The organism is Pseudomonas sp. RtIB026 (assembly GCF_016861355.2).
Lineage (GTDB): Bacteria > Pseudomonadota > Gammaproteobacteria > Pseudomonadales > Pseudomonadaceae > Aquipseudomonas > Aquipseudomonas peradeniyensis.
Genome location: NZ_AP023348.2, coordinates 4,923,886 through 4,980,408, shown reverse-complemented (window position 1 = coordinate 4,980,408; position 56,523 = coordinate 4,923,886). Strand labels below are relative to the sequence as shown.

Genomic DNA, 56,523 nt, shown 5'->3' with positions numbered 1-56,523 from the left:
TCGGCGAACTGTTCGCCGAGGCGGTGCAGGCCAAGGGCGATGCCACCCCGGCCGCGCTGGACAAGGCCCGGGCGATGCCGCTGCGGGCACCGTTGCTGATTGTGGTGGTGGCCCGGTTGCAGGAGCATTTCAAGGTGCCGAAGATCGAACAGCGCCTGGCCGCCGGCTGCGCCGCCCACGGCATCCTCGTTTCCGCCCACGCCCAGGGTATCGGCGCGGTGTGGCGCACCGGTGACATGGCGTATGACGTCCATGTGCACGAGGGCTTGGGTCTTGAGGCGAATGAAGAGGTGATCGGCTACCTGTATGTCGGCACGCCGATGGGCGAGCCGCGCACGGCGCCGGTCCTGGAGACGGCCAAGTACGTCAGCGCCTGGGGAGAGTGATGTGAGGCGGGGCCGCTCTGCGGCCCATCGCGGCACAAGGCCGCTCCTACAGGCGATCGCGGATTCTTGTAGGAGCGGCCCCGCGGTCTGTCAGACTGCACTGATATTGCAGGGAATCTCCAGCGTCGCAATAAACCCACTCTGCGGATGATTGCCCAACACCAGGCTGCCGCCATGGCGCTCTGCCGCCTTGCGCGCAATCGCCAGCCCCAGTCCATGCCCAGGTGCGTCCTGCCCCGGCGCCCGGAAGAACGGCTCGCCCAGTTGCGCCAGGTGCTCTGCCGCCACCCCCGGCCCATGATCGCGCACGCTCAGCACGATGCGATCCTGCTCCCGACGGGCATGCACCTCGATCGGCTGCCCGGCCGGATTGAAACGCAGGGCATTGCGCAACAAATTGTCCACCGCCCGTTCGATCAAGGTCGGCCAGCCGTGCAAGGTCAGGCCTGCCTGCGCTTCCAGTCGCACTTCCTGTTCCGGCGCCGACAGCTGGGCGTCCTTGCGCACGCCGCCCAGCAAGGCATTGAGGTCCACGGGTTCGGCATGGGCCTGGTCGGCATCGACCCGGGCCAGCACCAGGATCTCGCTGATCAGGTCTTCCAGGCGATCGCACTCGCGGGTCAGGCGCGGCCACAGGGCCTGGCGCTGCTCCGGCTCGGCGCGCTCGGCCAGGGCCAGGGCGATGCGCAGCCGCGCCAGCGGCGAGCGCAGTTCGTGGGACACGTCACGTAGCAACTGGCGCTGGCTGCCGATCAGACTCTGCAAGCGCGCCCCCATCTTGTTGAAGTCGTTGGCCAGCACGCCGAACTCGTCGCGGCGCACTGCCAGCCGCGCCAGGCTGTTCTGCTGGTAGCTGGTCTGCCCCAGGTCGTGCACCGCGCCGCGCAGGCGGCTGAGCGGGCGGGTGATCGACAGGGTCACCAGCAGGCTGAACAGGGTCAGTACCACCAGGGCGATCCCCAGGGCGCTGAGCGGCCAGATCAGGCTCTCGCGGTGCCAGGCGGCCAGTTCGGGGTGGGGGATGCGGTAGATCAGCAGGTAGGTCTCGCCGCTGGTGGGGCTGGTGTATTCCTCGGTCAGGCGGCGCCAGGGTAGGCGCCGCTCGTCGTTGTGCTGGCGCGCCTCGAAGGCGGCGGCGCGGCGCGGAAAGGTGCCGGGCACCACGGCGTCGCCGCTGTCATCGAGCACCTGCACGTCGATCTTGTAGCGCTGCTTGCGTCTTTCCAGGAAGCGCTGCGACGACTCCAGGCCGTCCTGTTCATAGTGCTGGGCCCAGTGGCTGGCCAGGTTGTTCAGGCCCGGATGGCGGCTGAGGATCCAGGTGTCCTGGTTGAGCATGTGCCCGAGCAGGATCGACAGCCCGGCGACCAGGGCGATGGCCAGCCAGAAGCTGGCCAGGATGCGCCAGAACAGTGAACGCAAGACGAGCACCTCCGAGAAATGGCGAAAGCCCGGCCCGCGGGGGTGCGGGCCGGGCATCGGGCTGACAGCTTACTGGGCCTTGCCGGCTTTTTCAGCCTTCCAGGCCTGGAACTCCTGCCACTCGGCCTTGCGCGCGGCGCGTTCCTTCTGCAGGTCGTCGAACTTCTTCTGCTGCTCGGGCTTGAGCAGGGCGCGGATCTGGCCGTCGGTCTTGTCGTGGCTGGCCTTGAGTTCGTCCTTCATGGCTTTCTGCTCGGCGGCCGGCAGCTTGGCCATGTAGCGCTCGGTGATGTCGCGGCGCTGCTGCATCTGCTCGCCCATCAGCTTGCCGATCTGCTGGCGCTGGTCGCGGCTCAGGTCCAGCTGGGCGAAAGGCGCGTCACCGCGATGATGCGGGCCGTCGTGGCGCGGGCCGCCGTCAGGCATGGCCATGGCCACGGTCGGCAGGGCGGCGGCGAACATCAGGGCGATCAGGGTCTTGCGCATGGTGTCTCTCCTTTCAGGGGCCGGTGGTTACCGGATGAGCCCAGTCTAGGGAGATCAAGGTCAAGGGCGGTCAGGTGAGGGTAAAGGGAGGGTAAAGTTGGCGGTAGCCGTCGTGCGGATCCTGTGGGAGCAACTGTCTTGCTGAGATCTTTCAACTGGCGTGATCTCTGTAGGAGCGGCCTTGTGCCGCGAAAGGGCTGCGCAGCAGCCCCGGGATTTCAGCGGTTTTGCAAAGATCGCCGGGGCCGCTTTGCGGCCCTTTCGCGGCACAAGGCCGCTCCTACAGGGTTCTAGTCGCTGTCAGAGGCTGTAGTAGTAGCCGCGGCTGCGCAGCGCGACGATGCGCGGGCGGCCGTCCGGGTGCGGGCCGATCTTCTTGCGCAGGTTGCTGACGTGCATGTCCAGGCTGCGGTCATAGAGCGTGAGTTTGCGACCCAGGCCGATCTGCGCCAGCTCCTGCTTGTCCAGCGGTTCGCCGGGCTGGCGCAGCAGCGCCTCGAGGATGCGGCTCTCGGACAGCGTGAGGGTCATCTCGCGCTCGTCGATGCTGACCACGCCGCGCACCGGACTGAAGGTCAGGTCGCCGATCTCGACCTGGCTGCTGGGCGCGCTGGGGTGGCTGCGGCGCAGCACGGCGCGCAGGCGGGCGGTAAGTTCGCGGGGGTCGCAGGGCTTGGCCAGGTAGTCGTCGGCGCCCAGCTCAAGGCCGAGTATGCGGTCCAGCGGCTCGCCACGGGCCGAGAGCATCAGCACCGGCAGGTCGGTGTGCTCGCTGCGCAACTGTTTGAGCAGTTCCAGGCCGCTGCCGTCGGGCAGCATGACATCCAGCACCACCGCCGCCGGGGCGTGGCTGGCCAAGGCCTGGCGCGCACTCTGGCCATCGTGGCAGGCGCGCACCGCAAACCCTTCCTGGGTCAGCCAGCTGCCGAGCAGCTCGCACAGTTCCTGGTCATCATCAATCAGTAACAGCTCGCTCATGTCTCACTCAATTCAACCATTGCCGGCGTCTTCTGTGTCCGCCGCTGGCTAAGATACCGCAGACTGCCGACAACAGTGCAACGACCGAGCCGATCAGGAACCACTGCTGCTGGTCGGTGAGCAGGCGCTGGGGGGCGCTGCTGGCGGCCTGCAGTTCCTTGACCGTCAGTTTCAGGCGCTGGTTGTCCTGGCGCAGGCGCGAGAGCTGGGCGCTTTCGCGTTCGCTGTCCTGGTTCTGCAGTTGCAGGGTCAGCGCGTCGCGCTGTTTCTCGCTCTCTTCCAGGCGCTGCTGCAGCTCGGTGATCCGCGCCCCGGCTTCCAGCGACAGCGGCTGCTCGGCCGCGGCGAAAGGGGACAGCAGTAACAGGCAAAGCAGCAGGGACATCGGACCTTGACGCATTGGAACTCCTGATTCGTATCGATTCAGGAGGTTGTCGGCCAGTTGTCGGAATTTATGAATAGTGCCGCGTGGGGTGTAGCTGGGAGCGGCTTTGTGGGAGCGGCGCACCGCCGCTCCCACAAAGCCGCTCCCTCAACAGCCTGTTACGGCAGGACTTGCTTGAACGGCTTGACCACGACCTTGTCGTAGACGCCTGCGGCGATATACGGGTCGGCGTCGGCCCAGGCCTGGGCGGCGGCCAGCGAATCGAACTCGGCGACGATCAGGCTGCCGCTGAAACCGGCGGCGCCCGGGTCGTTGCTGTCGATGGCCGGGTGCGGGCCGGCGAGGACCACGCGGCCCTCGGCCTTGAGCTGCTGCAGGCGCTCAATATGGGCGGGGCGGGCGGCCAGGCGTTTTTCCAGGGAGTTTTCGACGTCGCTGGCGATGATGGCGTAGAGCATGTCAGTCCTTGGGTTTGGAGGTGGAAGGATCGGCATCGTGCAGGTGGCGCGACAGATAGACACCCTGGGCCACCAGGAACAGCACGGTCATGCCGAGGCTGCCGAACACCTTGAAATCGACCCAGATGTCCTGGAAGGTGAAAGCGACAAACAGGTTGGCGGCGCCGCACACCAGGAAGAAACCGATCCACGCCAGGTTCAGGCGGGTCCAGACTGTTTCAGGGAGTGTCAGGGCGTGACCCATGATGCGCTTGATCAGCACCCGGTCACCGATGAAGTGGCTGCCGGCGAAGGCCAGTGCGAACAGCCAGTTGACCACCGGTGCTTTCCACTTGAGGAAGGTCTCGCTGTGGAAGGCCAGGGTCAGGCCGCCGAACACCAGGCAGGCGACCAGGGTCAGCAACTGGCCCTTTTCCAGCTTGCCGTGGCGCAGGAACAGCGCGCCGTAGACCACCACGGAGCTGGCGATCAGCATGGCGGTGGCGCTGTAGATCCCGCCGAACTCGAAGCTTTGACCGGCGAATTCGACCGGGCGCGGGTCCAGTTTGTAGACGATGAAGAACAGCAGCAGCGGGATGAAATCGATGAATTGTTTCACAGTGGCAGCCAGAAGCGGGATGTGACGGCATAATAACAAACATCGATTCCTGCGAAAGCGCTCCTCCATGAATGTTGATCTGCACTGTCACAGCACGGCCTCCGACGGCGCCCTGTCGCCCACGGCACTGGTCGCCCGGGCCCACGAGCACGGGGTGCGGACGCTGTCGCTCACCGACCACGACACCCTCGAAGGCCTGCCCGAGGCCCGCCAGGCCTGCCTGGACAACGGCATGCAGTGGGTCAGCGGGGTAGAGTTGTCGTGCACCTGGGGCGGCGCCACCATCCATGTGCTGGGTTACGATTTCCCGCTCGATGCCCCGCCCTTGCTCGAAGCCATCGGCAATCTGCATCGCGGCCGCTGGCTGCGCGCCGAGGAAATCGACCGCAAGCTGGCGGCCAAGGGCATGCCCGGCGCGCTGGACGGTGCGCGGGCCGTGCAGCAGGAACTGGGTGACAGCGGCAACGCCCCGGCGCGCCCGCATTTCGCCGAATTCCTGGTGCGCGCAGGCTTCGTCAAGGACCGTGGCGAGGCCTTTCGCAAGTGGCTGGGCGCCGGCAAGCTGGGGGACGTCAAGCTGCACTGGCCGACGCTGGAGGAAACCGTCGCCACGTTGCGCCAGTCCAATGCCTGGGTGAGCCTGGCCCATCCCATGCACTACGAACTGACCCGCAGCAAGCGCAGACGGCTGATTGCCGACTATATTCAGGCAGGGGGGCAGGCGCTGGAAGTGGTCAATGGGATGATGCCGCCCGAGCAGGTGGGGACAATGTCGATCCTCACCCGTGAGTTCGGCTTGCTGGCAAGCGCCGGCAGTGACTTCCACGGCCCCGGCACCTGGGGCGAGATCGGTGCCTACCGGCCATTGCCCGAGGACCTGCCACCTCTGTGGCGTCGATTCCGACATGAACAGTCTATGGCGGTATGAACAGGACGACTACGTGAGCCAATTTTTCCAGATTCATGCGGAAAACCCGCAGGCGCGCCTGATCAAACAGGCCGTGGAGATCATCCGCAAGGGTGGGGTGGTGGTCTACCCGACCGACTCGGCCTATGCGATGGGCTGCCAGATCGGCGACAAGGGCGCCATCGAGCGGGTGCGCCGCCTGCGTCAGCTGGACAAGAACCACAACTTCACCCTGTTGTGCTGCGACCTGTCCGAGATGGGCACCTTCGCCAAGATCGACACGGCGACGTTCCGCCTGCTCAAGGCGCACATTCCGGGGCCCTACACCTTCATCCTCAACGCCACCCGTGAAGTGCCGCGCCTGTTGTTGCACGACAAGCGCCGCACCATCGGCCTGCGCGTGCCGTCCAACCCCATTGTCCTGGCGCTGCTCGAGGAGCTTGGCGAGCCGCTGATGAGCGTCAGCCTCATCCTGCCGGGCGACGACGAGCCGATGACCGACCCTTACGAGATCCGCCAGCGCCTGGAGCATCATGTCGACCTGATCATCGACGGCGGCTTCGGTGACCTGAAGGCTTCGACCGTCATCGACCTGTCCGGTGACGAGCCGGAGCTGATTCGTGAAGGGTGCGGGGATCCGACGCCGTTCCTGGTCAACGCATGAGCCAGATGGAAACGCCCGAGGCGCCGACCGAACAGGCCGATGCCCCCCAGCAGTTGCAGCTGGCCCTGGTCTATGGGGAGGTGCTGACCGAGCTGCCGGTGGACCTGTACATCCCGCCGGACGCGCTGGAAGTGATCCTCGAGGCCTTCGAAGGCCCGCTGGACCTGCTGCTGTACCTGATCCGCAAGCAGAACATCGATATCCTCGACATCCCGGTGGCCGAGATCACTCGTCAGTACATGGGTTATGTCGAGCTGATGAAGAGCGTGCGCCTGGAACTGGCCGCCGAGTACCTGGTGATGGCCGCCATGCTCGCCGAGATCAAGTCGCGGATGCTGTTGCCGCGCTCCAGCGAGGTCGAGGAAGAGGAGGGCGACCCACGCGCCGAGCTGATCCGCCGCCTGCAGGAGTACGAACGCTTCAAGGCTGCCGCCGAAGGTATCGATGAGCTGCCGCGGGTTGGCCGCGACGTCGTCGTGCCGCGTCTCGAGGCCCCTCAGGCCAAGGTGCGCAAGCTGCTGCCGGAGGTCGCCCTGGAGGAGATCCTGCTGTCCATGGCCGAGGTCATGCGCCGCAACGACCTGTTCGAGAGCCACCAGATCACTCGCGAGACCTTGTCGACCCGCGAGCGCATGAGCGAGGTGCTCGAACGCCTCAAGGGCGGTGGCTTCGTGCCCTTCGTCGAACTGTTCACCCGCGAGGAGGGCAAGCTCGGCGTGGTGGTGACCTTCATGGCGATTCTCGAACTGGTGAAGGAATCGCTGATCGAACTCGTGCAAAATGAGCCTTTCGCCCCGATCCACGTCCGTGCCCGGGCAGAGTGACCTGACGACTACCGATGAACCTGAACGAACCCCGCGAACTGGCGTCGCTGATCGAGGCCTTCCTGCTCGCCTCGGGCAAGCCGCAATCCCTGGAACGCCTCTACGAGCTGTTCGAGGAGGCCGAACGCCCGGCCCCAGCCGTTTTCAAGAAGGCCCTGGACGTGCTGGGCAAGTCCTGCAATGGCCGCGCCTTCGAGCTCAAGGAAGTGGCCAGCGGCTATCGGCTGCAAATCCGCGAAGACTATGCACCCTGGGTCGGCCGCCTGTGGGAGGAGCGCCCGCAGCGCTATTCCCGTGCGCTGCTGGAAACCATGGCGCTGATCGCCTACCGCCAGCCCATCACCCGGGGCGAGATCGAGGACGTGCGCGGCGTGGCGGTCAACAGCAACATCATCAAGACCCTGATGGAGCGCGAGTGGATCCGCATCGTCGGCTACCGCGAGGTGCCAGGGCGTCCTGCGATGTTTGCCACCACCAAGGCGTTTCTCGATCACTTCAACCTCAAGAGCCTCGATGAACTGCCGGCGCTGGCCGAGTTGCGCGAGCTGGAGCCGGAACCGCTGCTCGACCCGGACGAGGCGCCGGTGCCCGCTCACCTGCAAGCCCTGGCCGATGCCAGCCTGGGCGAGGAGGGTGAGGAAGCGGAGCCCAAGGATGAGACCAGCTTCCGTTCGCTGCTGGTGGAGCTGGATGCGATGGAAGAAGGGCTCAAGACCGATTTCGATGATTTGCGCGATGAAGAAGAGCCTGAGGCCTCGGAGCAGGACGAGGGCAAGCTGCAGTCTTGATTTAACTACTGCCTGTGCCGGCCTCTTCGCGGGTAAACCCGCTCCCACAGGGGTATCACAAGCTGTGGGAGCGGGTTTACCCGCGAAGAGGCCGGCCCTGATCAGACAAAGGCCATTTGGCAGAAAAACACTTCCAATTCCACAAAACACTCTACTCTCCAGTGCGTTGCGCGTATGATGCGCGCCCGCTTTCACTACTACACCGGGAGGTGCCCAGATGAGTGACAAAGACCTGCAAGACCAACAACCCACCCCGCCGTCCGGCGAAAAACTGCAGAAAGTACTGGCGCGTATCGGCGTCGGCTCGCGTCGTGACGTCGAGGCCTGGATCGGCCAGGGCCGTATCAAGGTCAACGGCGTCGAGGCCACCCTGGGCCTGCGCGTCGACCTGCACGACGCCATCACCGTCGACGGCAAGCTGATCAAGCGTGTCGAGGCCGCCGAGGCGACCCGCCGCGTGATCATGTACAACAAGCCCGACGGCGAGATCTGCACCCGTGACGACCCGGAAGGCCGCCCGACCGTGTTCGACCGCCTGCCGCGCCCGAAAGAGGGGCGCTGGATCAACATCGGCCGCCTGGACATCAACACCACCGGCCTGCTGTTGTTCACCACCGACGGTGAGCTGGCCAACCGCCTGATGCACCCGTCCTATGAAATGGACCGCGAGTACGCCGTGCGTGTGCGCGGCGAGGTCGACGACGACATGGTCGACCGCCTCAAGGCCGGCGTGGTGCTCGAGGACGGTCCGGCCAAGTTCACCGATATCCAGAAGGCACCGGGTGGCGAAGGCTTCAACCACTGGTACCACTGCGTGGTGATGGAAGGCCGCAACCGTGAGGTGCGCCGCCTGTGGGAGTCCCAGGGCGTGGTGGTCAGCCGCCTGAAGCGCGTGCGTTTCGGCCCGGTGTTCCTCAACTCCGATCTGCCGATGGGTCGCTGGCGCGAAATGAGCCAGGGCGAGATCGACATCCTCGCCGCCGAAGTCGGCCTGCAGCCGGTGGCGCTGCCGGAGATGAAGCTCAAGGCCAAGGACAAGCTCGAGCGCCTGCAGCGCAAGTCGACCCGCCCGCTGGGGCGTGGCGAGCGTGTGCGCACCCTGCGTCCGGCCGCCGAAGGGCAGGGCGAGCGCCCGGCGCGCGCGCCGCGTGAAGAGGCTGCACCACGCAAGGGCAGCCGCGGCAGCGCGGTGGCCGAGCGCCCGAGCGAGATGCGCAAGCGTCCAGCCCGTCCCGAAGGCGACAAGCCAGCCGGTCGTGGTCGCGGCAAGCCGCGTGGCTGATCTGGCCCGGTAACGAAAGAGCCAGCCTTCGGGCTGGTTTTTTTGTGCCTGTTGAAAAGGAAGTCCCTCGATACGCATCCCAGTGTAGGAGCGGGCTTGCCCCGCGATGGGCCGCAAAGCGGTCCCAAGTACCTGAACAGACAGAATTTTTCCCGACCGGTGGCAAATTTTCAAACCACCTTGTAAAGAAAACTATACGATTCTGGGCCTTTTCCCCGGCTTGCCTGTGCTTCCCCACTCTTCGTCACAAAATCTTTCCAAGACTTGCGCGCCAGAGCCTCCCCGGTCCCCTTCACCCCCTTCCCAAACCCCCGCCCAAACGTTGAGATAGCGCCATTGCCGTGTGCAGAGCCAGGCAGGATAGCCAGGCATCGAAAACAACAAAATGGAGGCGCCATGTACGCCGATCACTCCGCCTTTTCAGGCCTTCACCCCAGGACCGGTGCGTTTTTTCCACAGGAAACGATGCAACGCGTTGACGCCTGCGCGTTTGCAGGGGTATACAATGCGCCGCGTTTTACCTGTGACCCCCTTGCGTACCGCGCACGCTTGCTGACACCCGGTTGATCCGCACCTGGCTACCAAGGCCACGAGCGACTTCCCGTCACAAGTATCCAAGGTAACCACCTTGCCCATTCCGCTGCGCCACGAGTGCGGTGGGTCCGATTCCGTCACAGATAAAAACAAGCAGGTGACTTCGTTCATGAGTGGACATAATTCACAGTCTGGCGAACTCAAGCGTGGCTTGAAGAACCGCCATATCCAACTGATCGCCCTGGGTGGCGCGATCGGCACCGGATTGTTCCTGGGCTCGGCCGGCGTGATGAAGTCCGCCGGTCCGTCGATGATCCTCGGCTATGCGATCTGCGGTTTCATCGCCTTCATGATCATGCGCCAGCTCGGCGAGATGATCGTCGAGGAGCCGGTGGCCGGCTCCTTCAGCCACTTCGCGCACAAGTACTGGGGCGGTTTCGCCGGCTTCCTGTCGGGCTGGAACTGCTGGGTGCTGTACATCCTGGTGGGCATGTCGGAGCTGTCGGCAGTGGGCAAGTATGTCCATTACTGGTGGCCGGAGATCCCGACCTGGGTCACCGCGGCGGCATTCTTCCTGCTGATCAACGCCATCAACCTGATGAACGTGAAGTTCTTCGGTGAAGCCGAGTTCTGGTTCGCGATCATCAAGGTCGCCGCCATCGTCGGCATGATCGGCCTGGGCGCCTACCTGCTGACCAGCGGCAGTGGTGGCCCGGATGCGTCGGTGACCAACCTGTGGGCCCATGGCGGTTTCTTCCCGCATGGCGTCAGCGGCCTGGTGATGGCCCTGGCCTTCATCATGTTCTCCTTCGGTGGCCTGGAAATGCTCGGCTTCACCGCGGCCGAGGCCGACAAGCCGAAGACCGTGATCCCCAAGGCGATCAACCAGGTCATCTACCGCATCCTGATCTTCTACGTGGGTGCCCTGGTGGTGCTGCTGTCGCTGACCCCGTGGGACAGCCTGGTGGCCAGCATCGACGCGTCCGGCGGCAGCTATGGCAGCAGCCCGTTCGTCCAGGTCTTCTCGCTGCTGGGTAGCGACGTGGCCGCGCACCTGCTGAACTTCGTGGTCCTGACCGCGGCGCTGTCGGTGTACAACAGCGGTACCTACTGCAACGCCCGCATGCTCCTGGGCATGGCCGAGCAGGGCGATGCCCCGGCGGCGCTGGCCAAGGTCGACCGTCGCGGCGTGCCGGTACGTTCGATCCTGGTGTCGGCGGCCGTGACCCTGATCGCGGTGCTGCTCAACTACCTGATGCCGCAGAACGCCCTGGAGCTGCTGATGTCGCTGGTGGTAGCGACCCTGGTGATCAACTGGGCGATGATCAGCTACTCGCACCTGAAGTTCCGCCAGCACCTCGACCGCACTGGCCAGAAGCCGCTGTTCAAGGCGCTGTGGTACCCGTACGGCAACTACCTGGTGCTGGCCTTCGTGGTGCTGATCCTCGGCATCATGCTGCAGATCCCTGGCATCCAGGTGTCGGTGTACGCCATGCCGGTATGGCTGGTGGTGATGTATGTGTTCTACGTGCTCAAGAGCAAGCGTGGGGCGCAGGCCAACGGCGCTGCCGGTAGCGTGGCCAAGTAAGCGTCGAGGCGCTTCGGCAAAACCCGATGCCGGGTGACTGGCATCGGGTTTTTTGTTGCCTGTGCCGGCCCATTCCCGGGTAAATCCGCTCCCACAGGAGGCGCAGAACCTGTGGAAGCGGGTTTACCCGCGAATGGCCGGCTCTGGCAATCGATGACTCAGATCTGTTCCAGCAACCAGCCACGAAACGCCCGCAACGAAGGCAATGCCTCATTCCTTGGCGGGTAGATCAGGTAATAACTGCGCTGGCTGGCAAACGGCGCCCCCGGGCTGAACAGCTCGCCACTGGCCAGTTCCTCCTCCACCAGAATCCTGGGCACCAGGCCAATCCCTATCCCCGCCCGCACCGCCTGGATCAGGTGCGACGTCAACTCGAAACTCGGCCCCAGGCGCATCGCCCGGTGGGGCAGGGCGTGGTGGGAGAACCATTCTCCCCAGGCATGGGGGTTGTTGGCGACGTTGAGCAGCACCTCTTCGCTGATCCGCGACGGGCTCCAGTCCTGGCCGTCGCGAGCGCAGTCCGGCGGGAGGATCACCAACAGTTCCTCGGCGTGCAGGCGATGGCAGACCAGCCCGGGCAGGTCGTGGGTGGCCACGCCGATGGCCGCGTCGATCTCGCTGGTGTCGAAGTTGATCGCTTCGATACGAGAATGAATGTGCACCAGCATGCCCGGATGAGCGCCATAGAACGCATGCAGGCGCGGCAGCAGCCATTTCGAGCCGAAGGTCGGTAGGGTCGCCAGGCGCAGGGTACCGACCCCGGACTGATAGGCCAGGGCTTGCAGGGTGGCGCTGCGGATACGCCCCAAGGCTTCGCTCAGCTCGCGCTGGTAAAGACGGCCCACGTCGGTCAGTTGCACCTGGCGCCCCTCGCGGCGGAACAGGGTGAGCCCCAGTTGCTGTTCCAGCGCCTGCACCTGGCGACTTACCGCGCTCTGGGTCAGCGACAGCTCGGCGGCGGCGCGGGTGTAGCTTTCATGTCGCGCGGCGGCCTCGAAGGCCAGTAGCAGCGACATCGAAGGGGTGAGGTGGCGGTAATTCATTCATAAAGCTCATCGATAGCGGCAGGAATATCCGTTTGCCCCTGGCGCGAAACTACAGGAACATGGGCGTATTCGTCATGCGGTATAGATCATTCATACCGTAGTCGCAGGAAATACAACATCTCGTGGGAGCGGGCTTGCCCCGCGATGGCGCCATCGCGGGGCAAGCCCGCTCCCACGAGATGTTGCAATGCCTGGAACCCGTGAACTAGCCAATATCGAATAGAGGCCATCCTTCGATGATCGCCCAGCTGCCGCCCCGCGCGCCCGCCGCCCATTACCCTGAATTCCTCGAAGCCCTGAAGAACAGCGGCTTCCGTGGCCAGATCAGTGCCGACTACGGCACCCGTACCGTGCTGGCCACCGACAACTCCATCTACCAGCGGCTGCCCCAGGCGGCGGTGTTCCCGTTGGATGCCGACGATGTGGCGCGGGTTGCCACGCTCATGGCCGAGCCACGCTTTCGCGACATCAAGCTGACCCCGCGTGGTGGCGGCACCGGCACCAACGGCCAGTCGCTGACCGACGGCATCGTCGTCGACCTGTCGCGGCACATGAACAGCATTCTCGAGATCAACGTCGAGCAGCGCTGGGTGCGGGTCCAGGCGGGCGTGGTCAAGGACCAGCTCAACGCCGCGCTCAAGCCCCATGGGCTGTTCTTCGCGCCGGAGCTTTCGACCTCCAACCGCGCCACCGTCGGCGGCATGATCAACACCGACGCCAGCGGCCAGGGCAGTTGCACCTATGGCAAGACTCGCGACCACGTGCTCGAGCTGCACAGCGTGCTGCTTGGTGGCGAGCGCCTGCACAGCCTGCCGATCGACGACGCGGCCCTGGAGCAGGCCTGCGCCGCGCCCGGCCGGGTCGGCGAGGTGTACCGCATGGCCCGCGAGATCCAGCAAACCCAGGCCGGGCTGATCGAAAGCACCTTCCCCAAGCTCAACCGCTGCCTGACCGGCTACGACCTGGCGCACCTGCGCGACGAGCAGGGCCGCTTCAACCTCAACAGCGTGCTGTGCGGTGCCGAAGGCTCGCTGGGCTATGTGGTCGAGGCCAAGCTCAATGTGCTGCCGATCCCGAAGTACGCGGTGCTGGTCAACGTACGCTACACCAGCTTCATGGACGCCCTGCGCGACGCCAACGCGCTGATGGCGCACAAGCCGCTGTCGATCGAGACCGTTGACTCCAAGGTGCTGATGCTGGCGATGAAGGACATCGTCTGGCACAGCGTCGCCGAGTACTTCCCGGCCGATGCCGAGCGCCCGACGCTGGGCATCAACCTGGTGGAGTTCTGCGGCGACGAGCCGGCCGAGGTCAATGCCCGGGTCGAGGCGTTTGTCGCGCACCTGCAGCGCGACACCAGCGTCGAACGCCTGGGACATACCCTGGCGGAGGGCGCCGAGGCGGTCACCAGGGTCTACACCATGCGCAAGCGTTCGGTGGGGCTGCTGGGCAACGTCGAAGGCGAGGTGCGGCCACAGCCGTTCGTCGAGGACACCGCCGTGCCGCCGGAGCAACTGGCTGACTACATCGCCGACTTCCGCGCGCTGCTCGACGGTTACGGCCTGGCCTACGGCATGTTCGGCCATGTCGATGCCGGCGTGCTGCACGTGCGCCCAGCGCTGGACATGAAGGATCCGGCCCAGGCCGCGCTGGTCAAGCCGATCTCCGATGCCGTGGCGGCGCTGACCCAGCGCTATGGCGGCCTGCTCTGGGGCGAGCATGGCAAAGGCCTGCGCTCCGAGTACGTGCCGGAATACTTCGGCGCGTTGTACCCGGCACTGCAGCGCCTCAAGGGCGCCTTCGATCCGCACAACCAGCTCAACCCGGGCAAGATCTGCACCCCGCCGGACAGCGCCGAAGGCCTGACCCCGGTGGATGGCGTGACCCTGCGCGGTGACCTTGACCGCAGAATCGACGAACGCGTCTGGCAAAGCTTCGGCAGCGCCGTGCACTGCAACGGCAACGGCGCCTGCTACAACTACGATCCCAACGACGCCATGTGCCCGTCGTGGAAGGCCACCCGCGAACGCCAGCACTCACCCAAGGGGCGCGCTTCGCTGATCCGCGAATGGCTGCGCCTGCAGGGCGAAGCGAACATCGATGTGCTCGCCGCCGCCCAGCGCAAGGCGTCCTGGTTCAAGGGGCTGCCGGCGCGCTTGCGCAACAGCCGTGCGCGCCAGGAAGACTTCTCCCACGAGGTGTACGACGCCATGGCCGGCTGCCTGGCGTGCAAGTCCTGCGCGGGGCAGTGCCCGATCAAGGTCAATGTGCCGGACTTCCGCTCGCGCTTCCTCGAGCTGTACCACGGCCGCTACCAGCGTCCGCTGCGCGATTACCTGATCGGCTCGCTGGAATTCACCATCCCGTACCTGGCCCATGCACCGGGCCTGTACAACGCGGTGATGGGCTCGAAGTGGGTGAGCAGGTTGCTGGCGGACAAGATCGGCATGGTCGACAGCCCGCTGATCAGCCGCTTCAACTTCCAGGCCACCCTGACCCGTTGCCGCGTCCAGGTGGCGAGCGTTCCGGCCCTGCGCGAGCTGACCCCGGCCCAGCGCGAACGCAGCATCGTGCTGGTGCAGGACGCCTTCACCCGCTATTTCGAGACGCCACTGCTGGCCTCGTTCATCGAGCTGGCCCATCGCCTGGGGCACAAGGTATTCCTCGCGCCTTACAGCGCCAACGGCAAGCCGTTGCACGTGCAGGGTTTCCTCGGTGCCTTCGCCAAGGCGGCGATCCGCAACGCCACCCAGCTCAAGACCCTGGCCGACTGCGGCGTGCCGTTGGTGGGGCTGGACCCGGCGATGACCCTGGTCTATCGCCAGGAGTACCAGAAGGTCGATGGCGTGGAGTGCCCGTCGGTGCTGTTGCCCCAGGAATGGCTGATGAACGTGCTGCCCGAGCAGGCGCCGGTCAAGGCCGACAGCTTCCGCCTGATGGCCCACTGCACCGAGAAGACCAATGTGCCGGCCAGTACCCGGCAGTGGGAGCAGGTGTTCGCCCGCCTGGGGTTGAAGCTGGTCACCGAGGCCACCGGCTGCTGCGGCATGTCCGGTACCTATGGGCATGAAGCGCGGAACCAGGAAACCTCGAAGACCATCTTCGAGCAGTCCTGGGCGACCAAGCTGGACAAGCAGGGCGAGGCGTTGGCGACCGGTTATTCGTGCCGCAGCCAGGTCAAGCGCATGACCGAGAAGCAGTTGCGCCATCCGCTGGAGGTGGTGTTGCAGTACGCGCAGCGCTAGTCAATTGCTGGGGCCGCTTTGCGGCCCTTTCGCGGCACAAGGCCGCTCCTACAGGAGATCGCATTACCCTGTAGGAGCGGCCTTGTGCCGCGAAAGGGGCGCAAAGCGCCCCCCCCCGGCTTTTAGCGCTCACGTTGCAGTCGCGCTTGTCGGTACAGATAGCAGCTCAACACCAACCCACACCCCGCTGCCGCCGCCGCGAACAGGAACATCGAGGCAAATCCGAACCCCGCCGCCACCGCGCCCACCAGCGGCCCGGTGATCCCCAGCGACAGGTCGATGAACAGCGAATAGGCCCCCACTGCAGCGCCGCGGTTGGCTGCCGACACCTGGTTCACGGCTTCCACCCCGAGTGCCGGAAACACCAGCGAGAATCCAAACCCGCTCAACGCCGCGCCGGCCAGGGCCATCTCGGCGCTGGGCGCCAGCCACAGCATCAGCAACCCCAGGGTTTCCACCGACAGGCAGGCAATCGCCACGCGGAAACCGCCGATGCGGTTGATCAGGTTGCCGAACAGCAGGCGCGCGCAGATGAAGCTGGCGCCGAACAGGCTCAGGGTCAGCGCGGCGTTGGGCCAGTCGCGGCTGGCGTAGTACAGCGTGATGAAGGTGGCGATGGTGCCGAAGCCGATCGAGCCCAGGGCAAGCCCCGAGCCATGGGGAAAGACCTTGCCCAGCACCCGCAGGAACGGCAGGCGCACGCCGGCGACCACCGGCGCGGCGCGCTTGGGCCAGGCCAGCAGCAGGCCGATGACGCCCAGCAGGATGATGCTCGCGCCCATGCTCCACAGCCCGAGCTGCTTGACCATCAGTACGCCGAGTGGGGCGCCGACGGCCAATGCGCCATAGCTGGCGATGCCGTTCCAGGAGATGACCTTGGCGGTATTTTCCGAGCCGACCCGGCCGATGCCCCAGCCGATCGAGCCCGAGCCCACCAGGCTCTCGGCGCTGCCCAGCACCAGGCGGCCGATGAACAGGCAGGCCAGGCTCAGCCAGGGCAGGTGGGTAAGAAAGCTGCAGGCCAGCATGAACACGCCGCTCAGGCCGCAGCCGAACAGGCCGTACATGACCGCCTTCTTGCTGCCGAGGTTGTCGATGATGCGGCTGGCGGTAGGGCGGCTGAGCAGGGTGGCCAGGTACTGCACGCTGATCACCAGGCCTGCGACCACGGCGCTGAAACCCAGGTCGGAGTGCACGTAGCCGGGCAGCACGGCCAGGGGAATGCCGATGTTCAGGTAGCCGATGAAGGTAAACAGGACGATAGAAACGACTTGCAGGGTGACCGCAAGGGGGCGCGGTGAGTCGGGCATGAGGGTCTTCGGTAGAGGTTCTGGACGGTGTGAAAACGCGATGACGGGGATGTCCCGCAGGTCAGCCGTTTTCACACAGTCGGGTGGGGTGCGCGATTATTCCTGGTCGGCGCTGGATTGATCGTCACCGTCCTGGTCGACGGCGGGCGTCGGTTCGGCGTGGGCGGCAACGGATTGCTCTTCGGGGTTCAGGCTTGGGAAGGGAAGATTCGGGATTTCATGCATCTCGTCGTTCCTCGCAAGTGTGAGTGAAAAGGCGGCGCCAGGGCGCATGTGTGGCTTCGAAAAGCTCGGGCAGGATACAGCAGTCTGGATGACAGTTTGAGATTTTTGCCGGGCGCCGGTCGGTTTTAGCGGGCGATCAGCGCACCGCCGACTGTGTTCGGGCGCCGGAAACACTGTGGGAGCAACAGTCTTGTACTGCCTGCGTTCGATTCATCGCAGGCTGCGCTCCCCCACAGTTACAGCGCTTGATGTCGAAGCGGCGCGTATCCTGTGGGAGCGGGTTTACCCGCGAACACCGGCGAAGCCGGTGCCATCCACCGCGTCGCTTGCTTCGCGGCTAAAGCCGCTCCCACAGGTACTGCGATATCAGCGACAGACGTCGGCGATGGCCGCTGCCAGCTTCTCCAGGCGCTGCGCATCCGCCCCGGCGATGTTCGCCCGGCCGGTACCGACCATGTACACACTGTGCCGTTCACGCAGCAGGCGCACTTGCTCGGGGTTCAGCCCGGTGTAGGAGAACATCCCGCGTTGCGCGGCGATGTGCGCGAAGCGCTCGGCCAGGCCGTGTGGCGCCAGCGCCTGCACCAGGCCCTGGCGAAGCTCGGCAATGCGCTGACGCATGGCGTTCACTTCCTCGACCCACAGCGCCTTGAGCGCCGGATCACCGAGGATCTCGGCGACCACTGCGGCACCATGGTCCGGTGGCGTCGACCACAGGTTGCGCGCAATGAACGCCAATTGGCTGCGCACATCCAGCAGTTTCTCGGCATCGTGGCTGCACACCAGCAGGGCGCCGGTGCGATCGCGGTACAGGCCGAAGTTTTTCGAGCAGGAGCTGGTGACCAGCAGTTCCGGCAGTTCGGCGGCAAACAGGCGCACCGCCCAGGCGTCTTCCTCCAGGCCGTCACCGAAGCCCTGGTAGGCAAAATCGATCAGTGGCAGCAGGTTGCGGCGCTTGACGATGTCGAGTACCGCGCGCCAGTCGTCCTGGCCCAGGTCGAAGCCGGTCGGGTTGTGGCAGCAGGCGTGCAGCAGCACCACGTCGCCTTCCGGTGCCTGTTCCAGCGCGGCGAGCATGCCGTCGACGTTAAGGCGGTTGTCCTTGCCCACGTAGGGGTAGTGGGACACCTTGAGCCCGGCGCCGGCGAAGATCGTCTCGTGGATCGGCCAGGTCGGGTCGCTCAGCCAGATGCCACGCCCCGGCAGGCAATGGGCGATGAACTCCGCCGCCAGGCGCAGGGCGCCGGTGCCGCCCGGGGTCTGGGTGGCACCGGCGCGCTGGCTGGCCAGCAACGGCGATTCGCTGCCCAGCACCAGTTCGCTGATCAGGCGCCCGAACGCCGCGTCACCATGGCCACCGATGTAGCTTTTGGTGGCCTGGCGTTCGACCAGGCGCTGCTCGGCCTGCTTGACCGCTGCGGGAATCGGCGTCAGGCCCTGGGCGTCCTTGAACACGCCGACCCCCAGGTCGAACTTGGCCGGATTGTCGTCGCGGGCGTAGGCCTCCATCAGCCCCAGGATCGGGTCGCCAGGGACCCGTCCGATGGCCGCGAAGTGCATCACTTGCGCCCTTCGGCGGTTTTGGCGACCTCGTCGGTGCGCGCGCACATGATGAAGTCGTTGCGGTGCAGGCCCTTGATCGAGTGGCTCCACCAGGTCACGGTGACCTTGCCCCACTCGGTCAGCAGGCCCGGGTGATGGCCTTCGGCTTCGGCGATCTCGCCGACGGCGTTGGTGAAGGCCAGGGCGTGCTTGAAGTTCTTGAACAGGAACACGCGCTCGAGCTCCATGTGGCCGTCGCGGGTTTCGATGTTCCAGTCCGGGATCTGCCGGATCAATACCGGCAGTTCCTCGTCGCTGACTTTCGGCGCATCGGCGCGGCAGGCTTCGCAGTGGGCTTGGTTCAAGGCATTCATGGGTGTTTTCCGGTTTGAGTTGTTATCGACAGGGGCGCTCAGGCGGCGACCTTGGGTGGAAACTTCGGTGCGTGCAGGCCCAGCTGCATGGCCTGGTGGACCATGGCCATGATGTCTTCGTGGGCCAGGTCGAACAGGCGTTTCATGTTCGGCAGGACGAAGTACAGGGGCTGCAGGATATCGATGCGGTACGGCGTGCGCATGGCCTCGATCGGGTCGAAGGCCTGGTGCTCCGGCTCGCCGGACAGGCTGTAGACGGTCTCCTTCGGCGAGGAGAGGATGCCGCCGCCATAGATCTTGCGACCCTGCGCGGTCTCCATCAGGCCGAACTCGATGGTCATCCAGTACAGGCGCGCCAGGTACACACGCTGTTCCTTGGTCGCCGCCAGGCCCAGCTTGCCGTAGGTGTGGGTGAATTCGGCGAAGAAGGGGTTGGTCAGCAGCGGGCAGTGGCCGAAGATCTCGTGGAAGATGTCGGGCTCCTGCAGGTAGTCCAGTTCTTCCGGGGTGCGGATGAAGGTGGCGACCGGGAAGCGCTTGCTGGCCAGCAGCTCGAAGAAGGTCTGGAAGGGGATCAGCGCCGGCACGCGGGCGACCTGCCAGCCGGTGGTGGCGCCCAGCACCTTGTTGATTTCGCCGAGCTGGGGGATGCGGTCATGGGGCAGCTTGAGCTGCTCGATGCCGTCCAGGTATTCCTGGCAGGCCCGGCCTTCGATCACTTTCAGTTGGCGAGTGATCAGGGTGTTCCACACCGCATGCTCTTGCTGCGGGTAGTCGATAAAACCATGCGCATCGGGCTCGCGTGCCACGTATTGCGTCTGTTTCATGTGGCTCTCCTGGTGAGGGCGTTCTTGTTATGTACAGGACATACCTTAGGAATATCCCTACAAACGCTGCTTTGCACTGGGGTGAAGGGCAGTTAATCGTCGCCGCTCATCCTGAATTCGTAACGATAATTTTACAAAAATACCCTTATCCCGGAAAATCACGGGTGTCGAGCTGGGCAGAAGGTTGATTTTGTCAGCTTATCTTTACGACTTTTCCGCGCGCCCGGTAAAAACCTGGCCGCTTCGAGAGCCTTCATGCGTATCAAAGTGCACTGCCAGAACCGCATCGGCATCCTGCGGGACATCCTCAACCTGCTGGTGGAGTACGGCATCAACGTGCTGCGCGGCGAGGTGGGGGGGGATCACGGCAACGCCATCTATCTGCATTGCCCGAATCTGATCAACCTGCAGTTCCAGGCCCTGCGGCCGAAGTTCGAGTCGATCGCCGGGGTGTTCGGGGTCAAGCGCGTCGGCCTGATGCCCAGCGAGCGCCGGCACATGGAACTCAATGCGCTGCTGGGCGCGCTGGACTTCCCGGTGCTGTCGATCGACATGGGCGGCAGCATCGTTGCCGCCAATCGTGGCGCGGCGCAGTTGCTCGGGGTGCGGGTGGACGAGGTGCCGGGCATTCCGTTGTCGCGCTATGTCGAGGACTTCGACCTGCCGGAGCTGATCCGCGCCAACAAGTCGCGGATCAACGGCCTGCGCATCAAGGTCAAGGGCGATGTGTTCCTCGCCGATATCGCGCCGTTGCAATCTGAGCATGACGACAGCGAGGCGCTGGCGGGCGCGGTGATCACCTTGCATCGTGCCGATCGCATCGGCGAGCGCATCTACAACGTGCGCAAGCAGGAGCTGCGTGGCTTCGACAGCATTTTCCAGAGCTCGCGGGTGATGGCCGCAGTGGTGCGCGAGGCGCGGCGCATGGCGCCGCTGGATGCGCCGCTGCTGATCGAGGGCGAGACTGGCACCGGCAAGGAATTGCTGGCGCGCGCCTGCCACCTGGCCAGCCCTCGTGGCCAGGCGCCATTGATGGCGCTCAACTGCGCCGGCCTGCCGGAGTCGATGGCCGAGACCGAGCTGTTCGGCTATGGCCCGGGGGCGTTCGAAGGCGCGCGGGCCGAAGGCAAGCTGGGGCTGCTGGAGCTTACCGCCGGTGGCACGCTGTTCCTCGATGGCGTCGGGGAGATGAGCCCGCGCTTGCAGGTCAAGCTGCTGCGCTTCCTGCAGGATGGCTGTTTCCGCCGGGTTGGCAGTGACGAAGAGGTGTACCTGGATGTGCGGGTGATCTGCGCGACCCAGGTCGATCTGTCCGAGCTGTGCGCCCGGGGCGAGTTCCGCCAGGACCTCTACCATCGCCTCAACGTGCTGTCGCTGCACATTCCGCCGCTGCGCGAGTGCATGGATGGCCTGGAGGGGCTGGTGCAGCACTTCCTTGACCAGGCCAGCCGGCAGATCGGCTGCCCGATGCCGCGCCTGGCGCCGGCGGCGATGGACAAGCTTGCTCAATATCATTGGCCAGGCAACGTGCGCCAGCTGGAGAACGTGCTGTTCCAGGCGGTGTCGTTGTGCGAGGGCGGGGTGGTGAAGAGCGAACATATCCGTTTACCGGATTATGGCGCGCGCCAGCCATTGGGCGAGTTTTCCCTGGATGGCGATCTTTCGCAGATTGTCGGGCGGTTTGAAAAGGCGGTATTGGAAAGTTTGATGAGTGAATTTACAAGCAGCCGGGCGCTGGGGAAAAGATTGGGTGTTTCCCATACGACTATTGCCAACAAGTTGCGGGATTATTCGCTGAACAAGTCGGTGGAGTGAGGGTGGCTAACTACCTTGAAAGTTACACTTGTCCCTGTAGGAGCGGCCTTGTGCCGCGAAAGGGCCGCAAAGCGGCCCCGACGATCTTGGCATGCTGCTGAAAACCCGGGGCCGCTACGCAGCCCTTTCGCGGCACAAGGCCGCTCCTACAGGGATCGCGCAAGGCTTGAGGTTGGCGCGGTCGGAGTGGGAGCGGGCTTGCCCCGCGATATACCTATGGCCTCAGCCGTTGGAACAACCGTTCCCCATCACGCGGTATTCGAGAATGTGCTTCTGGCCCTGGGAGTCCTCGTAGGTCATGCGGGCCGGCACCACTTCACAGACGTTCGGCACTTCGCTCATGGAGATGACGCGGGCGATGTCCAGGTGCTGCGAATAACTGTACTGTTCAACCGGAATCTGCTCGACATCTTTTGCTTCACCGGCCAATGCCGCGCCGCAAAAACCGCCAAGTACCAATACCAGTAAAGCTTTCATTTTCAAGTTACCTGTCTAAGGTCGTGAGGGGGCACGCGGCGCTTGTGGCGCCGCGAGTACAGCAAGTTTCAACTATCGGGATGAGGTACGGATTAACGCTGCCTGCGTGGGGGCTGTTACCAAGTTAATCGCGTTGCCGTTGCTGGCGAGATGAATTTTAGGGAGGCGCCCACGGCTGAAACAGAGGGGGTTTTGATAAAGTCTTTTGACAGAATCTGTAACAATCCCCGTCGAAACCCTGTCTTTTCCTCTCGGAGATGGCTGCATGCCATGTACTAGAGCGGTCGCGCCTGATTGGTGAGTCGACGGCCCGTCGTGTTACTACCAACGTCGAATGGCCTTGGCCGCTCTGGTACAGTTACAAACGGTTCCATACAAAAACAACTATTACACCGAGGTAACACAGATGAGTGCGGCTCCACTGTATCCCGTTCGTCCCGAGGTTGCGGCCAGTACCCTGACCGACGAGGCCACCTACAAGGCCATGTACCAGCAATCGGTGATCAACCCGGACGGCTTCTGGCGCGAGCAGGCCCAGCGTCTGGACTGGATCAAGCCTTTCACCAAGGTCAAGCAGACCTCGTTCGACGACCACCATGTCGATATCAAGTGGTTCGCCGACGGCACTCTGAACGTTTCCTACAACTGCCTGGACCGCCACCTCGAAGAGCGCGGCGACCAGCTGGCGATCATCTGGGAGGGCGACGACCCTTCCGAACACCGCAACATCACCTACCGCGAGCTCCACGAGCAGGTCTGCAAGTTCGCCAACGCCCTGCGTGGCCAGGACGTGCACCGCGGCGACGTGGTCACCATCTATATGCCGATGATTCCCGAGGCAGTGGTCGCCATGCTGGCCTGCGCCCGCATCGGTGCGATCCACTCGGTGGTGTTCGGCGGCTTCTCGCCGGAGGCGCTGGCCGGTCGCATCATCGACTGCAAGTCGAAAGTGGTGATCACCGCCGACGAAGGCCTGCGCGGCGGCCGCCGTACCCCGCTCAAGGCCAACGTCGACCTGGCCCTGACCAACCCTGAAACCAGCAGTGTGCAGAAGATCATCGTGTGCAAGCGCACCGGTGGCGACATCGCCTGGCACCAGCATCGCGACATCTGGTACGAAGACCTGATGAAGGTTGCCTCCAGCCACTGCGCGCCGAAAGAGATGGGCGCCGAGGAGGCGCTGTTCATCCTCTATACCTCCGGCTCCACCGGCAAGCCCAAGGGCGTGCTGCACACCACTGGCGGTTACCTGGTGTATGCCGCGCTGACCCACGAGCGCGTGTTTGACTACCGTCCGGGCGAGGTCTACTGGTGCACCGCCGACGTGGGCTGGGTCACCGGTCACAGCTACATTGTCTACGGCCCGCTGGCCAACGGCGCCACCACGCTGCTGTTCGAAGGAGTGCCGAACTACCCGGACATCACCCGGGTGTCGAAGATCGTCGACAAGCACAAGGTCAATATCCTCTACACCGCGCCAACCGCCATTCGCGCCATGATGGCCGAAGGTGAAGCGGCGGTGGCCGGTGCCGATGGCTCCAGCCTGCGCCTGCTGGGCTCGGTGGGCGAGCCGATCAACCCCGAGGCCTGGAACTGGTACTACAAGACCGTCGGCAAGGAGCGTTGCCCGATCGTCGATACCTGGTGGCAGACCGAGACTGGCGGTGTGCTGATCAGCCCACTGCCAGGCGCCACCGCACTGAAGCCTGGCTCGGCGACCCGCCCGTTCTTCGGCGTGGTGCCGGCGCTGGTGGACAACCTGGGCAACCTGATCGAGGGCGCCGCCGAGGGCAACCTGGTGATCCTCGACTCCTGGCCGGGCCAGTCGCGCTCGCTGTACGGCGATCATGACCGTTTCGTCGACACCTACTTCAAGACCTTCCGTGGCATGTACTTCACCGGTGACGGTGCCCGTCGCGACGAAGACGGCTACTACTGGATCACCGGTCGCGTCGACGACGTGCTCAACGTCTCCGGACACCGCATGGGCACCGCCGAGATCGAGAGCGCGATGGTGGCGCATCCGAAGGTCGCCGAAGCGGCGGTGGTGGGCGTGCCGCACGATATCAAGGGGCAGGGCATCTATGTCTATGTCACCCTCAATGCCGGCGAGGAGTCGAGCGAGCAACTGCGCCTTGAGCTGAAGAACTGGGTGCGCAAGGAAATCGGCCCGATCGCCTCGCCGGATGTGATCCAGTGGGCGCCGGGGCTGCCGAAGACCCGTTCGGGCAAGATCATGCGCCGCATCCTGCGCAAGATCGCCACCGGCGAGTACGACGCGCTGGGTGATATCTCCACGCTGGCCGACCCAGGGGTGGTGCAGCACCTGATCGACACCCACAAGGCGATGAGCCTGGCCACCGCCTGAGTCGAAGCGTCGCGGCAAGTCGGCTCCTGAAGGTCGTGGGAGCGGGCTTGCCCCGCGATCAGACCATCAGTAAAAGCCCCGCCCACACCCGGCGGGGTTTTTGCTTTACTGATGCAGACTGTTACTCCGACATTCATCGGTAACCCTGGCTGTCACCGATTTCGCCCAAATGCGGGGCTTGTGGAAACATTCATGTGCCATTTGAGTGCATTCCTGCGAGCATTTTGTGCAGGGTCGCACGCTGCGCTTGCCGGAATACAAGGCTTTGCCAATAATGGGCCCGCTTATTGCTTTGGGTATAGGTTATTTCTCTTTTGCTCTTGCATATCTCGCAGGAGCTGTCAATATCGCCCGCCGCGGTTCCTGGCGCTTCTGTAATTAGTTGTCGCTTTGAAGAAATATCGACCATCGGGCTGTCGCTAGAATGCCACTCACTCGCTCGTGGTCTGCGACCTTGGTCGAAACCTGCGCGGCTCGCGCTGTACCCATTCGCATATCGGGCAGCCGTTACAACTGCCTTGTATTGCCCCGTACCGATGGAGTTACCTGATGAAGAAGCTCGCACTGCTTGGCGCCCTGGCGCTTTCCGTGTTTTCCCTGGTATCGCAGGCCGATGAAAAGCCGTTGAAGATCGGTATCGAGGCCGCCTACCCACCCTTCGCCTTCAAGCAGCCTGATGGCAGCCTCGCCGGCTTCGACTACGACATCGGCAACGCCCTGTGCGAAGAGATGAAAGCCAAGTGCACCTGGATCGAGCAGGAGTTCGACGGCCTGATCCCGGCGCTGAAAGTGCGCAAGATCGACGCCATCCTGTCGTCCATGTCGATCACCGACGATCGCAAGAAGTCGGTCGACTTCACCAAGCGCTACTACCTGACCCCGGCGCGCCTGGTCATGAAGGAAGGCACCACCGTCAGCGACAGCCTGGCTGAGCTCAAGGGCAAGAAGATCGGCGTGCAGCGCGGCTCGATCCATGATCGCTTCGCCAAGGAAGTCCTGGGCGCGCAAGGCGCCACCGTCGTGCCTTACGGCACCCAGAACGAAATCTACCTGGACGTCGCCGCCGGTCGTCTTGACGGTACCGTGGCCGACGCCACCCTGCTCGAAGACGGTTTCCTGAAAACCGACGCCGGCAAGGGCTTTGCCTTCGTAGGCCCGGCCTTCACCGATTCCAAGTACTTCGGTGACGGTATCGGCATCGCCCTGCGCAAGGGTGACAAGGCCAACGCCGACCGCATCAACGCCGCCATCGACGCGATCCGTGCCAACGGCAAATACAAAGAGATCGAGAAGAAGTACTTCAACTTCGACATCTACGGTCCAGACTCGAAGTAAGCCATCGAGTTTCACCTGTGCAATGGTGCAAACAGCAGAAGCTCTGAGGTTTGCACCATTTTTCATTCCCAAGCCCTGAGGAATTCGAATCATGTTGAAAGGCTATGGGGCAGTCATCCTCGACGGAGCGTGGCTGACGCTGCAGCTCGCCCTGTCGTCGATGGCCCTGGCCATCGTCCTCGGCCTGATCGGCGTGGCGCTGCGCTTGTCGCCGGTGCGCTGGCTGGCCTGGCTGGGGGATCTGTATTCCACGGTGATCCGTGGCATCCCTGACCTGGTCCTGATCCTGCTGATCTTCTACGGCGGCCAGGACATCATCAACCGGGTGGCGCCGCTGCTCGGCTATGACGACTACATCGACCTGAACCCCCTGGTCGCCGGCATCGGCACCCTGGGCTTCATCTTCGGTGCCTACCTCTCGGAAACCTTCCGCGGCGCCTTCCTGGGGATTCCCAAGGGGCAGGCCGAGGCGGGTGCGGCCTACGGCATGAGCGGTGTCCAGGTGTTCTTCCGGATCATGGTGCCGCAGATGATCCGCCTGGCGATCCCGGGCTTCACCAACAACTGGCTGGTGCTGACCAAGGCGACCGCGCTGATTTCGGTGGTCGGTCTGCAGGACATGATGTTCAAGGCCAAGCAGGCGGCGGACGCCACCCGCGAACCCTTCACCTTCTTCCTCGCGGTGGCGGCGTTGTACCTGGTGCTGACCAGTGTCTCGCTGCTGGCGCTGAAGTATCTCGAGAAGCGCTACTCGGTGGGCGTCAAGGCGGCTGAACTATGATCTTCGACTACAACGTCATCTGGGAGGCCCTGCCGCTGTACCTGGGCGGCCTGCTGACCACCCTCAAGCTGCTGGCGCTGTCGCTGCTGTTCGGCCTGCTGGCGGCAATTCCGCTGGGCCTGATGCGCGTCTCCAAGCAGCCGCTGGTGAACATGAGTGCCTGGCTGTACACCTACGTGATCCGCGGCACGCCGATGCTGGTGCAGTTGTTCCTGATCTACTACGGCCTGGCCCAGTTCGAGGCAGTGCGCGAGAGCTTCCTGTGGCCGTGGCTGTCCAGCGCGACCTTCTGCGCCTGCCTGGCCTTCGCCGTCAACACCAGTGCCTACACCGCCGAGATCATCGCTGGCAGCCTCAAGGCCACGCCCCATGGCGAGATCGAGGCGGCCAAGGCCATCGGCATGTCGCGCATGAAGATGTACCGCCGCATCCTCCTGCCTTCGGCGCTGCGCCGGGCGCTGCCGCAGTACAGCAACGAAGTGATCATGATGCTGCAGACCACCAGCCTGGCGTCGATCGTCACCCTGATCGACATCACCGGTGCCGCGCGCACGGTCAACGCCCAGTACTACCTGCCTTTCGAGGCCTACATCACGGCGGGCGTGTTCTACCTGTGCCTGACCTTCATCCTCGTGCGCCTGTTCAAGATGGCCGAACGCCGCTGGCTCGGCTACCTGGCGCCGCGCAAGCACTGACCGCTCTGTGAGATCCGACAGCATGTACAAACTTCAAATCCAAGACCTGCACAAGCGCTACGGCAGCCATGAGGTGCTCAAGGGCGTCTCCCTCGAAGCCAAGGCAGGCGACGTGATCAGCATTATCGGCTCCAGCGGCTCGGGCAAATCGACCTTCCTGCGCTGCATCAACCTGTTGGAGCAGCCGCACGCGGGCAAGATCCTGCTCAACAACGAAGAGCTCAAGCTGGTGGCCGGCAAGGACGGCGCGCTCAAGGCCGCCGATCCGAAACAGCTGCAGCGCATGCGCTCGCGCCTGTCGATGGTGTTCCAGCATTTCAACCTGTGGTCGCACATGACAGCGCTTGAGAACGTCATCGAAGCGCCGGTGCATGTGCTGGGCGTGAACAAGAAGGAAGCGCTGGAGAAGGCCGAGCACTACCTGGCCAAGGTCGGCGTGTCCCATCGCAAGGATGCCTTCCCCGGGCACATGTCCGGCGGCGAGCAGCAGCGCGTGGCCATTGCCCGCGCCCTGGCCATGGAGCCTGAGGTGATGCTGTTCGACGAGCCGACCTCGGCGCTCGACCCGGAGCTGGTGGGCGATGTGCTCAAGGTCATGCAGTCGCTGGCCCAGGAAGGCCGCACCATGGTGGTGGTCACCCACGAGATGGGCTTTGCCCGCGAGGTGTCCAACCAGCTGGTGTTCCTGCACAAGGGGCTGGTGGAGGAGCGCGGCTGCCCGCGCGAGGTGCTGGTCAATCCGCAGTCCGAGCGCCTCAAGCAGTTCCTTTCCGGCAGCCTGAAGTAATCGCTGCAAATTTGCACCATAATGGGGCATGCTGCGCCATCCGCGCGGCATGCCCTGGCGCCACAAGCGCGAACCCTTCCTTCCAGGTTTCGGACCACGCCCTATGACCACCCAGCGAATCGGATTTCTCATCTGGCCAAGCACCAAGCCGCTGACCCTGGCGTTGGCCGAAGAGGTGCTGCAGGTGGCCCAGCGGGTGCATCCGGACGTGGTCTACGAGCTGGCCTATCTGCAGGCCGAAGCCGTGCAGGAGGGTGCCTGGCGCCTGCCGGGCGAGGCCTGGAACGGTCGTCTGGAGGGTTGCCACAAGCTGTTCCTGCTGGCCGACGAGCCGCCGACGGCCATCGGCTCGTCGCTGTCCGCCGCGCTCAAGCAGCTGGCGCGCAGCGGTTGCATGATCGGCGGCCTGTCTGCTGGGGTGTACCCGCTGGCGGCGCTGGGCCTGCTTGATGGCTACCGCGCCGCGGTGCACTGGCGTTGGCAGGATGATTTCGCCGAGCGCTTCCCCAAGGTGATCGCCACCAGCCACCTGTTCGACTGGGACCGTGATCGCCTGACTGCCTGCGGCGGCATGGCGGTGACCGACCTGCTGCTGGCGGTGCTTGCGCGCGATCATGGCGCGGAGCTGGCGGGCGCGGTGTCGGAAGAGCTGGTGGTCGAGCGTATCCGTGAAGGGGGCGAGCGCCAGCGCATTCCGCTGCAGAATCGCCTGGGCTCCAGCCATCCCAAGCTCACCCAGGCGGTGCTGCTGATGGAGGCCAATATCGAGGAGCCGCTGACCACCGACGAGATCGCCCAGCATGTGTGCGTGTCCCGTCGCCAGCTGGAGCGGATCTTCAAGCAGTACCTCAATCGCGTGCCCAGTCAGTATTACCTGGAGCTGCGCCTGAACAAGGCACGGCAGATGCTGATGCAGACCAGCAAGTCGATCATCCAGATCGGATTGTCCTGCGGTTTCTCCTCGGGGCCGCATTTCTCCAGTGCGTACCGCAATTTCTTTGGCGCCACACCGCGTGAAGACCGTAACCAGCGGCGCAGCAGCAGCCCGTTCGAGCTGAGTTCGGCGCCGGTCGAGCGGGGCTGATTTCTCTAGTGCCTGTGCCGGCCTCTTCGCGGGTAAACCCGCTCCCACAGGTAATCTGCTGTTTTCAGGTACGGTGCCATCCTGTGGGAGCGGGTTTACCCGCGAAGAGGCCGGTGCAGGCAACCTCTTTTCATATGTGAACGGTCGTTCACCCGATTCCTATCTCCCGTTACACTGCGCGATTGCGACACTGTTTGTCGCATTGCCGAAAACCGCGTGAAAACACGGTTTGGCGCTGTAACAAGTTGTCGCCTGGCAGCAAGGACAGGCGCCGATCAGTCCTTACAATCCCTTCATCGCTCGCCACTTCCAGGCCAGCGTTCCTCTTCAGGAGACTCAGATGTCCGTTGAGCAAGCCCCGGTGCAACGTGCCGATTTCGACCAGGTCATGGTTCCCAACTACTCCCCGGCGGCGTTCATTCCTGTGCGAGGCGAGGGTTCCCGAGTCTGGGACCAGACCGGTCGCGAGCTGATCGACTTCGCCGGCGGCATCGCGGTTAATGCCCTGGGCCACTGCCATCCGGCGCTGGTCAAGGCGCTCACCGAGCAGGCCAACACCCTCTGGCACGTCTCCAACGTGTTCACCAACGAGCCGGCCCTGCGCCTGGCGCACAAGCTGGTGGACGCGACCTTCGCCGAGCGTGCGTTCTTCTGCAACTCTGGTGCCGAGTCCAACGAGGCCGCCTTCAAGCTGGCCCGTCGCGTCGCCCACGACCGCTTCGGCCCCGAGAAGCACGAAATCATCGCCACCGTGAACAGCTTCCACGGTCGCACCCTGTTCACCGTCAGCGTCGGTGGCCAGCCCAAATACTCCGACGGCTTCGGTCCGAAGATCACCGGCATCAGCCATGTGCCGTACAACGACCTGGAAGCGCTGAAAGCGCAGATTTCCGACAAGACCTGCGCCGTGGTCATTGAGCCGATCCAGGGCGAGAGCGGCGTGGTCCCGGCCGACCAGGCCTACCTGGAGGGCGCGCGCAAACTGTGCGACGAGCACAACGCCCTGCTGATCTTCGACGAAGTCCAGACCGGTGTCGGCCGTACCGGCTCGCTGTACGCCTACCAGCACTACGGCGTCACCCCGGACATCCTCACCAGCGCCAAGAGCCTGGGCGGCGGCTTCCCGATCGGCGCCATGCTGACCACCAGCGACCTGGCCAAGCACCTGGCCGTCGGCACCCACGGCACCACCTACGGTGGCAACCCGCTGGGCTGCGCCGTTGCCTGCGCGGTGCTGGATGTGATCAACACCCCGGAAACCCTGGCGGGCATCAAGGCCAAGCATGAGCGCTTCAAGACTCGTCTGGAGAACATCGGCCAGCAAACCGGCCTGTTCACCCAGGTGCGTGGCGTCGGCCTGCTGATCGGCTGCGTGCTGAGCGAGGCCTGGAAAGGCAAGGCCAAGGACATCCTCAACGCCGCCGAGAAAGAAGGCGTGATGGTCCTGCAGGCAGGTCCCGACGTGGTGCGCTTCGCCCCGAGCCTGGTGGTCGAGGATGCCGACATCGACGAAGGCCTGGATCGTTTCGAACGCGCCGTGGCAAAACTGATCAAGGGCTGATCGCCCTTCGCCGGCCCCGAGAAGGGGCTGGCGATACCCGAATTCCAGTGCGGGCACCTGCTTGCAGGTGGTGGCGCGTGCCCGCCGTTTTTCCGTGCCGATGTGATCGGCCCGCTTTCCCGAAAGGAGTGACACCATGCTGGTGATGCGCCCCGCGCAAATGGCTGATCTGAACGAAGTGCAGCGCATGGCTGCCGACAGCCCCATTGGTGTCACCTCGCTGCCGGATGACGCCGGCCGCCTGGGCGACAAGATCGCCGCCTCGGAAACCTCGTTCGCTGCCGAGGTCAGCTTCAATGGCGAAGAGAGCTACTTCTTCGTGCTTGAGGACAGCGCCACCGGCAAGCTGGTCGGCTGCTCGGCCATCGTCGCTTCGGCCGGCTACTCCGAGCCGTTCTACAGCTTTCGCAACGAGACCTTCGTGCACGCCTCCCGCGAGCTGAAGATCCACAACAAGATTCACGTCCTGTCGCTGTGCCACGACCTCACCGGCAACAGCCTGCTGACCAGTTTCTACGTGGTGCCGGAACTGGTGAGCAGCGCCTTCGCCGAGCTCAACTCACGGGGCCGCCTGCTGTTCATGGCCGCGCACCCCGAGCGCTTCGCCGAGTCGGTGGTGACCGAGATCGTCGGCTACAGCGACGAGCAGGGCGAGTCGCCGTTCTGGGACGCCATCGGCCGCAACTTCTTCGACCTCAACTACGCCGACGCCGAGCGCCTGTGCGGCCTGAAGAGCCGCACCTTCCTCGCTGAACTGATGCCGCACTACCCGATCTACGTGCCGCTGCTGGCCGACGAGGCGCAGGAGGCCATGGGCCAGGTGCACCCGCGGGCGCAGATTACCTTCGACATCCTCATGCGCGAAGGCTTCGAGACCGAGCATTACATCGACATCTTCGACGGCGGCCCGACCCTGCACGCCCGCGCCTCGGGCATCCGCTCCATCGCCCAGAGCCGGGTGGTGCCGGTCAAGCTCGACGAGACGCCAGTCAAGGGCGGCCGTCCGTACCTGGTGTGCAACGGCCAGTTGCAGGATTACCGCGCCGTGCTGCTGGAGCTGGACTGGGTGCCGGGCAAGCCGGTCAGCCTGAGCGGCGAAGCCGCCGAGGCCCTGGGTGTCGGCGAAGGCGCCAGCGTGCGCCTGGTCGCGGTCTGAACCGCCGGAACAGAGAGTTTCGCGGCAGGCACAGACCGCCGCACAAGGAGATAGCATGATCGTTCGTCCTGTACGCAGCAGCGATTTACCCGCGCTGATCGAATTGGCCCGCAGCACCGGCACCACCGGCCTGACCACGCTGCCGGCCAACGAGGAGCGCCTCGGCCAACGGGTCGGCTGGGCCGAGAAAAGCTTTCGCGGCGAAGCCGAGCGCGGCGACACCGACTACCTGTTCGTGCTGGAGAACGACGAAGGCATGGTGGTCGGCATCAGTGCCATCGCCGGTGCCGTCGGCCTGCGCGAGCCCTGGTACAACTACCGGGTCGGCCTGACCGTCAGCGCCTCGCAGGAGCTGAACATCTACCGCGAGATCCCCACGCTGTTCCTGGCCAACGACCTGACCGGCAACTCCGAGCTGTGCTCGCTGTTCCTGCGCAGCGACTACCGCAGTGGCCTCAATGGCCGTCTGCTGTCCAAGGCGCGGATGCTGTTCATCGCCGAGTTCCCGCAGCTGTTCGGCAACAAGATCATCGCCGAGATGCGCGGCATGTCCGACGAGGCAGGCCGTTCGCCCTTCTGGGAGAGCCTGGGCCGGCACTTCTTCAAGATGGAGTTCAGCCAGGCCGACTACCTCACCGGCGTGGGCAACAAGTCGTTCATCGCCGAACTGATGCCCAAGTTCCCGCTGTACACCTGCTTCCTCTCGGAAGCGGCGCGCAACGTCATCGGCCGCGTGCACACCGACACGGAGCCTGCGCTGGCCATGCTCAAGCGCGAAGGCTTCAACTACCAGGGGTATGTCGACATCTTCGATGCCGGCCCGGCCATCGAGTGCGAGACCTCGAAGATCCGCGCCGTGCGTGACAGCGAGACCCTGGTACTGGCCGTCGGCACCCCGGGTGACGACGCCACCCCTTACATCATTCACAACCGCAAGCGCGAAGACTGCCGCATCACCGCCGCACCGGCGCGCCTGGCGGCAGGCACCCTGGTGGTCGATCCGCAGACCGCCAAGCGCCTGCGCCTGGGCGCCGGCGACAATGTCCGCGCCGTGCCGCTGTCCGCCGGTCGGGAGGCCCAGTAAATGAACACGCATTACATCGCAGGCCACTGGCTGGCCGGCCAGGGTGAAACCCTGCAGTCGCTCAACCCCGTCACCCAGGCGCTGATCTGGCAAGGGCAGGGCGCCGACGCCGCCCAGGTCAAAACCGCCGTGCAGGCCGCCCGCCAGGCGTTCCCGGCCTGGGCATCGCTGAGCCTGGAGGCGCGCATCAGCGTGCTGGAGGCCTTCGCCGAGAAGCTCAAGGCCAATGCCGAGGCGCTGTCGCGCTGCATCGGCGAAGAAACCGGCAAGCCCCTGTGGGAGTCGGCCACCGAAGTGACCAGCATGGTCAACAAGGTCGCCATCTCGGTGCAGAGCTACCGCGAGCGCACCGGTGAGAAGAGCGGCCCGCTGGCCGATGCCACCGCCGTGTTGCGGCACAAGCCCCATGGCGTGGTGGCGGTGTTCGGCCCGTACAACTTCCCCGGCCACCTGCCCAACGGCCATATCGTTCCGGCGCTGCTGGCCGGCAACTGCGTGGTGTTCAAGCCCAGCGAGCTGACCCCCAAGGTCGCCGAGCTGACGGTGCAGTGCTGGATCGAGGCCGGCGTGCCGGCCGGCGTGCTCAACCTGGTCCAGGGCGCCCGCGAAACCGGCGTGGCGCTGGCTGGCAACCCGGGTATCGATGGCTTGTTCTTCACTGGTTCCAGCCGCACCGGCAACCTGCTGCATCAGCAGTTCGCCGGCCGCCCGGACAAGATCCTCGCCCTGGAAATGGGCGGTAACAACCCGCTGGTGGTCGACGAGGTCAAGGATCTGGACGCGGCGGTGTACACCATCATCCAGTCGGCTTTCATCTCCGCCGGTCAGCGTTGCACCTGCGCCCGCCGTCTGCTGGTGCCGCAGGGCGACTGGGGTGACGCGCTGATCCAGCGCCTGGTCGAGGTGAGCCGCAGCATCAGTGTCGGTGCCTTCGATCAGCAGCCCGCGCCCTTCATGGGTTCGGTGATTTCGCTGCAGGCCGCTCGCGCACTGCTGGCGGCCCAGGCCGAGATGCTCGACAAGGGCGCCGTGGCATTGCTGGAGATGACCCAGCCGCAGACCGGCGCTGCCTTGCTCACGCCGGGCATCATCGATGTCAGCGCCGTGGCCGAGCGCCCGGACGAAGAGTTCTTCGGCCCGCTGCTGCAGGTGATCCGCTACGCCGACTTCGACGCGGCGATCGAGGAGGCCAACAACACCCAGTACGGCCTGGCTGCTGGGCTGCTGTCGGACTCCAACGCCCGCTACCAGCACTTCTGGCTGCGCAGCCGCGCCGGCATCGTCAACTGGAACAAGCAGCTGACCGGCGCCGCCAGCAGCGCGCCGTTCGGTGGCGTCGGCGCCAGCGGCAACCACCGCGCCAGCGCCTACTACGCGGCGGACTACTGCGCCTACCCCGTGGCTTCGCTGGAGACCGCGAGCCTTGCACTGCCGGCGACCCTGACGCCGGGCGTCACCCTATAACAACAGGTCTCGGAGCCTTGCCGATGAAATCCTTTGAAGTGAATTTTGATGGCCTGGTGGGGCCGACCCACAACTACGGCGGCTTGTCGTACGGCAACGTGGCCTCGCAGAGCAACAGCCAGCAGGGTTCCAACCCGCGCGAGGCGGCGCGCCAGGGCCTGGCGAAGATGAAGGCGCTGATGGAAATGGGCTTCCAGCAGGGCGTGCTGGCCCCGCAGGAGCGTCCGGACGTGGCCGCGCTGCGTCGCCTGGGCTTCACCGGCAGCGATGCCGAAGTGATCCAGCGTGCGGCCAAAGACGCAATGCCGCTGCTGGTCGCCAGTTGCTCGGCCTCGAGCATGTGGGTGGCCAACGCCGCCACCGTCAGCCCCAGCGCCGATACCTCCGATGGCCGCGTGCATTTCACCGCCGCCAACCTCAACTGCAAGTACCACCGCAGCATCGAGCACCCGACCACCAGCCGCGTGCTGGGCGCCATGTTCAGCGATGACAAGGTCTTCGCCCACCATGAGGCGCTGCCGGCGGTTGCCCAGTTCGGCGACGAAGGCGCGGCCAACCACACCCGCTTCTGCCGCGCCTATGGCGAGGCCGGCGTCGAGTTCTTCGTCTATGGCCGCAGCGCCTTCGACAGCCGCTATCCCGCGCCGCAGAAGTATCCGGCGCGACAGACCCTGGAAGCCTCCCAGGCCGTCGCTCGCCTGCACGGGCTGAGCGATGAAGGCGTGGTCTACGCTCAACAGAATCCGGCGGTGATCGATCAGGGCGTGTTCCACAACGACGTGATTTCGGTGGGCAACGGCGAGGTGCTGTTCTACCACGAGGACGCGTTCCTCGAGACCGACGCCGTGCTCGGCCAGCTGCAGGCTAAACTGGCCAGCAAGGGCGGCAACTTCCAGGGTATCTGCGTGCCGCGCGCGGCGGTGACGGTGGAGGACGCGGTGCGTTCCTACCTGTTCAACAGCCAGCTGCTCAGCCGCGAAGACGGTTCGATGCTGCTGGTGGTGCCGGAGGAGTGCCGCAACAACGAGCGCGTCTGGGCTTATCTGAGCCAGCTGACCAGCCAGGGCGGCCCGGTGAAGGAGGTCAAGGTGTTCGACCTCAAGCAGAGCATGCAGAACGGTGGCGGCCCGGCTTGCCTGCGTCTGCGCGTGGCATTGAAGGAAAACGAACTGGCGGCGGTCAATCCAGGCGTTATCATGACCGCCTCGCTGTACGACACCCTGGTGCAGTGGGTCGACAAGCACTACCGCGATCGCCTCGGCGAAGCGGACCTGGCCGACCCGCAGCTGCTGGTGGAATGCCGCACGGCCCTGGATGACCTGACCCAGATCCTCAAGTTGGGCTCGGTGTATCCGTTCCAACGCCAACTTTGATAGAGAGAAATTGCAATGTCCGACGCCCTGCGCCTGATCCTGGAAGATGAAGACGGCACCCAGCTGGAAACCTCGTGCACCCGTTTTGCCGTGGTCTGGCAAGGCAAGGAAGTGTGGATCCAGCAGGACGGCCGCGGCCAGCTGCTGATCGGCGTCGATGTCGAGGAAGACGACACCGAGTACGCCAACCTGCTGCTGCGCCCGATGGCCACCAACCTGGTCAGCCTGCAACTGGAAATGGAACCGGCCGACGTCGCCGGTGACGACGACCACGTCCACGGCCCGGACTGCGGCCACCACCACTAAGGAAGCGCCTATGCTCGCCCTCGGCAAACTGCTTGAGCTGACCCTGACCGATCACGAACCGGCCGAGAAGACCCAAGTGACCACCGGGGGCGTGCGTTTGCGCTGGCTGGGGGAGGGCGCGCTGGAAGTGCGTCCCCCCGAAGGTGAGGATTGCGGGCTTGACCTGCTGCTGTCGGCCGGTATCCACGGCAACGAGACGGCGCCGATCGAGCTGCTCGAAAGGCTGCTGCACGGTGTGGCCAGCGGCAAGATCAAGCCGCGTGCGCGGGTGCTGTTCCTGTTCGGCAACCCGGCGGCGATCCGCAAGGGCGAGCGCTTCATCGAGCAGGACATCAACCGCCTGTTCAATGGCCGCCACGAACTCTCCAGCGGCTTCGAGGCGCTGCGCGCCGCCGAGCTCGAGCAGTTCGCCCGGGTGTTCTTCAGCAAGCCTGAGCGCACCCGCCTGCATTACGACCTGCATACCGCCATTCGCGGATCGAAGATCGAACAGTTCGCGCTGTACCCCTACAAAGAAGGTCGCCGACACTCCCGTCGCGAGCTGGCTCGTCTGGCGGCGGCCGGCATGGAGGCGGTCCTGCTGCAGAGCAAGTCGTCGATCACCTTCAGCGCGTTCACCTACGAGCAGCTCGATGCCGAAGCCTTCACCTTGGAGCTTGGCAAGGCTCGTCCCTTTGGGGAGAACGCAGAGGTCAACCTCGACAGGCTCAAGAAACGCCTGATTCAGCTCATCGAAGGCACCGAGCCGGAAACCGAGCAGTCCCTGGATGGCCTCAAGCTGTTCAGCGTCGCCCGCGAGATCATCAAGCACAGCGACAGCTTCCACCTGCACCTGCCGGCGGACATCGAGAATTTCTCCGAGCTCAGCAAGGGCTACCTGCTGGCCGAAGACCTGGCCGAGACGCGCTGGGTGGTGGAGGAGGAGGGCGCGCGAATCATCTTCCCCAACCCCAAGGTGAAGAACGGGCTGCGCGCCGGCATCCTGATCGTGCCCGACTCGGGCCAACGGCTGGCTTAAGCCTTGCGCGATCCCTGTAGGAGCGGCCTTGTGCCGCGAAAGGGTCGCAAAGCGGCCCCGGCAATATCTGCTTTGTTGCTGAGATCCTGGGGCTGCTTTGCAGCCCTTTCGCGGCACAAGGCCGCTCCTACAGGAACGCTCAGCGCTTGGCCGGTTTTGGATCCCTTTGGTGATGAAATTCTTTTAATTCACCAACCTGTTAATTTTCCCCGTCCCGGGACCGTAATTGGCTTGCCAGTAGCGAAACGCTGGCTTTAGCATCGCGGTCATGCCGTTTTCAATTGCTGTAGTCCGACAAACCGTCCAATCGACGGTTTCTATCGCATAAACACACTGCACCGAGACTGCAGGACCGATATAATGCGGCCCTTTGCCGTCGTTTCGTCGATTCGACGTGTGGCCGCCGTTTCCGTGGAAGAACCTATGAAAAGCGCAGAAATCCGTGAAGCCTTCCTCCGCTTCTTCGAAGAGCAGGGACATACTCGCGTTGCCTCCAGCTCCCTGATCCCGGGCAATGACCCGACCCTGCTGTTCACCAACGCCGGCATGAACCAGTTCAAGGACTGCTTCCTCGGCCAGGAAAAGCGCGCCTATACCCGCGCCGTGAGCAGCCAGAAGTGCGTACGCGCCGGTGGCAAGCACAACGACCTGGAAAACGTCGGCTACACCGCCCGTCACCATACCTTCTTCGAGATGCTGGGCAACTTCAGCTTCGGCGACTATTTCAAGCGCGATGCCATCACCTTCGCCTGGACCTTCCTGACTTCGGACAAGTGGCTGAACCTGCCGAAGGAAAAACTGTGGGTCACCGTCTACGCCAGCGACGACGAGGCCTACGACATCTGGACCAAGGAAGTCGGCGTGCCGGCCGAGCGCATGGTGCGCATCGGTGACAACAAGGGCGCCCCGTACGCCTCCGACAACTTCTGGACCATGGGCGACACCGGTCCGTGTGGCCCGTGCACCGAGATCTTCTACGACCACGGCGCCGACATCTGGGGCGGCCCACCCGGCTCGCCGGAAGAAGACGGCGATCGCTACATCGAGATCTGGAACAACGTCTTCATGCAGTTCAACCGCACCGCCGATGGCGTCCTGCACCCGCTGCCGGCGCCGTCGGTGGATACCGGCATGGGCCTGGAGCGCATCAGTGCGGTGATGCAGCATGTGCACTCGAACTACGAGATCGACCTGTTCCAGAGCCTGCTGGCCGCTGCCGCCAATGCCATCGGTTGCGCCAATGACGACCAGCCGTCGCTGAAAGTGGTCGCCGACCACATCCGTTCCTGCGGCTTCCTGATCGCCGACGGCGTGCTGCCGTCCAACGAAGGCCGCGGTTACGTGCTGCGCCGCATCATTCGTCGCGCCTGCCGCCACGGCAACAAACTGGGCGCCAAGGGCAGCTTCTTCCACAAGATCGTCGCCGCGCTGGTGGCCGAGATGGGCGAAGCCTTCCCCGAGCTCAAGAGCCAGCAGGCGCACATCGAACGCGTGCTCAAGACCGAGGAAGAGCAGTTCGCCAAGACCCTCGAGCAGGGCCTGCGCATCCTCGAGCAGGACCTGGCCCAACTGCAGGGCCAGGTCGTGCCGGGCGACGTGGTGTTCAAGCTGTACGACACCTACGGCTTCCCCATGGACCTGACCGCCGACATCGCCCGCGAGCGCGAGCTGACCATCGATGAAGCCGGCTTCGAGCGCGAGATGGAAGCCCAGCGTGAGCGTGCCCGCTCCGCCAGCGCCTTCGGCATGGACTACAACAGCCTGGTCAAGGTCGACACCGCCACCGACTTCCTCGGCTATGACGCCACCGAAGGTCAGGGCAAGGTCATCGCCCTGTACAAGGACGGCCAGGCCGTCGAGCAACTGGCTGAAGGCGAGGAGGGCGTCGTGGTCCTCGACCGCACCCCGTTCTACGCCGAGTCCGGCGGCCAGGTCGGTGATTGCGGCTACCTGCAGGCCGGCGCGGTGCGCTTCGACGTGCGCGACACCACCAAGACCGGTGGTGCCTTCCTGCACCACGGCGTGGTCACCAGCGGCGCGCTGACTGTCGGTGCCGCAGTTGATGCCCGCGTCGATGCCGAGGTGCAGCACGCCACCTCGCTGAACCACTCCGCCACCCACCTGCTGCACGAAGCCTTGCGCCAGGTGCTGGGCGAGCACGTGCAGCAGAAGGGCTCGCTGGTCGACAGCCAGCGCCTGCGTTTCGACTTCAGCCACTTCGAGGCGGTTACGCCTGCGCAGATCAAGGCCCTGGAAGACATCGTCAACCGCGAAGTGCGTCGCAACACCGAGGTACAGACCGAGCTGACCGACATCGAGACCGCCAAGGCCAAGGGCGCCATGGCGCTGTTCGGTGAGAAGTATGGCGACACCGTGCGCGTGCTGAGCATGGGCGGTGACTTCTCCGTCGAGCTGTGCGGCGGCATCCATGCCAAGCGCACCGGCGACATCAGTCTGTTCAAGATCATCAGCGAAGGCGGTGTGGCCTCTGGCGTGCGCCGTATCGAAGCGATCACCGGCGCCGCCGCGCTGGCCTACCTGAACACTGCCGAAGAGCAGGTCAAGGAAGCCGCGCAGCTGGTCAAGGGCAATCGCGACAACCTGATCGACAAGTTGTCGGCTGTGCTCGAGCGCAACCGCCAGCTGGAAAAGCAGCTCGAGCAGCTGCAGGCCAAGGCCGCCAGCGCCGCCGGGGATGATCTCTCCAACGCGGCCGTTGAGGTCAAGGGTGCCAAGGTCCTCGCCGCCCGCCTGGATGGGCAGGATGGCAAGGCGCTGCTGGCGCTCGTCGATCAACTGAAGAACAAGCTCGGCCACGCAGTGATCCTGCTGGGCAGCGAGCATGAGGGCAAGGTCGTGCTGGTGGCTGGCGTGACCAAGGACCTCTCCAGCCAACTCAAGGCTGGCGACCTGATGAAACAAGCTGCTGCGGCGGTCGGTGGCAAGGGCGGCGGTCGTCCTGACATGGCCCAGGGCGGTGGCGTCGACGTCGCCGCGCTGGACCAGGCGCTGGCCCTGGCCGTGCCGTTCGCCGAGCAGGGACTTTGAGATGGAGGGGGCGCCGGTCTAGTCGGCGTCCCCGCCATGTTGGATTGTTTTTTGGGGCCCTTGAGGGCTGAGGCACCTTTGAAATGGCGTTGATCGTACAGAAATTTGGCGGTACCTCTGTCGGTTCCATCGAGCGGATCGAGCAGGTTGCCGACAAGGTCAAGAAATTCCGCGAGCAAGGCACCGACCTGGTGGTTGTGCTGTCGGCGATGAGCGGTGAAACCAATCGCCTGATCGACCTGGCGAAGCAGATCACCGACAAGCCCGAACCCCGCGAGCTGGACGTGATCGTCTCGACCGGCGAGCAGGTCACCATCGCCCTGTTGTCCATGGCCCTGATGAAGCGCGGCGTGCCGGCGGTGTCCTACACCGGCAACCAGGTGCGCATCCTCACCGACAGCGCGCACAACAAGGCGCGCATCCTGCAGATCGACGACCAGAAGATCCGCGCCGACCTCAAGGCCGGCCGTGTCGTGGTGGTCGCCGGTTTCCAGGGCGTCGACGAGCACGGCAACATCACCACCCTCGGCCGTGGCGGCTCCGACACCACCGGCGTGGCCCTGGCGGCGGCACTGAAGGCCGACGAGTGCCAGATCTACACCGATGTCGATGGCGTCTACACCACCGACCCGCGTGTCGTGCCCCAGGCCCAGCGCCTGGAGAAGATCACCTTCGAGGAGATGCTGGAAATGGCCAGCCTCGGCTCCAAGGTGCTGCAGATCCGCTCGGTGGAGTTCGCCGGCAAGTACAACGTCCCGCTGCGCGTGCTGCACAGCTTCAAGGAGGGTCCGGGTACCCTCATTACCATTGATGAAGAGGAATCCATGGAACAGCCGATCATTTCCGGTATCGCCTTCAACCGTGATGAGGCCAAGCTGACCATTCGTGGCGTCCCGGATACCCCAGGCGTCGCCTTCAAGATCCTCGGCCCGATCAGCGCCGCCAACATCGAAGTCGATATGATCGTGCAGAACGTCTCGCACGATAACACCACCGACTTCACCTTCACCGTGCACCGCAACGAGTACGAGAAGGCGCTGAGCGTGCTGGAGAACACCGCCCGCGAAATCGGCGCGCGTGAAGTGATCGGCGACACCAAGATCGCCAAGGTGTCGATCGTCGGCGTCGGCATGCGCTCCCACGCGGGCGTTGCCAGCCGCATGTTCGAGGCCCTGGCCAAGGAGAGCATCAACATCCAGATGATCTCCACCTCCGAGATCAAGGTCTCGGTAGTGATCGAAGAGAAGTACCTGGAGCTGGCCGTACGCGCGCTGCACACCGCGTTCGAACTCGATGCGCCTGCCCGACAGGGTGAGTGACACGCTGCCTGGAGGGGCGCGGCTTGCCGCGCCCTTCGCGTTTCTGGCCGCTGCGGCTGTCCCTGTCCAGGCAGCCGTGGTGGTCGATCCGGGCCAGTGCCGTCGTCCCCGGCCAGGCCCTGCTTTTCAAAGACTGTTGTCCCTGAAGATTCATGTGAGGAGAAAACTATGCTGATTCTGACTCGTCGGTGCGCCGAGAGCCTGATCATTGGTGACGGTGAGATCACCGTGACGGTCCTGGGTGTCAAAGGCAACCAGGTGCGTATTGGCGTTAGCGCGCCCAAGGAAGTGGCTGTTCACCGCGAGGAAATCTACCTGCGGATCAAGAAAGAGAAGGACGAGGAGCCAAGCCTTTAATTTTTTTGAAGTTTTTTTCAAAAAAAGGGTTGCAAACGAGGAAGGGTGTGTTTAATATTCGCCTCGTGTTGCGGTGAGGTGGCCGAGTGGCCGAAGGCGCTCCCCTGCTAAGGGAGTATACCTCATAAGGGTATCGGGGGTTCGAATCCCCCCTTCACCGCCATTATTTGCCTGGAGCGCTTAAAGCGATCCGAATGGCACAGCAAGACACGGACTCATAGCTCAGCTGGATAGAGTACTCGGCTACGAACCGAGCGGTCGGAGGTTCGAATCCTCCTGAGTCCGCCACTTTTGAAGTGGCTTTGCCTGCAAGGCTGCTTCAATCCACCAGTGGTAATCTGGTCTAAAACTACCCCACGGACTCATAGCTCAGCTGGATAGAGTACTCGGCTACGAACCGAGCGGTCGCAGGTTCGAATCCTGCTGAGTCCGCCACTTTTGAAGTGGTTTTGCTTGCAAAGGCACTTCAACAAGCCAGTGGTAATCTGGCCTAAAACTACCAACCACGGACTCATAGCTCAGCTGGATAGAGTACTCGGCTACGAACCGAGCGGTCGCAGGTTCGAATCCTGCTGAGTCCGCCACTTTTGAAGTGGTTTTGCTTGCAAAGGCACTTCAACAAGCCAGTGGTAATCTGGCCTAAAACTACCACCACGGACTCATAGCTCAGCTGGATAGAGTACTCGGCTACGAACCGAGCGGTCGCAGGTTCGAATCCTGCTGAGTCCGCCACACATCAAGAAGCCCGCTCGTTAGAGCGGGCTTTTTGTTTTTCTGGCGCGCTGAATTGTCACGGATGTCCATCTACGCTGTTCTGTAGATGTTCCCGAAAGGGGCCAGGCGCCGCAAATCGAACCAGCGCAAGACGAATGTGCTTTTCACGCCAGAGCGACCGTCGCACTCATGGCTTCGAGCGTTGTCACAGCTTTAGCGCGCAAACGATTGTTCTGGCCAAAAATTTAAGCGATCCGACAGCTTGCACAGTGTATGATTGCGCCCGTCAGCCCCGCCGGGGCTTGTGGAATCCCACCATGGACTTACCCAGTAGTTACTCGCCAACACGCTTCATACAGCCAGATCTGACCGATTGATTCTCCCGGCGTGCTCCGCTGCTGGGAGTGGAGTTCGCCTATGACCGAAATCGAAGTAAAGAAAGCCCAAGACAGCCTGCAGGATCGCCTGGCCCAGGTGATCGAGCTGCTGCAGCGCCAGCGGGTGGTCGAGGACCTGACGCACCGTCAGGAAGGTCACCACCATGACCTGGTGGAAAACCTCGTCCACCGCCAGAACCTCGTCGAACTGCAGCGCAAGCTCGACGACCTGCACCCCGCCGACATCGCCTATATCCTCGAAGCCTTGCCGCTGGACGACCGCCTGACGGTCTGGCAGCTGGTGCGCTCGGATCGCGACGGCGACATCCTGCTCGAAGTCTCCGACGCCGTGCGCCAGACCCTGATCGCCGACATGGACGATCACGAGTTGCTGGCCGCCGCCAAGGAAATGGACGCCGACGAACTTGCCGACCTGGCGCCGGAGCTGCCCCGCGACGTCGTCCACGAGCTCATGGAAACCCTCGATGCCCAGCAGCGCGAGCGTGTGCGCTCGGCCCTGAGCTATGACGAAGAGCAGGTCGGTGCGCTGATGGACTTCGAGATGGTCACCATCCGCGAAGACGTCAGCCTCGAGGTGGTATTGCGCTACCTGCGCCGGCTCAAGGAGCTGCCAGGGCATACCGACAAGCTGTTCGTCGTCGATTACGATGGCATTCTCAAGGGCGTGCTGCCGATCAAGCGGTTGCTGGTCAACGACCCGGACAAGAAAGTCGCGGAGGTCATGGCCAATGACCCGGTGACCTTCCACCCCGAGGAAGATGCCTACGACGCCGCCCAGGCCTTCGAGCGCTACGACCTGGTTTCCGCCCCGGTGGTGGACAAGAACGAGCGGCTGATCGGCCGTCTGACCATCGATGAAATGGTCGACCTGATTCGTGAAGAGAGCGAGAGCGAAGTGCTCAACATGGCCGGTCTGCGCGAGGAGGAAGACATCTTCGCCTCGGTCTGGCGCTCGCTGCGCAACCGTTGGGCGTGGCTTGCCATCAACCTGATCACCGCATTTGTCGCCTCGCGGGTGATCGGCCTGTTCGAAGGCTCCATCGAAAAGCTGGTGGCGCTGGCGGCGCTGATGCCGATCGTGGCGGGTATCGGCGGCAACTCGGGCAACCAGACCATCACCATGATCGTGCGCGCCATGGCCCTCGACCAGGTGTCGCCGGGCAATACCAGCCGCCTGATGCGCAAGGAGCTTGCGGTGTCGCTGCTCAATGGCCTGATCTGGGGTGGCGTGATCGGTGTCGTGGCGTTCTGGCTCTATGGCAGCTGGTCGCTGGGCCTGGTGATGACGGCGGCAATGACCCTGAACCTGTTGCTGGCCGCCTTGATGGGCGTGCTGATCCCGATGACGTTGACGCGCCTGGGGCGTGATCCGGCGATGGGGTCGAGTGTGATGATTACGGCGGTCACCGACAGTGGCGGCTTCTTTATCTTCCTCGGCCTGGCCACGCTGTTCCTGCTGTAAGCGTTGGGTTCAGGCCATGCGCACCCCCCCCCTGTAGGAGCGGCCTTGCGCCGCGAAAGGGCCGCAAAGCGGCCCCGGCGATCTTTGCATCAACGCTGAAATCCTGGGGTCGCTATGCGACCCTTTCGCGGCACAAGGCCGCTCCTACAGGGGGGCGTGTGTGACCCCGCCGTCATCCTGCAATCACCAGATGCAAAAAAGCCAGCTTGCGCTGGCTTTTTTGTGTGCGGTGTCGCTGCCTGGATCAGGACGCGTCGGCGGCCATTTCCACATCGTGAGCGATGAGGGCGACCAGGGCATTCTGCTGGCGGTGGGACAGTTGGCGGAAGCGCTGCAGCAGTTCACGTTCGTGGAGGCTGAGCTCTGGGCTGTCCAGGCGCATGCTCAGTTCATCACCCAGGGCGCCTTCCTGGATAAGGCTCTGCTCCAGGCGGGCGATGATCTCGGAGTTCATGCTGCGGTGGTGGTTGCGCGCTACCTCGGCAATGCGCTCACGCATCCCGTCTGGCAGGCGGACGACAAACTTGTCAGCGGTGCGGCTCGAATAGATAGCCTGTTTCATTGGGCGCATATAAATTGACCGGTTGTTCTGGTTCAGGGGGAGCGGTTCGCAAATTGGCCGCACGGTGGAAGTACGACCGCGGCGACGACAAAATGTTCAACCGTGATGTGATTTTGGTTCTTCATCTTGCCTCAGGGTCGCCGTTTCCTTGGCGTCAATTCTGTGACAAATAGTGATCTCGATAAAGGCTTTTTGCCAGTACCAATTATCAGAAATGAGCACTGGTTTGAAAAGTTTCACATTCATCGAATTACACCGGTGTCAGACAAATGCCGTCAAAATCTGGTAAAAGACGGTAAAGGCCTAGGGAAAATCCTGGAATACGCTGGTTTCCCATACATTGAGCATAGTGGCTATGCAATATGACGCAAGCGGTGGGGCAACCTCAAGGGGGCGCCTTGTATTCCTCATGGGACCGTCGGGTTCGGGAAAAGATTCCCTGATCGATGCGGCGCGTGAGCGATTGTTCACCCTAGGTGTCGAAGTCGCCCGGCGGGTCATCACGCGCTCAGCCGAGGCCAAGGGCGAAGCTGCCCTCGGAGTGAGCGTCGAGCGCTTCGAGGCGATGCGCGAGGCGGGGGCCTTTGCCCTGGACTGGCAGGCTAACGGCTTGAGCTATGGCATTCCTGTACAGCTGGACGCATGGCTCGCTGCGGGTCGGTCGGTGCTGGTCAATGGTTCGCGTGCCTACCTGGCCAATGCCCGGCAGCGCTATCCCGACCTGGTGGCCGTGGGGCTGACCGTTTCACAGCGTGCGCTGCGCCAGCGTCTGCTGGCCAGGGGGCGGGAGAGCAACGAAGAGATCGAGCAGCGCCTGGCCCGCAACTTCAGGTTGCAGGCGTATGATCCCGGCGTGCATGTCGTGGACAACTCCGCTTCGCTGGCCGGTGCGGTCGAGGCGTTGCTCGCGCTATTGCGCAACGAAGGCGTGATCGCCGACGCGCAGGGGAAAAAGCCGACGTGCAAAACGCCCGATTGATACATGACAAATGCCTGCACGCTGGTTAACATGCTCGCCGTCCCCGCCGCACAGCGTCTGTTGTCGGCTTCAGTGTCTCAGTAGCTCAATTGGATAGAGCATCCCCCTCCTAAGGGGAAGGTTGGCAGTTCGAACCTGCCCTGGGACGCCATTTCCCCATTCCCCTTGTCTTCTTCACCGTACCTGAACGCTTGCCTGCGGCTGTTGGGCCGTGCGGCTGTAGCTCAGGGCGAAGTGTGCCGCCAGCCCGAAGATCAGCCCCCAGAACGCGGCGCCAAGACCGAGCAGGCTCATGCCCGATGCGGTGACCAGGAAGGTGATCAGCGCCGGCTCCCGCTGTTTCTCGTCACTCATGGCGCCCGCCAGGCCGTTGGCAATGGCACCGAACAGTGCCAGGCCGGCGAGGGCGGCGATCAGTTCCCTCGGCAGGGCGGCGAACACCGAGGCCAGGGTGGCGCCAAAACTGCCCATCAGCAGGTAGAAGGCACCACAGGCCATGCCGGCGATATAGCGTTTATCCGGGTCCTCGTGGGCCTCGCGGCCGGTGCAGATGGCGGCGGTGATCGCCGCCAGGTTGACGCCGTGGCAGCCAAACGGCGCCAGCAGCAGCGAACCCAGGGCGGTGACCGAGACGATCGGGCGTGCCGGCACCTGGTAGCCGGAGGTGCGCAGCACGGCGATACCGGGCACCGACTGGCCGGTGAGCGATACCAGGGCCAGGGGCAGGCCGATATTGACGATGGCCTGCCAGCTCCACTGCGGGCTGGTCCAGGTCGGGATGGTCATTTCCAGCACCAGGGCCTGGGTGTCCAGCTGGCCCAGGCCGGCGGCGAGGCCGCAACCGACGATCAGCACCGAAAGAATCGCGTAGCGCGGCGACAGGCGCTTGAACAGCAGGTAGCTCGCCAGCATCGACAGTACCAGCAGGGGCTGCAGGCGGATCGAGCTGAACAGTTCGGCGCCGAAGCGGAACAGGATACCGGCCAGCATCGCCGCGGCAATGGCCTTGGGCAGGCGATTCATCAGCTTGTCGAAGGCGCCGCTCAGGGCGATCACGGCAATCAGCAGCGAGGCAACGATGTAGGCGCCCACCGCCTGGGCCAGTGACACGCTCGGCAGCATCGACACCAGCAGCGCCGCGCCGGGCGTGGACCAGGCGATGATCACCGGCACCCGCAGTTTCCAGCTCAGCAGCAGGCCGGTCAGGCCGCTGCCGATGGAGATGGCCCAGATCCACGAAGCGGTCGCTGCGTTGTCCAGACCTGCCTGGTCGGCGGCCTGGAACACAATGATCAAGGGGCCTGCGTAGGAGATGATCACGGCGATCAGGCCGGCGACCAGGGCGGAGAGAGAAAAATCCTTTCTGAGGTTGTCCATGGCGAGTCCAGGTGAGTTAATTGATTCGATTGAGTCGATTCAAATTGAATCTATACGGTAACGAGACCTGAATTCAAGTGGGGCTGCTCTCCAGCCCATCGCGGGCACGTTCACTCCTCCTGGTGCAAGCTGTAACTTGTTGATTCAGTGAGTACCTGTGGGAGCGGGTTTACCCGCGAAGCATTCGGCGCGGTGGATGGCACCGGCTCCGCCGGTGTTCGCGGGCAAGCCCGCTCCCACAGAGGGACAATTTCATCCGTGATTTCATGGCAGGAAGGCACAACTTGAATCGCTCGGAGGATCGACTCAAGTCGGCCTGTGTGTTCAAATTTCAATCATTTTCAGCCCGGTAGCCGTCTCATGTGGGTTCCACGGATCAGCGAAAGCAATCAGCCTGTCTACCTGTCCATCGCCGATGCGCTGGCGCATGACATTGCCAGCGGCGCGCTGCGGCGTGGCGAGCGCTTGCCGACGCTGCGCGAACTGGCGCAGGCGCTGGATGTCACGCCCGGCACCATCAGCCGCGCCTATACCGAGGCGTCGCGCCGTGGCTTGACCCAGGGCGAGGTGGGGCGTGGCACCTACGTCCTTGACCGGATCGCCGAGACGGACGAGGCCCCCGTTGCCGCCCGTGCTGCCCCCGCGGTCCGCAGCGAAGTACTCGACCTGTCGATCATCAAGCCCTACGGTGAAACCCTGCAGTACTGGTTGCGCAACGCCTTGACCGAGCTGGCCAATACCTCACGGCTGGAGCAGGTGCTGGACTACGCCCCCGACGGCGGCCATCCGGCGCATCGCGAGGCGGGCGCGCAATGGTTGCGCCAGTGGCTACCGGGTGCGCAGTGGCAGCAGGTGGTCATCACCAGCGGTGCCCAGCATGGGCTGATGGTGGCGATCAGCGCCCTGACCGGGGCGGGCGACCTGATACTGTGCGAGTCGCTGTGCTATCCGGGCATCATTTCCGTGGCCCATGGCCTGGGCCGCCGTCTGCGTGGCGTGCCGATGGACGAGCAGGGCATCATCCCCGAGGCCTTGCGCGAGATCTGCCAGCGAGAGCGGCCCGCCATGCTGGTGTGCGTGGCGACCTGCCAGAACCCGACCACGGCAATCATGTCCAACGAGCGGCGCGCCCAGATCGCGGCGTTGGCGGAGGAGTTCGACTTCCTGCTGCTGGACGATGACATCTACGGCTTCCTTGCCACCGACCCGCAGACCCGGCCGCTGGCGACCTTCGCCCCGGAGCGTTCGATCTACCTCACCAGCCTGTCCAAGTCGGTCATGCCGGCGCTGCGCATCGGCTACCTGTACAGCCCGCCGAAGCTGCTGTCGCGCCTGACCGCCATGGTGCGCAGCACGGTGTGGATGCCTTCGCCATTGACCGCGCAATTGGCCAGCCATGTGATCGGCGAAGGGTTGGACAGCCAGTTGATCCGCATGCACCGCGCCGAGGCGGCGGCACGTCAGGCCATCGCCCGTGAAGTCTTCGGCAGTGCGTCGCTGCAGAGCCAGTCGCACTGCTATCACCTTTGGCTCAACCTGCCCGAGCCGTGGCGCAGCGACGAGTTCGCCCTGCTGGCGCGGGCCAATGGCGTGGTGGTCATGAGCGCCAGCCAGTTCCAGGTGGAGCGCACGGGCGATCCACGTGGCGTGCGGGTCGTGCTGATGGCGCCGACCAGTCGGGAGGAGTTGCGCTTCGCCCTGACCCAGTTGGCCAGCCTGCTTGAGTCAGGGGATCCGCAGCGCTTTTACTGACGGATGCTCAGGGCTACAGCTTGGCGGTGTACTTACGCTCGGTGTCCCTGTCATCTGCCGAGGTCATGGCGCCCTGGGCGCGCTGCGCCTTCTGATCGCTTCATCTCGGTCTCCTCCTGCATGCGTTGGGCGATCTGTTGAGTGATCGCGGTGATAAGCATGATGGCTCCCGGGATGGATCTGAAGACACGACGAAAGGGGCAAAAGCAGTACCAGTAGTGGTACCGGGGCGAAATAGGCCGTCAGGGCTATTCCGGCAGCCTGTTGCTCGGAATATGCTTGCTCGGCATAGGAACAGGATTGCCGCTTGCGGCAAATACAAGCATGTGTCGGCAGCACCGGATACGGGGCGCAGTTGCTGGACAACAGGGAGCGCGTCCATGAGTCAGGCAACAAAGCCGCTACCGGCTGGCTTCACCGAGCAGCAATTGCACACCTTGTTCGATCTGATCAGCGACGGTATCTGGGACTGGGATGCCAACAGCGGCTATGTCTACCGCAACCCGGGCTGGTACGCGATGTTGGGCTACGCCAGCCATTCGCTGGACAATTCCGTGCTGACCTGGGAAAGCGTGATTCACCCCGAGGATTACCCGCGGGTGATGGCGCATTTCGAGGCTTACATCAACCAGCGCAACGAGCGTTATCTCATCGAGTACCGTTGCCGCTGCCAGGATGGCAGCTATCTGTGGATCGAGGACAGCGGCCATGTCATCGCCCGCAACACCGACGGTTCGGTGGCGCGGATGCTCGGCGCCCACCGCAACATCGACGCGGGCAAGCGCCTGGTCGCCGAACTCGAGCAGCGCAACCTGTCCCTGGAAAGCCTGGTGGCCGAGCGCACCCGCGAACTGTCTTGGGTCAACCAGCAGTTGCAGCGCCAGCTCGACGAGAATCGCGAGTTGGCCGAGCGCGACGCCCTGACCCGTACCGCCAATCGCTATCGCCTGGAAAAGACCCTCGAGGAGGCGTGCGAGCGTGCCCGGCGCTTCCGTGAACCGCTGGCGTTGATCGCCATGGACCTGGACGACTTCAAACCGATCAACGACCTGCACGGCCACGCCCGTGGCGATGCCGCACTGGTCGAGGTTACCGAACGGATTCGTCGGTGTCTGGGCGAGCAGGACTTGTTGGCACGTTGGGGCGGCGATGAATTCGTGGTGGTCTTGCCGCGAACTTCGCAGGAGCAGGCACGTGAAGCGGCGCAGCGAATCCAGGAGGCCTTGGCCAAAGTGCCGCCGATAGGCCAGTGCCAGCTGACCATGAGCTATGGCGTGGTGCAGTGGCGCGAAGGGGAGGACCGTCAGGGGTTGCTGGGCCGTGCCGACAAGGCGCTGTACCGGGCCAAGGCAGCCGGCAAGAACGTCGTCGCCGAGTGAAAAAAAGACCCGCTGCGCCAGGGGCGTAGCGGGCCAAATACGGCGATTGCCGCTTCAGTGTCAGGTCAGATGTGCAGGGCGTGGCCCAAGGCGCGCAATGCCGCTTCCTGCACCGCCTCGCCCAGGGTCGGGTGGGCGTGGATGGTGCCGGCGATGTCTTCCAGGCGTGCGCCCATCTCCAGCGACTGGGCGAAGGCGGTGGACAGTTCCGACACCGCCACGCCCACGGCCTGCCAGCCGAGGATCAGGTGGTTGTCACGGCGGGCCACCACGCGCACGAAGCCGGTCTTTGATTCCAGGCTCATTGCCCGGCCGTTGGCGGCGAAGGGGAACTGCGCGACGATGCAGTCCACGCCCTGCTGGCTGGCTTGTTCCGGGGTCTGGCCGACCACCACCACTTCCGGGTCGGTGAAGCACACCGCGGCGATTGCGCTCGGCTCGAAGCGTCGGCTCTTGCCGGCGATGATCTCGGCGACCATCTCGCCCTGGGCCATGGCCCGGTGCGCCAGCATCGGCTCGCCGGCCACGTCGCCGATGGCCCAGACGTTGCGCATGCTGGTCTGGCAGCGCTCGTCGATGGCGATGGCCGCGCCGTTCATCTTCAGATCCAGGCTTTCCAGGCCGAAGCCTTTGGTACGAGGGCGACGGCCCACGGCCACCAGCACCTGGTCAGCCTCAAGGCGCAGCTGGCCACCTTGGCCATCGCTGGCCAGCAGGCAGCCGTCGGCATAGCCTTCGACACTGTGGCCCAGGTACAGGGCGATGCCGAGTTTCTTGATCGAGTCGGCCACCGGCGCGGTGAGTTCGGCGTCGTAGGTCGGCAGGATGCGTTCGCGGGCTTCCACCACGCTGACCTTGGCGCCAAGCTTGCGGTAGGCGATGCCCAGTTCCAGGCCGATGTAGCCGCCGCCGACCACCACCAGGTGCTGAGGCAGCGCCTTGGGCGCCAGGGCCTCGGTGGACGAGATGATCGGCCCGCCGATCGGCAGCATCGGCAGTTCGACGCTGTTCGAGCCGGTTGCCAGCAGCAGGTGCTCGCACTGGATGCGCTGGCCATCGACCTCGACGCTCTTGCCGTCGAGGATCTTCGCCCAGCCATGGATCACCTTCACGCCGTGCTTTTTCAGCAGGGCGGCGACGCCGCTGGTGAGGCGGTCGACGATGCCGTCCTTCCACTCGACGCTGCGCGTGATGTCCAGGCGCGGCGAGGATACGCTGATACCCAGCGGCGAAGGTTCGGTGAAGCGACTGGCCTGGTGGAACTGCTCGGCCACATGGATCAGCGCCTTCGAGGGAATGCAGCCGATGTTCAGGCAGGTGCCGCCCAGGGCCTGGCCTTCGACCAGCACGGTGGGGATGCCCAGTTGCCCGGCGCGGATGGCGGCCACATAACCGCCGGGGCCGCCGCCGATGATCAGCAGGGTGGTGTTGATGAGCTCTTGCATGATCACTCCACGAACAGGCAGGCAGGCTGTTCCAGCAGGCCGCGCACGGCCTGGATGAACAGGGCGGCATCCATGCCGTCGACCACGCGGTGGTCGAACGAACTGGACAGGTTCATCATCTTGCGCACGACGATCTGGCCGTCGATCACCACCGGCCGTTCGACCATGCGGTTGACGCCGACGATCGCCACTTCCGGGGTGTTGACCACCGGGGTGCTGACAATGCCGCCCAGGGCGCCGAGGCTGGTCAGGGTGATGGTCGAGCCGGTCAGCTCTTCGCGGCTGGCCTTGTTGTTGCGCGCGGCGTGGGCCACGCGGGCGATCTCGCCGGCGTTGCTCCACAGGTTGCCGGCCTCGGCATGACGCAGTACCGGCACCATCAGGCCGTTGTCGCCCTGGGTGGCGATGCCGACGTGCACCGCGCCGTGGCGGGTAATGACCTGGGCCTCGTCGTCGTAGGTGGCGTTGATCTGGGGGAAGTCGCGCAGGGCGACGACCATGGCGCGCACCAGGAACGGCAGCAGGGTCAGCTTGCCGCGGCTGTCGCCGTACTTGGCGTTGAGCTGCTGGCGCAAGGCTTCCAGGTTGGTGACGTCGATTTCCTCGACGTAGCTGAAGTGGGCGACGCGACGCTTGGCGTCCTGCATGCGCTGGGCGATCTTGCGGCGCAGGCCGATCACCGGTACCTGCTCGCTGTCGGTGCGCTTGCCGTAGCCGCCCGGTGCCTGGCCGGCGCCGGTCTGCGGCTTGCTGATGAAGGCGTCGAGGTCTTCATGCAGGATGCGCCCGGCCGGGCCGCTGCCATGTACGTAACGCAGCTCGATCCCGGCGTCCAGGGCGCGCTTGCGCACGGCCGGGGACGCCAGTGGCTTGTCGTGGGCTTCGCGCGGCACGATAGGCGCGGCGGCATGGGCCGCAGCAGCCTGAGGTTGTGCCTCGATGCGTGGCTCGGGCTGGGCCACGGCCTTGACCGGCGCGGCTTCCGGCTCAACCGGCTTGGCCTGTGGCGCGTCGACATGGTTGCCACTGCCTTCGACCTCGATGCGGATCAGCTCGCTGCCGACCGCCATCACTTCACCCGGCTGGCCGCCCAGGGCCAATACCTTGCCGCTGACCGGCGAGGGAATTTCCACGGTGGCCTTGTCGGTCATGACATCGGCCACCACCTGGTCCTCGGCGATCATGTCGCCGACCTTGACGAACCATTCCACCAACTCGACTTGCGCGATGCCTTCACCGATATCCGGCATCTTGATGACGTGCGTGCCCATTCAGACCTCCATGACCCGTTTCAGTGCCGCGCCTACCCGCGAAGGGCCGGGGAAGTAGGCCCATTCCTGTGCGTGGGGGTAGGGCGTGTCCCAGCCGGTGACGCGCTCGATCGGCGCCTCGAGGTGATGGAAGCAGTGCTCCTGGACCAGCGACACCAGTTCGGCGCCGAAGCCGCAGGTACGGGTGGCCTCGTGCACGACCACGCAGCGACCGGTCTTCTTCACCGAGGCGACGATGGTCTCCAGGTCCAGCGGCCAAAGGCTGCGCAGGTCGATGACCTCGGCGTCGACGCCGCTCTCCTCGGCGGCCACTTGCGAGACATACACGGTGGTGCCGTAGGTCAGCACGGTGACGTCATTGCCTGGGCGGGTGATCACCGCCTTGTCCAGCGGCACGCTGTAGTAGCCATCAGGCACTGCGCTGTGCGGGTGCTTGGACCACGGCGTTACCGGGCGGTCGTGGTGGCCGTCGAACGGGCCGTTGTACAGGCGCTTGGGCTCGAGGAAGATCACCGGGTCGTCGCATTCGATCGAGGCGATCAGCAGCCCCTTGGCGTCGTACGGGTTCGACGGCATCACGGTGCGCAGGCCGCAGACCTGGGTGAACATCGCCTCGGGGCTCTGGCTGTGGGTCTGGCCGCCATAGATGCCACCACCGCAGGGCATGCGCAGGGTCAGCGGCGAGATGAACTCGCCGGCCGAGCGATAACGCAGGCGGGCCATCTCCGAGACGATCTGGTCGGAGGCGGGATAGAAGTAGTCGGCGAACTGGATCTCGACCACCGGACGCAGGCCATAGGCGCCCATGCCCACGGCGGTGCCGACGATGCCGCTCTCGGAGATCGGCGCATCGAACACGCGGGACTTGCCGTACTTGGTCTGCAGACCTTCGGTGCAGCGGAACACGCCGCCGAAGTAGCCAACGTCCTGGCCGTAGACCACCACGTTGTCATCGCGCTCGAGCATGACATCCATGGCCGAGCGCAGGGCCTGGATCATGGTCATGGTGGTGGTGGACATGGCGTTTTCCAGATGGATGCTGTTGTTGTGATCGTTCATCTCAGACCCCCAGTTCCTGGCGCTGACGGCGCAGGTGGTCGGGCATTTCCTTGTACACATCCTCGAACATCGAGGCGGCGCTGGGGATATGGCCATTGCTCAGGGTGCCGAACTGCTCGGCGTCCTTCTGCGCCTTGATCACCTCGGCCTCGAGCTCGGCGGTGACCGCCTGGTGCTCTTCCTCGGACCAGTGGCCGAGCTTGATCAGGTGCTGCTTGAGGCGGGCAATCGGGTCGCCCAGCGGGAAGTGGCTCCAGTCGTCGGCCGGGCGGTACTTGGACGGGTCGTCCGAGGTCGAGTGCGGGCCGGCACGGTAGGTGACCCACTCGATCAGCGTCGGGCCCAGGCCGCGGCGGGCGCGTTCGGCGGCCCAGCGCGAGGCGGCGTAGACGGCGATGAAGTCGTTGCCGTCGACCCGCAGCGAGGCGATGCCGCAACCCACGCCACGGCCGGCGAAGGTGGTCGACTCGCCACCGGCGATGGCCTGGAAGGTCGAGATCGCCCACTGGTTGTTGACCACGTTGAGGATCACCGGGGCGCGGTAGACGTGGGCGAAGGTCAGGGCGGTGTGGAAGTCGGACTCGGCGGTGGCGCCGTCACCGATCCACGCCGAGGCGATCTTGGTGTCGCCCTTGATCGCCGAGGCCATGGCCCAGCCGACCGCCTGGACGAACTGGGTGGCCAGGTTGCCGCTGATGGTGAAGAAGCCGGCTTCGCGCACCGAGTACATGATCGGCAGCTGGCGGCCCTTGAGCGGGTCACGGGTGTTGGACAGCAGCTGGCAGATCATGTCCACCAGCGACACCTCGCGGGCCATCAGGATGCTCTGCTGGCGGTAGGTGGGGAAGCACATGTCGCTGCGGTTCAGGGCCAGGGCCTGGCCGCTGCCGATGGCTTCCTCGCCCAGGCTCTGCATGTAGAAGGACATCTTCTTCTGGCGCTGGGCAACCACCATGCGGCTGTCGAAGATGCGCGTCTTGAGCATGGCGTGCATGCCCTGGCGCAGTACCTGCGGCTCGATGCCCTCGGCCCAGGGGCCGACGGCGTCGCCGTGCTCGTTGAGCACGCGCACGAGGCTGTAGGAGAGGTCCGCCGTGTCGGCAGGCTCCACATCGATAGGGGGTTTACGGACTTGACCGGCGTCGTTCAGGCGCAGGTAGGAGAAATCGGTCTGGCAGCCTGGCCGGCCTGTAGGCTCGGGCACATGCAGACGCAGGGGGGCGTACTCGTTCATGCTTTTTACGCTCGCTCGAATGTTGTTTTTGTGAGCTTTGAAGCGGCCGCCGCTGACTGCCGGCTCGTGACTGGCAGGTCAGCGTCTTTTTACATCATAGGGGGACGGCAGGAGAATTTTTCTCTCAAGTTCATTGCCTTTGTCCGGCGGCGCAGATAAACATTCCGTACAAACACAAAAACCAGGTCAATTTCTCTCATGCGTAAACTGGATCGAACGGATATCGGCATCCTCAACAGCCTGCAGGAAAACGCCCGGATCACCAATGCAGAGCTGGCGCGCTCGGTCAACCTGTCGCCCACGCCGTGCTTCAACCGGGTCAAGGCCATGGAGGAGCTTGGGGTGATCCGCCAGCAGGTCACGCTGCTGTCGCCCGAGGTGCTGGGGCTGGATGTGAATGTGTTCATCCACGTCAGCCTGGAAAAGCAGGTGGAGCAGTCGCTGCACCGCTTCGAGGAGGAGATCGCCGAACGGCCGGAGGTGATGGAGTGCTACCTGATGACCGGGGATCCGGACTACCTGCTGCGGGTGCTGCTGCCGAGCATCCAGGCGCTGGAGCGCTTCCTCGATTACCTCACGCGCTTGCCCGGGGTGGCGAACATTCGTTCCAGCTTTGCCTTGAAACAGGTGCGTTACAAGACCGCGTTGCCGCTGCCGGCCAATGGCATGACGCTGCGCGAGCAGTAACCTGGGCTGGCCCTTTCGCGATTAAACCCGCTCCCACAGGTTCACCTTTGCCCTGAAGGCTGGCCAGGTTCCTGTGGGAGCGGGTTTACCCGCGAAGAGGGCGCCACGATCCCTGGGGTGCTTGATATTTTAAACACCCCCGGCCTATGTTGTGTGCGTCGCCATTCCCGGCATGCGAACACAACAAGAAGGACAGCGTCATGACGACCGAAGGCCCGCGCAACCAGGCAGCGTTCCTCAAGGGCATCGATGAAATCGAGTGCGTCACCCCCGACCTCAACGGCGTGCCCCGCGGCAAGGTGATGAC

The 56,523-nt window shown here is 64.3% G+C and carries 50 protein-coding genes, 6 tRNA genes and 1 pseudogene (2 of these 57 cut by a window edge); 37 read left to right on the top strand and 20 right to left on the bottom strand.

Going from position 1 to position 56,523, the window contains the following annotated elements; translation table 11 throughout:
• Positions 1–386, top strand: partial view of a nitroreductase family protein gene (locus PRtIB026_RS22265; protein WP_203651505.1) — the 3' portion only. The gene continues 172 nt to the left of window position 1, outside the view; only the last 386 of its 558 coding nucleotides appear in the window; its start codon lies beyond the left edge, outside the window; the stop codon is at positions 384–386.
• A 90-nt stretch (positions 387–476) separates the two neighbouring features.
• Here the strand turns inward: PRtIB026_RS22265 and PRtIB026_RS22260 are convergent, their stop codons facing one another.
• The 6 genes from PRtIB026_RS22260 to PRtIB026_RS22235 form a co-directional block, all read right to left on the bottom strand.
• Positions 477–1,865: a sensor histidine kinase gene (locus PRtIB026_RS22260; RefSeq protein WP_203651506.1), complete on the bottom strand. Its 1,389-nt coding sequence runs from the start codon at positions 1,863–1,865 to the stop codon at positions 477–479.
• Between the two features lie 12 nt (positions 1,866–1,877).
• Positions 1,878–2,294, bottom strand: a complete 417-nt coding sequence (locus PRtIB026_RS22255; RefSeq protein ID WP_203651507.1) for a Spy/CpxP family protein refolding chaperone — start codon at positions 2,292–2,294, stop codon at positions 1,878–1,880.
• Between the two features lie 300 nt (positions 2,295–2,594).
• The gene (locus tag PRtIB026_RS22250) at positions 2,595–3,272 is read right to left on the bottom strand and encodes a response regulator transcription factor (RefSeq protein ID WP_110739854.1); all 678 of its coding nucleotides are present in this window, start codon (positions 3,270–3,272) and stop codon (positions 2,595–2,597) included.
• 7 nt (positions 3,273–3,279) lie between these two features.
• A complete protein-coding gene (locus PRtIB026_RS22245) occupies positions 3,280–3,672 on the bottom strand; it encodes a translation initiation factor 2 (protein WP_203651508.1) in 393 nt (130 codons plus the stop codon).
• Positions 3,673–3,815: 143 nt separating this feature from the next.
• A complete protein-coding gene (locus PRtIB026_RS22240) occupies positions 3,816–4,115 on the bottom strand; it encodes a YciI family protein (protein ID WP_186732960.1) in 300 nt (99 codons plus the stop codon).
• 1 nt (position 4,116) lies between these two features.
• A complete protein-coding gene (locus PRtIB026_RS22235) occupies positions 4,117–4,713 on the bottom strand; it encodes a septation protein A (protein WP_050706754.1) in 597 nt (198 codons plus the stop codon).
• A 67-nt stretch (positions 4,714–4,780) separates the two neighbouring features.
• On the opposite strand from PRtIB026_RS22235, the gene PRtIB026_RS22230 reads away from it, so the two are divergent.
• The 6 genes and pseudogenes from PRtIB026_RS22230 (at position 4,781) to PRtIB026_RS22205 (ending at position 11,300) form a co-directional block, all read left to right on the top strand.
• The gene (locus PRtIB026_RS22230; RefSeq protein WP_203651510.1) at positions 4,781–5,641 is read left to right on the top strand and encodes a PHP domain-containing protein; all 861 of its coding nucleotides are present in this window, start codon (positions 4,781–4,783) and stop codon (positions 5,639–5,641) included.
• A 13-nt stretch (positions 5,642–5,654) separates the two neighbouring features.
• The gene (locus PRtIB026_RS22225) at positions 5,655–6,284 is read left to right on the top strand and encodes an L-threonylcarbamoyladenylate synthase (RefSeq protein WP_082337815.1); all 630 of its coding nucleotides are present in this window, start codon (positions 5,655–5,657) and stop codon (positions 6,282–6,284) included.
• Between the two features lie 125 nt (positions 6,285–6,409).
• A complete protein-coding gene (locus PRtIB026_RS22220) occupies positions 6,410–7,108 on the top strand; it encodes a segregation and condensation protein A (protein WP_203652615.1) in 699 nt (232 codons plus the stop codon).
• Positions 7,109–7,122: 14 nt separating this feature from the next.
• Positions 7,123–7,878, top strand: a pseudogene (scpB, locus tag PRtIB026_RS22215) (SMC-Scp complex subunit ScpB); the annotation flags it as partial.
• A gap of 235 nt (positions 7,879–8,113) precedes the next feature.
• Positions 8,114–9,178: a 23S rRNA pseudouridine(2605) synthase RluB gene (gene rluB / locus PRtIB026_RS22210; RefSeq protein WP_203651515.1), complete on the top strand. Its 1,065-nt coding sequence runs from the start codon at positions 8,114–8,116 to the stop codon at positions 9,176–9,178.
• 703 nt (positions 9,179–9,881) lie between these two features.
• On the top strand, positions 9,882–11,300 hold the full coding sequence (locus PRtIB026_RS22205) for an amino acid permease (protein ID WP_203651516.1): 1,419 nt from the start codon (positions 9,882–9,884) through the stop codon (positions 11,298–11,300).
• A gap of 158 nt (positions 11,301–11,458) precedes the next feature.
• Here the strand turns inward: PRtIB026_RS22205 and PRtIB026_RS22200 are convergent, their stop codons facing one another.
• Positions 11,459–12,343 (bottom strand): LysR substrate-binding domain-containing protein, encoded by an 885-nt coding sequence (locus tag PRtIB026_RS22200; RefSeq protein WP_267812970.1) that lies wholly within the window; start codon positions 12,341–12,343, stop codon positions 11,459–11,461.
• Positions 12,344–12,582: 239 nt separating this feature from the next.
• On the opposite strand from PRtIB026_RS22200, the gene PRtIB026_RS22195 reads away from it, so the two are divergent.
• Positions 12,583–15,591 (top strand): FAD-binding and (Fe-S)-binding domain-containing protein, encoded by a 3,009-nt coding sequence (locus PRtIB026_RS22195; RefSeq protein ID WP_203651517.1) that lies wholly within the window; start codon positions 12,583–12,585, stop codon positions 15,589–15,591.
• 122 nt (positions 15,592–15,713) lie between these two features.
• Here PRtIB026_RS22195 and PRtIB026_RS22190 read toward each other — a convergent pair whose 3' ends face one another.
• From PRtIB026_RS22190 to phhA, 5 genes are all read right to left on the bottom strand, one after another.
• Entirely contained in the window at positions 15,714–16,901 is a 1,188-nt protein-coding gene (locus PRtIB026_RS22190; RefSeq protein WP_203651519.1) for an MFS transporter, read from the bottom strand.
• Positions 16,902–16,997: 96 nt separating this feature from the next.
• Positions 16,998–17,126, bottom strand: coding sequence for a hypothetical protein (locus tag PRtIB026_RS22185; RefSeq protein WP_256582346.1), 129 nt, complete (start codon positions 17,124–17,126; stop codon positions 16,998–17,000).
• Positions 17,127–17,492: 366 nt separating this feature from the next.
• Positions 17,493–18,689 (bottom strand): amino acid aminotransferase, encoded by a 1,197-nt coding sequence (locus PRtIB026_RS22180; protein WP_203651522.1) that lies wholly within the window; start codon positions 18,687–18,689, stop codon positions 17,493–17,495.
• A complete protein-coding gene (locus tag PRtIB026_RS22175) occupies positions 18,686–19,042 on the bottom strand; it encodes a 4a-hydroxytetrahydrobiopterin dehydratase (protein ID WP_203651524.1) in 357 nt (118 codons plus the stop codon). The genes PRtIB026_RS22180 and PRtIB026_RS22175 overlap by 4 nt, the downstream gene beginning before the upstream one ends.
• Before the next feature lie 38 nt (positions 19,043–19,080).
• Positions 19,081–19,869 carry a phenylalanine 4-monooxygenase gene (gene phhA, locus PRtIB026_RS22170; protein ID WP_062360651.1) on the bottom strand — a complete coding sequence of 263 codons (789 nt, stop codon included), beginning with the start codon at positions 19,867–19,869 and terminating at the stop codon, positions 19,081–19,083.
• A gap of 255 nt (positions 19,870–20,124) precedes the next feature.
• On the opposite strand from phhA, the gene PRtIB026_RS22165 reads away from it, so the two are divergent.
• On the top strand, positions 20,125–21,684 hold the full coding sequence (locus PRtIB026_RS22165) for a sigma-54-dependent transcriptional regulator (RefSeq protein ID WP_203651526.1): 1,560 nt from the start codon (positions 20,125–20,127) through the stop codon (positions 21,682–21,684).
• Positions 21,685–21,906: 222 nt separating this feature from the next.
• Here PRtIB026_RS22165 and PRtIB026_RS22160 read toward each other — a convergent pair whose 3' ends face one another.
• Positions 21,907–22,161, bottom strand: coding sequence for a DUF2790 domain-containing protein (locus tag PRtIB026_RS22160; RefSeq protein ID WP_023630669.1), 255 nt, complete (start codon positions 22,159–22,161; stop codon positions 21,907–21,909).
• A 406-nt stretch (positions 22,162–22,567) separates the two neighbouring features.
• Here PRtIB026_RS22160 and acs point away from each other — a divergent pair, with 406 nt between their 5' ends.
• The 22 genes from acs to mgtE all read left to right on the top strand — a co-directional run bounded on the left by acs (position 22,568) and on the right by mgtE (position 44,471).
• A complete protein-coding gene (gene acs / locus PRtIB026_RS22155; RefSeq protein WP_203651528.1) occupies positions 22,568–24,529 on the top strand; it encodes an acetate--CoA ligase in 1,962 nt (653 codons plus the stop codon).
• Between the two features lie 549 nt (positions 24,530–25,078).
• Positions 25,079–25,864, top strand: a complete 786-nt coding sequence (locus PRtIB026_RS22150; RefSeq protein ID WP_203651530.1) for an ABC transporter substrate-binding protein — start codon at positions 25,079–25,081, stop codon at positions 25,862–25,864.
• Positions 25,865–25,955: 91 nt separating this feature from the next.
• On the top strand, positions 25,956–26,645 hold the full coding sequence (locus PRtIB026_RS22145) for an ABC transporter permease (protein ID WP_028691070.1): 690 nt from the start codon (positions 25,956–25,958) through the stop codon (positions 26,643–26,645).
• Positions 26,642–27,340 (top strand): ABC transporter permease, encoded by a 699-nt coding sequence (locus PRtIB026_RS22140; RefSeq protein WP_203651534.1) that lies wholly within the window; start codon positions 26,642–26,644, stop codon positions 27,338–27,340. The genes PRtIB026_RS22145 and PRtIB026_RS22140 overlap by 4 nt, the downstream gene beginning before the upstream one ends.
• Before the next feature lie 22 nt (positions 27,341–27,362).
• Positions 27,363–28,127: an ABC transporter ATP-binding protein gene (locus tag PRtIB026_RS22135; RefSeq protein ID WP_023630946.1), complete on the top strand. Its 765-nt coding sequence runs from the start codon at positions 27,363–27,365 to the stop codon at positions 28,125–28,127.
• Positions 28,128–28,230: 103 nt separating this feature from the next.
• Positions 28,231–29,211: a GlxA family transcriptional regulator gene (argR, locus tag PRtIB026_RS22130; protein ID WP_203651537.1), complete on the top strand. Its 981-nt coding sequence runs from the start codon at positions 28,231–28,233 to the stop codon at positions 29,209–29,211.
• A 340-nt stretch (positions 29,212–29,551) separates the two neighbouring features.
• The gene (locus PRtIB026_RS22125) at positions 29,552–30,772 is read left to right on the top strand and encodes an aspartate aminotransferase family protein (protein WP_203651539.1); all 1,221 of its coding nucleotides are present in this window, start codon (positions 29,552–29,554) and stop codon (positions 30,770–30,772) included.
• 136 nt (positions 30,773–30,908) lie between these two features.
• Entirely contained in the window at positions 30,909–31,928 is a 1,020-nt protein-coding gene (gene aruF / locus PRtIB026_RS22120; protein ID WP_203651541.1) for an arginine/ornithine succinyltransferase subunit alpha, read from the top strand.
• 55 nt (positions 31,929–31,983) lie between these two features.
• Entirely contained in the window at positions 31,984–33,012 is a 1,029-nt protein-coding gene (gene astA / locus PRtIB026_RS22115; protein WP_203651543.1) for an arginine N-succinyltransferase, read from the top strand.
• Complete coding sequence (gene astD, locus PRtIB026_RS22110; protein WP_203651545.1) at positions 33,013–34,476, top strand: succinylglutamate-semialdehyde dehydrogenase; 1,464 nt, start codon at positions 33,013–33,015, stop codon at positions 34,474–34,476.
• Between the two features lie 23 nt (positions 34,477–34,499).
• Complete coding sequence (gene astB, locus PRtIB026_RS22105) at positions 34,500–35,849, top strand: N-succinylarginine dihydrolase (protein WP_203651547.1); 1,350 nt, start codon at positions 34,500–34,502, stop codon at positions 35,847–35,849.
• A gap of 15 nt (positions 35,850–35,864) precedes the next feature.
• On the top strand, positions 35,865–36,155 hold the full coding sequence (locus PRtIB026_RS22100) for a hypothetical protein (RefSeq protein WP_011534960.1): 291 nt from the start codon (positions 35,865–35,867) through the stop codon (positions 36,153–36,155).
• Positions 36,156–36,165: 10 nt separating this feature from the next.
• Positions 36,166–37,173: a succinylglutamate desuccinylase gene (gene astE / locus PRtIB026_RS22095; RefSeq protein WP_203651549.1), complete on the top strand. Its 1,008-nt coding sequence runs from the start codon at positions 36,166–36,168 to the stop codon at positions 37,171–37,173.
• A 423-nt stretch (positions 37,174–37,596) separates the two neighbouring features.
• Entirely contained in the window at positions 37,597–40,221 is a 2,625-nt protein-coding gene (gene alaS, locus PRtIB026_RS22090) for an alanine--tRNA ligase (RefSeq protein ID WP_203651551.1), read from the top strand.
• Positions 40,222–40,304: 83 nt separating this feature from the next.
• On the top strand, positions 40,305–41,540 hold the full coding sequence (locus tag PRtIB026_RS22085) for an aspartate kinase (RefSeq protein WP_028691060.1): 1,236 nt from the start codon (positions 40,305–40,307) through the stop codon (positions 41,538–41,540).
• A gap of 168 nt (positions 41,541–41,708) precedes the next feature.
• A complete protein-coding gene (csrA, locus tag PRtIB026_RS22080; protein ID WP_003254503.1) occupies positions 41,709–41,897 on the top strand; it encodes a carbon storage regulator CsrA in 189 nt (62 codons plus the stop codon).
• A 72-nt stretch (positions 41,898–41,969) separates the two neighbouring features.
• Positions 41,970–42,060: transfer RNA gene (locus PRtIB026_RS22075), tRNA-Ser, on the top strand.
• Between the two features lie 48 nt (positions 42,061–42,108).
• Positions 42,109–42,185 (top strand) — tRNA-Arg (locus PRtIB026_RS22070).
• A gap of 70 nt (positions 42,186–42,255) precedes the next feature.
• Positions 42,256–42,332, top strand: a tRNA-Arg gene (locus tag PRtIB026_RS22065).
• 72 nt (positions 42,333–42,404) lie between these two features.
• Positions 42,405–42,481, top strand: a tRNA-Arg gene (locus PRtIB026_RS22060).
• Between the two features lie 71 nt (positions 42,482–42,552).
• Positions 42,553–42,629: transfer RNA gene (locus PRtIB026_RS22055), tRNA-Arg, on the top strand.
• A gap of 399 nt (positions 42,630–43,028) precedes the next feature.
• Positions 43,029–44,471, top strand: a complete 1,443-nt coding sequence (gene mgtE / locus PRtIB026_RS22050) for a magnesium transporter (protein WP_110738608.1) — start codon at positions 43,029–43,031, stop codon at positions 44,469–44,471.
• Positions 44,472–44,715: 244 nt separating this feature from the next.
• Here the strand turns inward: mgtE and PRtIB026_RS22045 are convergent, their stop codons facing one another.
• The gene (locus tag PRtIB026_RS22045) at positions 44,716–45,042 is read right to left on the bottom strand and encodes an Arc family DNA-binding protein (RefSeq protein ID WP_003254499.1); all 327 of its coding nucleotides are present in this window, start codon (positions 45,040–45,042) and stop codon (positions 44,716–44,718) included.
• An 87-nt stretch (positions 45,043–45,129) separates the two neighbouring features.
• Positions 45,130–45,279 carry a hypothetical protein gene (locus PRtIB026_RS22040; RefSeq protein WP_232857539.1) on the bottom strand — a complete coding sequence of 50 codons (150 nt, stop codon included), beginning with the start codon at positions 45,277–45,279 and terminating at the stop codon, positions 45,130–45,132.
• A 109-nt stretch (positions 45,280–45,388) separates the two neighbouring features.
• Here PRtIB026_RS22040 and phnN point away from each other — a divergent pair, with 109 nt between their 5' ends.
• A complete protein-coding gene (phnN, locus tag PRtIB026_RS22035) occupies positions 45,389–46,012 on the top strand; it encodes a phosphonate metabolism protein/1,5-bisphosphokinase (PRPP-forming) PhnN (RefSeq protein ID WP_267812956.1) in 624 nt (207 codons plus the stop codon).
• Positions 46,013–46,086: 74 nt separating this feature from the next.
• Positions 46,087–46,163, top strand: a tRNA-Arg gene (locus tag PRtIB026_RS22030).
• Positions 46,164–46,186: 23 nt separating this feature from the next.
• On the opposite strand, the gene PRtIB026_RS22025 is transcribed toward PRtIB026_RS22030, so the two are convergent.
• Positions 46,187–47,389, bottom strand: a complete 1,203-nt coding sequence (locus tag PRtIB026_RS22025; RefSeq protein WP_203651553.1) for a benzoate/H(+) symporter BenE family transporter — start codon at positions 47,387–47,389, stop codon at positions 46,187–46,189.
• A 360-nt stretch (positions 47,390–47,749) separates the two neighbouring features.
• On the opposite strand from PRtIB026_RS22025, the gene PRtIB026_RS22020 reads away from it, so the two are divergent.
• A complete protein-coding gene (locus tag PRtIB026_RS22020; protein WP_203651555.1) occupies positions 47,750–49,141 on the top strand; it encodes a PLP-dependent aminotransferase family protein in 1,392 nt (463 codons plus the stop codon).
• A 380-nt stretch (positions 49,142–49,521) separates the two neighbouring features.
• The gene (locus tag PRtIB026_RS22015; RefSeq protein ID WP_203651564.1) at positions 49,522–50,520 is read left to right on the top strand and encodes a diguanylate cyclase domain-containing protein; all 999 of its coding nucleotides are present in this window, start codon (positions 49,522–49,524) and stop codon (positions 50,518–50,520) included.
• 65 nt (positions 50,521–50,585) lie between these two features.
• On the opposite strand, the gene lpdA is transcribed toward PRtIB026_RS22015, so the two are convergent.
• From lpdA to PRtIB026_RS21995, 4 genes are read right to left on the bottom strand one after another with little or no spacing between them, the layout of a single operon-like run.
• On the bottom strand, positions 50,586–51,965 hold the full coding sequence (lpdA, locus tag PRtIB026_RS22010) for a dihydrolipoyl dehydrogenase (RefSeq protein WP_203651566.1): 1,380 nt from the start codon (positions 51,963–51,965) through the stop codon (positions 50,586–50,588).
• A gap of 2 nt (positions 51,966–51,967) precedes the next feature.
• Entirely contained in the window at positions 51,968–53,236 is a 1,269-nt protein-coding gene (locus PRtIB026_RS22005) for a dihydrolipoamide acetyltransferase family protein (RefSeq protein WP_203651568.1), read from the bottom strand.
• Positions 53,237–54,295: an alpha-ketoacid dehydrogenase subunit beta gene (locus PRtIB026_RS22000; protein ID WP_186714872.1), complete on the bottom strand. Its 1,059-nt coding sequence runs from the start codon at positions 54,293–54,295 to the stop codon at positions 53,237–53,239.
• A gap of 1 nt (position 54,296) precedes the next feature.
• Positions 54,297–55,529: a 3-methyl-2-oxobutanoate dehydrogenase (2-methylpropanoyl-transferring) subunit alpha gene (locus PRtIB026_RS21995; protein ID WP_110738599.1), complete on the bottom strand. Its 1,233-nt coding sequence runs from the start codon at positions 55,527–55,529 to the stop codon at positions 54,297–54,299.
• Positions 55,530–55,727: 198 nt separating this feature from the next.
• On the opposite strand from PRtIB026_RS21995, the gene bkdR reads away from it, so the two are divergent.
• Entirely contained in the window at positions 55,728–56,216 is a 489-nt protein-coding gene (gene bkdR / locus PRtIB026_RS21990; protein ID WP_203651586.1) for an Lrp/AsnC family transcriptional regulator, read from the top strand.
• 302 nt (positions 56,217–56,518) lie between these two features.
• A protein-coding gene (locus PRtIB026_RS21985) for a glutamine synthetase family protein (protein WP_203652616.1) crosses the window boundary here: on the top strand, positions 56,519–56,523 show its start. 1,237 nt of this gene lie beyond the right edge of the window; the window shows 5 of its 1,242 coding nt (coding positions 1–5); it begins with the start codon at positions 56,519–56,521; its stop codon lies off the right edge, out of view.

Bases quoted from the DNA above. Each gene is read 5' to 3' on its own strand.
- astA (WP_203651543.1), top strand. From the start codon at position 31,984: ATGATCGTTCGTCCTGTACGCAGCAGCGATTTACCCGCGCTGATCGAA.
- PRtIB026_RS22160 (WP_023630669.1), bottom strand. From the start codon at position 22,161: ATGAAAGCTTTACTGGTATTGGTACTTGGCGGTTTTTGCGGCGCGGCA.
- PRtIB026_RS22040 (WP_232857539.1), bottom strand. From the start codon at position 45,279: ATGAATGTGAAACTTTTCAAACCAGTGCTCATTTCTGATAATTGGTAC.
- PRtIB026_RS22000 (WP_186714872.1), bottom strand. From the start codon at position 54,295: ATGAACGATCACAACAACAGCATCCATCTGGAAAACGCCATGTCCACC.
- phnN (WP_267812956.1), top strand. From the start codon at position 45,389: ATGCAATATGACGCAAGCGGTGGGGCAACCTCAAGGGGGCGCCTTGTA.
- astB (WP_203651547.1), top strand. From the start codon at position 34,500: ATGAAATCCTTTGAAGTGAATTTTGATGGCCTGGTGGGGCCGACCCAC.
- PRtIB026_RS22255 (WP_203651507.1), bottom strand. From the start codon at position 2,294: ATGCGCAAGACCCTGATCGCCCTGATGTTCGCCGCCGCCCTGCCGACC.
- PRtIB026_RS22135 (WP_023630946.1), top strand. From the start codon at position 27,363: ATGTACAAACTTCAAATCCAAGACCTGCACAAGCGCTACGGCAGCCAT.
- PRtIB026_RS22260 (WP_203651506.1), bottom strand. From the start codon at position 1,865: ATGCCCGGCCCGCACCCCCGCGGGCCGGGCTTTCGCCATTTCTCGGAG.
- mgtE (WP_110738608.1), top strand. From the start codon at position 43,029: ATGACCGAAATCGAAGTAAAGAAAGCCCAAGACAGCCTGCAGGATCGC.
- PRtIB026_RS22085 (WP_028691060.1), top strand. From the start codon at position 40,305: ATGGCGTTGATCGTACAGAAATTTGGCGGTACCTCTGTCGGTTCCATC.
- alaS (WP_203651551.1), top strand. From the start codon at position 37,597: ATGAAAAGCGCAGAAATCCGTGAAGCCTTCCTCCGCTTCTTCGAAGAG.
- astD (WP_203651545.1), top strand. From the start codon at position 33,013: ATGAACACGCATTACATCGCAGGCCACTGGCTGGCCGGCCAGGGTGAA.
- aruF (WP_203651541.1), top strand. From the start codon at position 30,909: ATGCTGGTGATGCGCCCCGCGCAAATGGCTGATCTGAACGAAGTGCAG.
- PRtIB026_RS22100 (WP_011534960.1), top strand. From the start codon at position 35,865: ATGTCCGACGCCCTGCGCCTGATCCTGGAAGATGAAGACGGCACCCAG.
- bkdR (WP_203651586.1), top strand. From the start codon at position 55,728: ATGCGTAAACTGGATCGAACGGATATCGGCATCCTCAACAGCCTGCAG.
- PRtIB026_RS22145 (WP_028691070.1), top strand. From the start codon at position 25,956: ATGTTGAAAGGCTATGGGGCAGTCATCCTCGACGGAGCGTGGCTGACG.
- PRtIB026_RS22150 (WP_203651530.1), top strand. From the start codon at position 25,079: ATGAAGAAGCTCGCACTGCTTGGCGCCCTGGCGCTTTCCGTGTTTTCC.
- acs (WP_203651528.1), top strand. From the start codon at position 22,568: ATGAGTGCGGCTCCACTGTATCCCGTTCGTCCCGAGGTTGCGGCCAGT.
- PRtIB026_RS22205 (WP_203651516.1), top strand. From the start codon at position 9,882: ATGAGTGGACATAATTCACAGTCTGGCGAACTCAAGCGTGGCTTGAAG.
- PRtIB026_RS22045 (WP_003254499.1), bottom strand. From the start codon at position 45,042: ATGCGCCCAATGAAACAGGCTATCTATTCGAGCCGCACCGCTGACAAG.
- argR (WP_203651537.1), top strand. From the start codon at position 28,231: ATGACCACCCAGCGAATCGGATTTCTCATCTGGCCAAGCACCAAGCCG.
- phhA (WP_062360651.1), bottom strand. From the start codon at position 19,869: ATGAAACAGACGCAATACGTGGCACGCGAGCCCGATGCGCATGGTTTT.
- PRtIB026_RS22125 (WP_203651539.1), top strand. From the start codon at position 29,552: ATGTCCGTTGAGCAAGCCCCGGTGCAACGTGCCGATTTCGACCAGGTC.
- csrA (WP_003254503.1), top strand. From the start codon at position 41,709: ATGCTGATTCTGACTCGTCGGTGCGCCGAGAGCCTGATCATTGGTGAC.
- PRtIB026_RS22005 (WP_203651568.1), bottom strand. From the start codon at position 53,236: ATGGGCACGCACGTCATCAAGATGCCGGATATCGGTGAAGGCATCGCG.
- PRtIB026_RS21995 (WP_110738599.1), bottom strand. From the start codon at position 55,529: ATGAACGAGTACGCCCCCCTGCGTCTGCATGTGCCCGAGCCTACAGGC.
- PRtIB026_RS22140 (WP_203651534.1), top strand. From the start codon at position 26,642: ATGATCTTCGACTACAACGTCATCTGGGAGGCCCTGCCGCTGTACCTG.
- PRtIB026_RS22020 (WP_203651555.1), top strand. From the start codon at position 47,750: ATGTGGGTTCCACGGATCAGCGAAAGCAATCAGCCTGTCTACCTGTCC.
- PRtIB026_RS22240 (WP_186732960.1), bottom strand. From the start codon at position 4,115: ATGCTCTACGCCATCATCGCCAGCGACGTCGAAAACTCCCTGGAAAAA.
- PRtIB026_RS22230 (WP_203651510.1), top strand. From the start codon at position 4,781: ATGAATGTTGATCTGCACTGTCACAGCACGGCCTCCGACGGCGCCCTG.
- PRtIB026_RS22200 (WP_267812970.1), bottom strand. From the start codon at position 12,343: ATGAATTACCGCCACCTCACCCCTTCGATGTCGCTGCTACTGGCCTTC.
- PRtIB026_RS22190 (WP_203651519.1), bottom strand. From the start codon at position 16,901: ATGCCCGACTCACCGCGCCCCCTTGCGGTCACCCTGCAAGTCGTTTCT.
- PRtIB026_RS22015 (WP_203651564.1), top strand. From the start codon at position 49,522: ATGAGTCAGGCAACAAAGCCGCTACCGGCTGGCTTCACCGAGCAGCAA.
- PRtIB026_RS22165 (WP_203651526.1), top strand. From the start codon at position 20,125: ATGCGTATCAAAGTGCACTGCCAGAACCGCATCGGCATCCTGCGGGAC.
- PRtIB026_RS22025 (WP_203651553.1), bottom strand. From the start codon at position 47,389: ATGGACAACCTCAGAAAGGATTTTTCTCTCTCCGCCCTGGTCGCCGGC.
- PRtIB026_RS22195 (WP_203651517.1), top strand. From the start codon at position 12,583: ATGATCGCCCAGCTGCCGCCCCGCGCGCCCGCCGCCCATTACCCTGAA.
- astE (WP_203651549.1), top strand. From the start codon at position 36,166: ATGCTCGCCCTCGGCAAACTGCTTGAGCTGACCCTGACCGATCACGAA.
- PRtIB026_RS22175 (WP_203651524.1), bottom strand. From the start codon at position 19,042: ATGAATGCCTTGAACCAAGCCCACTGCGAAGCCTGCCGCGCCGATGCG.
- PRtIB026_RS22185 (WP_256582346.1), bottom strand. From the start codon at position 17,126: ATGCATGAAATCCCGAATCTTCCCTTCCCAAGCCTGAACCCCGAAGAG.
- PRtIB026_RS22250 (WP_110739854.1), bottom strand. From the start codon at position 3,272: ATGAGCGAGCTGTTACTGATTGATGATGACCAGGAACTGTGCGAGCTG.
- PRtIB026_RS22245 (WP_203651508.1), bottom strand. From the start codon at position 3,672: ATGCGTCAAGGTCCGATGTCCCTGCTGCTTTGCCTGTTACTGCTGTCC.
- rluB (WP_203651515.1), top strand. From the start codon at position 8,114: ATGAGTGACAAAGACCTGCAAGACCAACAACCCACCCCGCCGTCCGGC.
- lpdA (WP_203651566.1), bottom strand. From the start codon at position 51,965: ATGCAAGAGCTCATCAACACCACCCTGCTGATCATCGGCGGCGGCCCC.